Below are 57,671 nucleotides of genomic sequence, written 5' to 3' on the forward strand. Positions count from 1 at the left end.
AATGAGCCCTGGATCGACCGTGATCTGCCCGGTCCGGTAATGGGTATCGATATGACCGGCGAACATCGCACCAACCCCATCCAAAACGGAGTTCTCGATCATCCGGAGCGCACCGTTGCCCCGCTCTTCGGCCGGCTGGAAGATCAGCCTGATCCGGCCCGGAAGCCGGGGTGCACGCTGCAGCAGCGAAGCCGCGCCAAGAAGCATGGCGACATGACCATCGTGACCGCAGGCATGCATCCGCCCCGGATGGTCGGAGGCAAACGGTAGACCGGTACGTTCGACAATCGGCAGCGCGTCCATATCGGCCCGCAGACCGACAATGGGTCCCGACGCATCGGCGGGTCCGATGTCGGCAACGACGCCGGTCCCACCGACAATGTGTCCGGTAATTCCCCGTTCCGCCAGTTTATGCCTGATAAAGGCGGCGGTCCGATGCTCCTCGTAACTCAACTCCGGAAAACGATGGAGATGGCGACGAACGGCCAGCAGCCATTGGTGCAGCGCGTCGTCGACGCGGCAGTCCAGCCGATCTCCGGCCTGATTGATGGTCGATTTACTCAATTTTAATCGCTCCAATGACATTATCGTCTGCCGCACCGGAACTACTGCGTTCAGGCCGCTGCTGCAGTTCGCCGGCAGAAGAGTCCCGGGAGGAATCCGTTCGCCGTACGGTTCGATCCTCCGGCAGGTCCGAAACTCTCTCTTTGCTGAACGACGGTTCGACAACCTCCGGTGCATCGTCGACGACGACCGCCCGTTGACCGAGCGGCTGCTTGAAAAACGCGATGATGCCGTCTTGCATCTCCAGCAGCGAAACCAATTCCCAGCCGCTCCGGCCGAACTCGTTCAACTCCTGCTCGATTTCCGTCTCGTCAAGGAAAACACCGCCGAGCAACCCCTCTTTCTTCATCTCGAAAAGAACCGTTTTATAACCCCAGCGCGTCATCGATATCCTGCCTGTTGATAGATAATAGGGAGCCTGAAAACATGCACAGCTCCGGCGGGCCTAATCGCCGACGAAAACGTCTTCGACGAAGCGCCCCCGGAAATCATGGCCGTCCTCTTGGTGCAAATGCCCATCGCCGTGCCTGCGGCCCGCAACGAACTCACCGGTGTAGACGCTGCCGTCGGGTGAACGCAGCACACCTTTGCCATGTGGCAGATCATCTTTAAATTCGCCGCGGTAGACGGAGCCATCGCTGTAGACAAGGGTTCCCTGTCCATTGAAGCTGCCGTTGCGCACGGCGCCGCTGTATCGGCTACCGTCGGCGAAGACATATTCCCCATCGCCGTGAAAGACATCGTCGGCAAATTCACCTTCATAACGAGTCCCGTCCGGATAGCTGAATCGTCCTTGACCTTCCCTTTTTCCTTTTTTGAAGCTGCCGTGATAGCGACGCCCGTCGGCAGAGACGAAAACACCCTCTCCGGAAAAGAGCCCCCGCCGGAAACTTCCCTCATACCAATCACCGGTATCATACTCGACCCGCCCGGCGCCATGCATCCTCCCGTCAACCATAGCACCGCGATAAATGGTGCCGTCCGGGTAGCGGACCTCGACTTGGCCCTGGGCCGGTTTCCCATCTGCGACGCGCAGGACGACACCGTCTTCCACGGTATAGTCCCCGGTCGGCGGTGATTTTGCTGCAGGCGTCACCGGGGGGGCCGGCGATTGGGCTCGCTCGGCGACGGCCGCCGGCTCCGAGATCGCCGACTCGACCGGCCTGCTCGGCCCACTGTCCGGACCGGCTGTCACAGACTCGGCTGCCGGCTCCACCAGTTCGCCACGTTCAAAACGACCGACCAACTCTTGCCCATCCGCCAGTCGCAGCCGTCCTTCACCATGCATCATGCCGTTGACAAACTGCCCTTCGTAACGACTGCTGTCGGCCCGCTCCAACACGCCGTCCCCTTCCGGAAGATCGTCGACAAAATCTCCGACATAACGCGATCCGTCCGGACCGATCAACTCACCGCGGCCATGCCGGCGCCCGTTGACGAAACTGCCGGTATAGACCGTACCGTCGGCGCTGTGCAGTGTCCCGTTGCCGCCATAGAGATCGCCGACGAATTCTCCCTCATAACGATCGCCGTTGGCCAACTCGAGGACACCGGTGCCGTTTTTAATGTCCCCGACGACCTCGCCGCGGTAGATGGCCCCATCGGGATAGGCCCGAACGCCGACGCCATCCGGCCGGCCATCGTGAAACACGCCTTCATACCAGCCGCCGTCGGGATGAACGAGACGCCCTTCCCCTTCGATCATGTTATTGCGGAAGTCGCCTTTGTATTCCCTGCCGTCGGGAGCAAACAGCACGCCTTTACCATGAAATCGACCACTACTGAACTCGCCGCGATACTGCATGCCGTCCGGAGTCGTCAAAGCCCCTTGGCCATGAATAACACCGTTTTTGAACGTTCCCTCGTAGACCCGTCCGTCGCTTCCTTGCAGCACGCCTTGTCCATGCGGTTCACCACCTTGGAAGGTTCCCCGATAGACGAGGCCGTTGGCATAAGTCAACGTGCCGGTGCCGTCAAGCAGGCCATTGCGAAAACCGCCCTCATAGCGGCGGCCGTCCGCACTCTCGTAGACACCGCTGCCGTTGCGGCAGTCGCCGCTGACACAGCCGGCAGCCTGAAGCGGGCCGCCGCCCGTCGCCGCCAGAAACACCAGCAGGAAACCAGCAACCAGGAAGTTTTTCATCACCGAGATATCCCCTTTAGATCTGCGATAGTTCCGCTCGCACGGCACAACACCGGATCATCGGTCCGCGAGAAGAAACCGGCGAGCCGCTGAAATCATGCGGCGGTAGTCCTGCTTCTTGAAAAATGGTCGATCACCCGCACCAGAATGAAGATCACCAGCAGGGAGAACAGCAATCGTCCCCAGAAAATCCCGGCCAGTTTTCCACCTATCGCCAGCATTAACAAAGTATCCTCCACCAACCCATGGCTCAATGACATCAACGCCAGGGAGTTGAATTTTTCCCTGGAATCCATGCCGCCCGTCGTCGTCTCCCGAATGATCAGTGCCCCGCCGTAGGCAATACCGACGATCATGCCGACTACGGTCAGCGGCGCAGCCCGATGACTCATGCCGAACAGGGGCAGCACCGGCTTGAGCAGCCACTCGAGCAGGGCCAGCAAGCCGACCACTTTCATCAGACGCATGGCGACCAATATACAGAAAATAATCACGACAATCAGTCCCAGATTGAACAATTGCGTCGTCGCCCAGGCCGTCAGTGTTTCCTCACCGGTGTCGGCCTGAAAAAAGATTCGCGCCGGTTCCTGCCAAATCCCGAAGGTAGAGCACAAATGATACAGGATAACCCCGTAAAACAGTGCCCCGAGCAACCGGATCGCGCCAACCGGCAGCAGGCCGGCACCGGCCCGCTTGGTGATGCTCATCTCGACCGGCAATGAATGGGCGATCAGCATCACCGAACAGAGCACCGTCACCTGGCCGCCGGTCAGTTCGAGCCCCGGGGCCAGCACGGCATAGACGCCGACCGCGGCGTAGAGAGTGGTCATGATACCGGTGGCCCAGACCAGGCCGAGGGCACCGGGCAGCCCCATCAGATTCATGACCGGTTCCAGGGCCATACTGATATAGACGATCAAGCCGAGTTCCTCGAGAATCTTCGTGACGATGACCACCGGAACAGTGATTTTGATCAGCTCGGCACTGGTCGTCACCGTATCACGGGCAAGCTCTTTCACGGCACCGCCGATTGCCCTGAAGGCCGGATGATGAGACATGCAGTATAGGTATCGCCTTGTCGAATTAGTACGAGGGAGTATCCTGGTCGTCTCGACCGGGCGCCCGAGTCTTTTCCCGAAACAATTGACACACCAGGCCGGAGGTGGAAAAGACCACCAGAGCCGGATTATGTCTGGTTTTGAACCCCATTGCGCGGCATCCGTAAGGCCGGGAAGGATCGTGGGTGATGAAATAGTGCCGACAGCGCCGACAGGCCGGTTGCACAGGCGATTCTTGCTGGCTGGCCGCCATAACTCTCGCTCCTATCCAATCATCAACCCGCTTCCGGCCTGTTGCCAACCGGACACGGCGGCGTTCCGTCCCGCGGTAACATCGGAGCCGGTCATGGTCCGGTTGGTGATGCACTCAGGGGAACTTGAAAAATTCGGATTTTCGTTCAAGATCGAGGCGCGCAAGAACATTTTACCGCAGGCATATACTTGATATTCAGAGGATAAAATTTGATTGCGCAACGATGAAATGGGACGAAATGACAATTTTTCAAGGTTCCCTGCAGTCATGCCGACGAATCTCCCGCACCAGCACGTTTCGGATAATCAAAAAAGACAACCCTGCCGCAGCCAGCGGCCAGATCGCGCCAGCGGGCTGAAGAAACGGCGAGCGAAACGACACCGCAGGTCGGCACCGAGCTGATATCCTCTCCGGTCAGCCAGCGGGCAGCCTCACTGATAGCCTCGTTGTGACCGACCAGAGCGAGCGATGCAACCGCCTCGTCGATGCTGCGCAGCACGGCCAGCAAACCGTCGACCTGAAACGTATACAGGGCGTCGACCAACACGATTTCTTGTTTCGGATAACCGATTTCAGCGGCGATGGCGGCCGCCGTCTTCCGGGCCCGTTTGGCCGGACTGGCAAGGAACAACTGCGGTTCCATTCCCGTCCGTGCCAGTCGCCCGCCAATCAGCGGCGCATCCCGCTTGCCGCGGCCGCTGAGCGGTCGATCGAAATCGTCCAGCGAGGTGTCCGACCAACTGGACTTGGCATGTCTGATCAAATACAGCTGCTTCATGTCGCCAGTTTTTTCTGTCTTATTTCCTGCCAGAGCAATTCGTACGCCCGGTGAGCGGGAGACTGCTGACCGCCGGCGCCGACCGGTTGTCGAGACAATCCCATTTTCTCGATTTCTGCCATGAACGGTATCACCGTTTGCAGAAAAATCGGATAGCCGCCATATTTTTCCATTATCTGCTGGTGCATCGATTTTCGTCGTTCGACCATGGAAAAAAATGAGATCAGTTTGCGGCGATCACAATCGATCTTTTTCAGCAATTTTATCAGTTGTTCAAGGGCCAGCAGGGAAAGCGTGGTTGGGATCACCGGGGTTATGACACAATCCGCCGCGGTGACGATGGTCTCGGAGAGAAAGGTCAGATTCGGCGGGCAATCGAGAATGGCATAGTCATAGTCCTTAGCCAGCGGTTGCAGCAGCTTGCCGAGGACCCGCCGTTTTTTCGCCTGCTTTTCGTCGCGCAGGGCGAGATCGAGATTGCGGAAGGAAAAGTGGGCCGGTAGCAGATCGAGACCGTCAAAGTCGGTGGCGCGGATATATTGTTCAAATCGCCCCTGAAGCAACCGGTCCCGGTTGAAAGACTTTTTCGGCTTAATACGATAATAAAAAGAAGCTGCTCCCTGGGGATCGAGATCGCAGAGCAGGACGCGCTGTCCGCTCCGGCTCGCAACATAGGCTAGATTGACTGCGGTTGCCGTTTTACCGACCCCGCCCTTGCTGCTGTAGACGGCAACGATCTTCATTGCCGGCCCGCCCGCTCTTCCGGCCGCTGATCGCTGCCGATCAGAGAGACGAGTAATTCCCGGTTCTGCGACGAGGAAAAAGCGGCATAGGTCGCGGCGAACTGGTCCCGCAAAGCGCCCCGCTTCTTTGCCTGCACGGTCAGCAGACCGCCGAGAGCGGCCGCCTGCAGCAGCACCCGCCGGCCGTTGCCACCAAGGCCGTCGAGTCGAGCCCCGAGCATCTCTTCCTGGACACAGAGATCATTGAAATCACCTAGATTGTCCTGCATTTTTTTCAACTGCTTGACAAATTGCTCAAGAGACTTCTCGTCATACAGGCTCCGAAAAAACTCGAGCAGGTAGCGCAATTTTTTTCCCTGAATTCGCAGATTGTGCATGTCGCTGTCAGGACCATCATCGGTTATCGCCTCCCCGTTGCGCAGAAAGGCGCGAAAGCGCTTGCGGATAGTTCGATCGGCCAGCTCGCGACAGGATTTCCGGCTCGATTCGCCAAAGAGCGGCGAATCGTCGGCAACGAGAAAGGTGCGCCAATCGCTGAGCAACGAGCGGTAGCGTTTTGACGACAGATGCCGGCGCAGCAGTTTCAGTTCGTGCCGACGGTGCTGCTCGAGGTCGGCGAAAAATCCGTCCAGGCCGGGACGCAACCGGGACGGCAGCATAGCGAGATACGCTTCTTTTTGCAGCAGATAGACATCGATATCACGAAGCTTCCCGGTAACCCCGCCCAGCCATTTGAATTCACGACGAAAGTAGGATCCCTCCCGGATCGGCAGCTGTTTCTTGAGCAGGCTGAGCAGAGATCTGGTCCGGCGGATGGCAATACGAAAATCGTGGAGAAATTCCGTATCGACGTCGTCATACACCCCCTGTCGGTTGAACTCAATTTCTCTGAGCAGGTAGCCGCAGATCTGCACAATAGCGGTACCGATGTCACTGTCCCGGGCCAGTTCCACCCGAAACTTGTCACCGTAGTCCAGAGGCGTCCGCGGGGATCCGGAAAACGCACGCTGCGCAAGCCAGCTGTCGGAATCGAGAGGGGTCAGTCCATAGGCGACACAGAGGCGATGCACCGTGTCGAAGGCCTCCTGATAGCCTCGTAATTCGTCAATCGTCACCACCTTGGCCAGCTGGTCGGGAGCACCATCTCCAACCGGCACGTCAGCCCTGATCGTTAAACGCACCACCGTCTTCTCATCATCGTTGAGCAGGCGACAGTGACGCTTGTCAGTCTCCAGGGCGGCCATCGGCAACAGGGCTCGAACATCGATAATCTCCCTGAGGGTTTCCCTGACCTCCGAGGGAGTCATCTCCCACCAGAATTTCCGCCCAGGTCCCAGGTCGTCGATCATTCCGTGCTGGGTGCCGTCAAAGGAGAGCAGCGATCGGCTTCGACCGGCGCCGACACACAACAACTGTTTGCGGTAGAGACGCCAGTCGAAGGTATCATAGAAGGTTTCGCTATCATCCTGACGACCCTGTTCTTCGACGATAAAAAGGTGGCGCAGCTGTTCGATCAGCGGTTCTGCCTCCATGGCGGGTTGAAAAACCAGAGCGAGCTGGCGAAGCGGCTCCATCTCAGGTCCTGTAATCGGCGTTGATCTTGACGTAATCGATAGAAAAATCGCAGGTGATCACCTCTTCGCAGCCGTTGCCGTCTTTGAGATCGATGCAGACCGTAAAGGTATCGCCGCGCAACACCTCGGTGGCCGCCTGCTCCGCGTCAGGGCCCAAACCGACGCCGTTGCGCACGAGCAGCACATCGCCGAAGGCGATATCGACGTGCTCCGGGTTGAAGCGCACGCCGGACCGCCCCATGGCGGCGATGATCCTGCCCCAATTGGCGTCCTCTCCGAAAAATGCGGTCTTAACCAGGCTCGATGTGGCAATCGTCCTGGCCATAATTTCCGCTTCAACGTTTTCCTTGGCTCCGCAGACCCTGATGGTGACGCATTTGGTCGCCCCTTCACCGTCCCGGACCACTTTCATGGCCAACTCTTTCAACATCGAGTCGAGCACGTTCTCGAAGGCCGTATAGTCGTCGCGGCTGACATCGTCGATCCAGTCGTTGCCGGCAGCACCGTTGGCCATGACCAGCACCATGTCGTTGGTACTGGTATCCCCGTCGATGGTGATCCGGTTGAAACTCTCCGCAACACCGGCCTTGAGGGCCTGATTCAACTCAAAATAGCTGATCCGTGCATCGGTCACGATAAAGCAGAGCATGGTCGCCATGTTGGGCATGATCATCCCGGCCCCTTTGGCCATGCCCATGAAACCGACCTCCTTGCCGCCGATCACCTCGCTTCGATACACCGTCTTGGCCACCGTATCGGTGGTCATGATCGCCCGGGCCACCCGCTCGAAGTTATCCGGCCCCAAGCCGTTGACGAGCGGCTTCATGTGCGCCCGAAACGCTTCGAGGTTCAACGGCATGCCGATGACTCCGGTCGACGACAGCAGCACCATCTCCTCGCCGATCCCCAGTTCTTCAGCGGCCAATCGCCCCGAGGTCAGCGCGTCGTTCATGCCGTTCCGGCCGGTGCAGGCATTGGCGCAGCCGCTGTTGACCAGAATGGCCTGCGAACGACCCTGCCGAAGCCGATCGATGTCGATAAGGACCGGCGCCGCCTTCACCTGATTGGTGGTGAACACCCCGGCGGTAACCGCCGGCTCGTCGCTGTAGATCAACCCGAGATCGAGCCGATCGGGATACTTGATCCCGGCGGCCACCGCCGAAAAAGAAAACCCTTTTATAATCATGTTAAAATCCGGTATGGTTCTAGACGATCGCTTCCTTGTCAAACACTGCTGGCTCTTACGTCACGGCCTTCACCGGGCGCTTTCCGACCTGGCAGGCCGGGTATCGTGAGAAGCTGAGCACCGGTTCGACAAAGACACCGGCCGATTCGCCCGTCCCGCGGCGAAACGGCGAGACCCTCTGGTGCTCGGTGAAATGTACCTTATCCATCATTTCGTGCAACGATAGATATAATGGGAGCCGAAGAATACAACGAAATGTCGACGATCATGCCGACGCTGATCCTGCTGGCCGACCTGACTATCAGAATCGGTCTGTCCTTCCGCGTTATCATGCGCAAGCGCCCCCATGGAGTGACGATTGCGTGGCTGATCATCATTCTGCTCATCCCGCTCCTCGGCGCACTGCTCTACCTGCTGGTCGGCGAAAACCGTATCTCCGACAAGCGAATCGCCCGGACCAGGGCCAATCAGGATCACTACCAGCACTGGCTGAACAGTTTACGCGAGCGGGCCCCGATCAACTGGCAGGATATGGCCGATACCTGCCTGCCGCTGCACCGTCAGGCTGAGACATTGATCGGCATTCCGGCCATGACCGGCAATTCCCTGCAGGTGTACGAGACGGCCGACGAGACCATCGAGGCCATCCTCGCCGATATTGACCAGGCCAGTTCAACCTGTCATCTGCAATTCTACATCTGGCAGGAAGGAGGCAGGGTAACCGCAGTCGAAGAGTCGTTGCTGGCGGCGACCCGGCGCGGCGTCATCTGCCGCATCCTCGTCGATTCCATCGGCAGCAGTGATTTCCTCAAGAGCCGCCGCTGCCGCGAGTTGCGAGAGGCCGGCATCCGCATTCGCGAATCCTTGCCGGCCGGTCTCATCAAGGCTCTTTTCGCCCGGATCGACATCCGCAATCATCGAAAAATCGTCGTCATCGACGGGGAGATCGCCTACAGCGGCAGCACCAACATGGTCGATCCCCGCTACTTCAAGCAGGACTCCGGCGTTGGTCAATGGATCGATGTCATGGTCAGGATTACTGGACCGGTGGTCGAAAGCTTGGCCGGCACCTTTATCAGCGATTGGATCCTCGAGACGGACGACCAGCAGCTCGATATATCCGACTTGACCGCGGGGAAAACCGCGGCGAATAACAGAACAGATGTCCATCGCGTCAAACCGACCGGCTCCACCGCCGTACAACTGGTACCGTCGGGTCCGGGACTGGTGCCTGAGGCCATCCATTCCCTGCTGCTCACCACCATCTATTCGGCACGGCGCGAGCTGGTCCTGACCACTCCTTACTTCGTTCCCGACGAGCCGCTGCTGACGGCGCTCAAAGCGGCCGCGCAACGGGGCGTCAGCGTCACCATCATCCTGCCGCAGCGCAACGATTCACGACTGGTACACTACGCCAGCCACGCCCACTTCCAGGAACTGACCGAATCCGGGGTACAAATCTTTCTGTTTCACGGCGGTCTGCTGCATGCAAAGACCATTACCGTCGATCGGGAATTTGCCCTGTTCGGCTCGGTCAACCTCGATATGCGCAGTTTCTGGCTCAATTTCGAAGCGACTCTATTTATTTACGATCGCGATTTTGCGGCGAAGATCCATGCCATCCAGGAACGCTACGAACAGTTGTCGACTGCAATCGACCACCAGGAACTCGTGCAACGACCGGTCATCAAGCGGTTCAAAGAAAACGTGGCCCTGCTGATCGGCCCGCTCCTGTAACACCGTGAAGATCCTGCTCGTCGCCGACATCCATGGAAACTACCCGGCCCTCAAGGCGATCGCCGATCATTTTGCCGACGTATCGTTCGACCTGATCATCAACAGCGGCGACACCGTCGTCTACGGACCCTTCCCGAACGAAACCATCGACTGGCTTCGGAAGACGGGAGCCCGATCAATCCTCGGCAATACCGATCGGTTGGTTGTCGGCCTGCTCCAGGGTCGCAGTTTCGTCAAACCGTCCAACCCGGACAAGCGGATCATGTATGGCTGGACGGCCGCCGAACTCAGTGCTACCAACCGTGACTGGCTGGCCGGCCTGCCGGAAAAAACAAGCATCCGCTGCTCGGAATTGACCGGGACCGCCGGACGAAATGATCATCTCGGCGTCTTTCATGGCAGCCCGGCCGACCCGGATGAATTTCTCTTCGCCACCACCCCCGATCGCCGCTTCGCCCAGCTCGCCGCCACCGTCCCCTATCCACTGATCACCATCGGTCACAGCCACAGCCCGTTCCACAAATTCATCGACGGTGTCCACTTCGTCAACTCCGGCAGCACCGGACGCATGTTTGACGGCAATCCGGCCGCCGCCTGCGCAACCATCGAAATGGAAGCGGGAACGATTCGGGTGAAGCTGCATCGCATCGCCTACCCGGTGGAAACAGTCGTGGCCGAGCTCCGCCGGTTGCGCCTGCCACAGATCTACCAACAGATGTATCGTCAAGGCCGCAAACTCAACTAAGCCGCCCGATTTTTTATAATCTGTATCACAGGTTCATGTTTCGTTGTAACTTCCAGTAATGGGCGGAGCATATGAGCATCAGTCCCCAGGGCTGGCCGGCAGAAATATTTTCCTTTGCATTCCGTCTGGCGGCGATTTTCCGGCAGACCCCTCTTTGGCGCAAACTCGGACAAACTGCCTGACCGAAAGAAATATTTTCCTTTGCATTCCCCTCTCGATCCCTGCTATCTATTAAACACAGTTAAAAATATCCATCCGCCCGATACCGAACACCTCCATCTCTCAACCATGCTGGAGCAATCATGGCTAAAGACGACAAGAAAAAGGACGACAACGGCAAGAAAAAGGACGACAACGGCAAGAAGGACAAGAAAGAAGACGCTGCCAAAAACGACAAGCCAAACGGCAAGGTCAGGCTCCAGGAACTGACCGCACTGAGCAATATCGACGCCAAGCAGGAAGATGATCGGACGGCGGTCTGGGTCAAGACCTGGCACCTGGCCTATGAAATGGAGTTGCGCAAACTCCAGGTCGAGCTGATGAAGTTGCAGCAGACCATGAAAGAGAACGGATCGAGGATTCTACTGATCTTCGAGGGGCGAGATGCCGCCGGCAAGGGCGGCACCATCAAACGGTTCATCGCTCACCTCAATCCCCGCAATACCCGCGTCGTCGCCTTGGTAAAACCCAACGAGACGGAATCGACCCAATGGTACTTTCAGCGCTATATCAACCACCTTCCGTCTGCCGGGGAAATGGTATTCTTCGATCGCAGCTGGTACAACCGGGCCATGGTCGAACCGGTTATGGGCTTTTGCACCGACGAGCAGAACAAACGCTTTCTCAAGGACGTACCGCTCCTCGAGGAACTCATCGTCAAGGACGGCATCAAGCTGTTCAAGTTCTATTTTTCGGTTTCCCGGGATGTGCAGAATGAGCGGTTCGAGGCGCGGAAAAAGGATATCCTGAAACAATACAAGCTCTCTCCGGTGGACAACCTGGCCCAGCAATATTGGGATCAGTATTCGCTGCGCAAGTTCCAGATGCTCCAGGAAACCAACCGCACCATCGCCCCGTGGACCATCGTCCGCTCAGACAACAAGAAGCTAGCCCGGCTCAACTGCATGAAACATGTGCTCAGCCAGCTGAACTATATCGGCAAGATTTCAGAAGAGGAACTGGCCACAGATCCGGCGATCATCATCTCGGGCATCGATGAGCTGCGACACATGGAAGAGCACCTGATGGAGCCGGACAAACTCTACGGCTGAGTCTCGCTCATCCCATCCGGCCGCAGCACTTCTTGTATTTCTTCCCCGAACCGCAGGGGCACGGGGCATTACGACCGATCTTGTCACCGTCCCGCTTGATCGTCTCGGCGCCTTTCTGCTCGTCACCCGTCGGCCCTTTGTTGAGGCGCATCTCCTGCTCCTGGCGCCGGCGCCGCTGTTCTTCCAAACGCTCGACCTCATCGGGCTGCACCAGACGAACGTGCATCAGCGTCTTGATGGTCTGCAGTTTGACGGTATCAATCATCTCACCGAACAGGTTGAAGGCCTCCTTCTTGTATTCGTTGAGCGGATTTTTCTGGCCGTAGCCGCGCAGGCCGATACCCTCTTTGAGATGATCCATGTTGAGCAGATGCTCTTTCCAGTGGCTGTCGACCACCTGCAGCAGGATCAGCCGCTCGATCTGCCGCTGGTTGTCGGCGCCGTTGGCCTCTTCCTGGGCCCGCCGGGCCTGGTCGGCGACTTCGGCGATCTTCTCGCGCAGCGTTTCGGTCTTGAACCCGCTGCGCTCCTCCTCGCTCCACTCCGGCCGCCGGCCGAAGACTTCGAGCACCCGTTGGGTGCAGTAGTCCCAGTCCCAATCCTCGGCGGCAAGGCGTTCCTGGGCGATTTCGGCGGTAATCCCGTCGATCACCTCGTCGATCATATCCTGCAGCACCTGTTGCAGGTTGTCGCCCTCGAGAACTTCGCGACGCTGCCGGTAGATGATTTCGCGCTGCTTGTTCATCACGTCGTCATATTCGAGCAGGTGCTTACGAATGTCGAAGTGGTGCCCTTCAACCTTGCGCTGGGCATTTTCGATGGCCCGGGTGATCATCTGGTGTTCGATCGGCTCGTCCTCTTCCATGCCGAGCTTGTCCATGATCCCGGAGATCCGGCCCGAACCGAAAATCCGCAGCAGATCGTCTTCCAGAGACAGGTAGAAGCGGGACGATCCCGGGTCACCCTGACGACCGGATCGGCCACGCAACTGGTTGTCGATGCGCCGGGATTCGTGTCGCGATGTGCCGAGAATATGGAGGCCGCCGACCTCCCGCACCCCTTCGCCGAGTTTGATATCGGTACCGCGGCCGGCCATGTTGGTGGCAATGGTCACCCGGCCGAGTTGACCGGCCTGGGCGATGATTTCCGCTTCCCGCTCGTGATGCTTCGCGTTGAGAACCTCGTGGGGAATCTTGACCTTGGTCAACATCCGGGAAATCTTTTCCGATACGTCGATGGAAATGGTGCCGACCAGCACCGGCTGCCCTGTGCCGTGCTTTTCCTGGATCTCACGAACCACGGCCCGGTATTTGGCCGCCTCGTTTTTGTAGATGACATCGGCATAATCCTCGCGGATCATCTTCATGTGCGTCGGCAGCACGGAAACGTCGAGATCGTAAATCTTCTTGAATTCCGGCGCTTCGGTATCGGCGGTACCGGTCATGCCGGCAAGTTTTTCATACATCCGGAAGTAGTTCTGAAAGGTGATCGAGGCGAGTGTCTGATTTTCCCGCTCGATCTTCACTCCTTCCTTAGCCTCCAGGGCCTGATGCAAGCCGTCGCTGTACCGTCGACCTTCCATGGTTCGACCGGTGAACTCATCGACGATAACCACCTGTCCGTCCTTGACGATATAATCGACGTCACGCTTGAACAGCACGTGGGCCTTGAGCGATTGGTTGAGATGATGGAGGTATTCGATGTTGCGCGGGTCGTAGAGGTTGTCAAGCTGCAGTAATTTTTCGCCAAGGGCGATTCCTTCCTCGTTGAGCGATACCTGACGCCCTTTCTCGTCGACGATATAGTGCTCGTCGCGCCGGAAATGTTTCAGGATACGGTCGACGTTCTGATACAATTCCGTGGATATATCAGCCGGCCCGGAGATAATGAGCGGGGTCCGGGCCTCATCGATCAGGATCGAGTCGACCTCGTCGACAATGGCATAGTGGAACCCGCGCTGGCAGAATTCGGCCAGGTCGAACTTCATGTTGTCGCGCAGGTGGTCGAAACCGAACTCGTTGTTCGTGCCGTAGGTGACGTCGGCAGCATAGGCCTCGCGCCGTTCGGGATCGCGCATGTCATGAACGATGCGGCCGACGTTCAAGCCGAGAAAGCGATATACCTGACCCATCCAGTCGGCATCGCGGGTGGCCAGATAATCGTTGACCGTCACCACATGCACGCCTTTACCGTTCAGGCTGTTGAGATAGACCGCCAGTGTCGAGGTCAGGGTCTTGCCTTCACCGGTCTTCATCTCGGCGATACAGCCCTGGTGAAGGACGATGCCGCCAAGCAGCTGGACATCGAAATGCCGCTCGCCGAGAATACGTCGCGAGGCCTCTCTGATGACTGCAAAGGCCTCCGGTAGCAGATCATCGAGTGGTTCGCCATGATCGACCCGTTCCCGGAAGGCAACTGTCTTGGCCGCCAGTGTACCATCGTCGAGTTCCGTAACGGACGGCTCCAGTTCGTTGATACGGTTGACCAGCGGCTGCAGCTGTTTCAGAACCCGTTCGTTTTTACTGCCGAATACTTTGGTTAGGATCGATCCAATCATCGTCTCAAATAGCTATCTCTAAAAATATTAATGGGAACCTTGAAAAAGTCGACGTACCCTGCACCGCTTCATTTGGGTGGAAAAGACATTTTCCATGGTTGCCGAAAGGCATAAAACGCTGATAATTGTAATCATGATCGCCCATCCGATCAACACGACCGGCAAAAATAGTGGCGCCGTCGCGATGTTGCAGCGGGATTCTCTTCTTACCCTGCCTCGAATATCAGGGCCTCTTCGTTGCAATCCGGAAACATCGCACAATTGATACAATCGCTCCAGATTTTGTGGGGCAATTCTCGCTTGTCGATATCCTTGAATCCCAGTTTACGGAAGAAGCCGGGTTGATAGGTGAGCGTGAAAATCCGGGTGATGCCGAATTCGGCGGCCTCTTCCAGGCAGTTCCGGACCAGTCGGGAACCGAGGCCCTGCCCCTGGTTCTCCTCGGTGATCGCCAGAGATCTGATCTCCGCCAGATTCTCCCAGGAGATGTGCAGGGAGCACACCCCGGAGATGGTCCCGCCGTTTTCATCGTGGACGACGAAGTCGCGCAGGTGGTCGTAGAGGGAACTGATCGACCGCGGCAACAACAACTTCTTGTCCGCATAATAGGTAAGCAGAGCATGAATCTGCTTGATATCATTCATTCGTGCCTTGCGAATCATCATTCTCCTCACTGCTGCCGGGAGTGGCCCGGACCACCGGTCGCAACCGGTCAGGGTCTGCTTTTTTTGCTGTCGTCAAACTCGATGACCGGCGCTTCCTGCCTGATGGACCCGGCATCGAAACCGGTGGTGACGGGGGGTTCCGGTTTGAGCAGCGATTGTCCCGTCCAAAGGCCGAAAAGAAACATCCACAGGAAGATGCAGAAACAGACAATAGCGATGCCGCCGATACCGCTACGGGACACCTCGAATTTGATCTTTCTGTTGACGCGTTTTTTTCGTTCGGCCATTATCGCTACATCGTTTCCGGGGCGGTCAAGCCGACGATGTGCAAACCGTTGCGGAACACGGTCCGCAGAGCAACGATCAGGCTGAGTCGGGCCTGACTGAGGGCGGGATCATCGCCGATGACCCGGTGTTTGTTATAATAGCTGTGCAGACGTCCGGCAAGATCCATCAGATAAAAAATGACCCGGTGCGGCTCAAGTTGCAGCGCCGCACTTTCGATCAGGGCCGGAAAGGCCGCCATCGCCTTGAGCAGGGCGATCTCATCGTCTTCACCGAGCAATGCGGTGTCCACGTCGCTGTCGGCACCGACCGCAACTCCTTTCTCTCCGGCCTGGCGCAGGATGGAACAGAGCCGGGCGTGCCCATATTGCACGTAGTAAACCGGGTTTTCCTGGCTTTGGCTGGCCGCCAGATCGAGGTCAAATTCGAGCTGACTGTCGGGTTTACGCATCATGAAAAAGAAACGTGCGGCATCAGCGCCCACCTCGTCGAGCAACTCGTCGACCGTGACGAACGTCGCCTTGCGGGTCGACATCTTGACTTGCTTACCGTCCCGCAACAGGGTCACGAACTGATGCAGGATCACGGTCACCTTGTCGGCCTCGTAGCCGAGCGCGGTGACACCGGCCAGCACATCGGGGATGGTGGCGATGTGATCGGAGCCGAAGATATCGATCAGCCAGTCGAATTCCCGCCGGAACTTTTCGCGGTGGTAGGCGATGTCGGGCAAGCGATAGGTCGGTTCGCCGGAACTCTTGATGATCACCCGGTCTTTTTCCTGGCCGAACCGACTGGTGCGAAACCAAGTCGCCCCCTGCTCTTCGTAAACCAACCCCTTGGCCCGCAGTTCAGCCACCACTTCATCGATGGCACCGTTCTCGTAGAGCGAGCGCTCATTGAAATATTTGTCGAAGACAATGCCCATCCGCGCCAGCGTTGCCGATATGTCCTTGAAGATGACCGCCTCGGCTTTTCGCTGAAACGGCTCGACCTCCACCACGTCCTTCAAACCATCACCGGCCTCGGCCACCAGTTCCCGGGCGATGTCGTAGATATATTCACCCTGATAGCCGTCTTCGGGAAAGCTGTCCGGCTCCCCGACCAGTTCCAGATAGCGGGCTCGTACCGACTCGCCGAGCACCCGCATCTGCCGGCCAGCGTTGTTGTAGTAATACTCCCGGTAAACGTGGTGCCCGGTAGCTTCGAGCAGTCGGGCGATGGCATCACCGAGGATGGCCTGGCGGCCGTGCCCGACGGACAGCGGCCCGGTCGGATTGGCGCTGACGAACTCGACCATCACCCGGCGATCCCCGCCCACCCGGCTCCGGCCGAACTGCTCGCCGGCAGCCTCGACGGTGGTGATCACCTGTTGCCAGACAGAGTGGCTGATAGTGATATTGACAAACCCGGGTCCGGCGACGGCAACTGCCGCAATCAATTCCCGTTCCGCTTCGAGCAGGGCGGCGAAACGGGCGGCCAACTCTCGTGGGTTGCGTTTCTCAAGACCGGCGATGACCAGAGCGATATTGGTGGAAAAATCGCCCTGGTTCTCATGCTTCGGTATCTCGACCGTGTATTTGCCGGCGGCATCGCCGGTCCACAGCCCCTGCTGCACCCCGTCGACAAAACAGCGGTCGACCAGTTCTTTTAAGCGGCTTCTGATCATGGTGATTGGTGATAGGATCGTTCGTTATTGTTACCCAGCGCACAAAGAATCTCGTAGCTGATCGTCTCGCACCAGCCGGCGATCTCGTCGGCATCGATGGTCTGCTCCTGCTGCCGGCCAAGCAACACCGCCTCGTCTCCGGCCCGGGCAGTGGGAATATCGGTCACGTCGGCCATGCACAGGTTCATGCATATCCGCCCCCGGACCGGCGCTCGCCGACCGCCGATCAACACCTCGGCACGATTGGAGAGACAGCGCAGGTAGCCGTCGCTGTAACCTACCGGCAGTACCGCCAGGCGCATATCGTGCGGGGCATGGTAGGTGTGACCATAGCTGATGCCTCGGCCCGCCTTGACCTTGTTGATCTGCAGGATTGTCGTAGCAAAGCTCAGTGCCGGACGCAGGGCCGGGTTGCCGGATGGTGGTCGACCGGACGGACCATCCGGATAATACCCATATAAAGCAATTCCGGCACGCACCAAGTCTCCGTGCGTTTCCGGCAGATAGAGGGTCCCGCCGGAATTGCACAAGGAGCGGACGAAACCGGGCGACCGGTAGAACGGTTCTATCGCCGCAGCAAAGGCTTCGGCCACCGCCTCGTTGCTGCTCGCAGCGGGATCATCGGCACACGGATAGTGACTGATCACCCCGATCACCTCGATCTCCGGCAATTCCATGCAATACCGTGCCACGGCTGCCGCCATGTCCGGATCGAAGCCGAGACGTGCCATCCCGCAGTCAAACTTCAGATAGACGCCGATTTTCTCCCCGCGGCGTCGGGCCATCTCGGCAAGCACGTTCAGATCGTCGCGACTGAAAACCACCGGGGTCAGTCGATGGCTGAAATAATAATCGATCTGTTCGGCCGCACAGCCGAGAAAAATGAAGATTTCGCCACGGCAACCGGACTCACGGAGTTCGACACCTTCGCCGATCTCGGCCACCCCGAAATCCCGGCAACCGGCACGAGCGAAGGCACGGGCGGCGGGTACCAGACCGTGCCCGTAGGCATCGCTCTTGACCATGGCCAGCACGCGCACCGATTCACCCACGCGGCTCGTCAGTAATCGATAGTTGGCTGCCAGCGCCGTCTCGTCGATCGAAACCTGATTATAAGACGATAGCGTCATACGCTTTATACTCCCGTTTGCCGATCAAACAACGCCCGCCAGGCAAACCTGCTGGAATAGATCAGACCACAGCCGATCGCGACACAGATTGTGCCGATCGACAGGGACCAACCGTCGATGGTTTGCCTGATCGTTATGCCGGAAACGATCATGGCCAGCACCAGGAACCAGGTCTTCCAGGAATATACCGCTCCGATGCAGGTATGATCGCCAAATTGACCGATCCGCATGATAACCCGCCGAGCCGACCGATCAAGAATAAAGAACGACTTCACAAAGCCGAGCAGGATGCCGGCTCCAATTAGCCACAGACCGTCACCGCTTTTCAATAGAATAATGCCGCGCACCAGCAGAAAGAGTCCGGCCCCGCTCCAGAACAGCGCAGCTAAAAGCAGGTGCACCGTCGGGGCCACTCCCGGCTTGAAACGACCGATTCCCTGCGGTTCTCTTTTTTCTGTGCCCATAAACAGTTAAGCCCATCCCCCCGGAGCGGGGAGATGGGCTTAGACCCGGGTTCGTTCAAAAACCGTATTAGAGTTCCGTTACGGTGATGGCGCCTTCGGGGCAAACTTCTACACAGGTCTCACAACCGAGACATTCGTCGGCATCGACAGGCTCAGCCTTGCCGTCTACCATCTCGAAAACCTGTGCCGGACATGCTGCCACACATTCCTCGTCGCCACTGCACTTATCTTTGTCTACTACGACCTCAAACATTACACACCTCCATAAAGAAATGAAATAAGCCAAGCATTCCAAATGCTTGGCCAGGCTCAAAACGATACTCTGAGAGCAAACATTTTGTGTAAATATCCAGATAATGTACGGTCATATTTTTGTCAAGCAAAAATACCAACCACAGCGTAACACACACCCGCTCCTCGTTTGTTTCTCGAGAGCTTTTGCTTCTCCACTGTAATCACTTGTTTTTTTTGACAATAAACGTAACAGCCCGGGGCTGGCCGACTCTGCCGGAGGCTGCATCGCGAAGGCCCGGCGGGCCGGAGAATCTCTTTATCTTTTTCTTGCACAACCGGCCATCGGCATTACTGTTGGAGCAGTCCGCCCCACCGGGCGATCATTCGACATGCAAACCTCAACTCCCGCAGCTCATGAAACAAGACTCGCAAGACAACAAACAACCGCAACTGGAAATCCGTGAACGGGCCATGGTCGAAGGCATCCTCGAAGGCAGTCCCGACGGTGTCGCCGTCGTCGTGGTCAGGCTGGATTGCGGCTGCCGGAAAATGGCCGCCGTCTCGGTGGACGGTGAGCCCGCCTCGAAAGTCATCATGTACCGAGACAACGCCGAGACCATCTGCGATACCTGCAAGAAGGACCAGGGCGCCTTCATGCGGGTCACCGAACAATTCATCCACTGGCAGGAGCCGGTGCCGGACGCCGCCACCCAGGCGCGAATTGCCAATAAGGTCTTCGGCACCCCGCACCCTTCGGTTCACTGAACCTGCGCTATCGGTCCCGGCGAAACCGGCGGCAGCAGGCGACAAACCCCGCGGCCCAAGCCGGGGTCCCTTCAGCGTGAACATGGGTATACAGGGCCAGTACATTGCGGTAGCACAGGCCGTCCCGGCCCGCCATAAAACCGGTGCCGCGTTCCATCTTGACCACCAGTTGCAGCGGGTCACCGGGCCAATCGAGGATCGTTGAATAGCGGAACTCATGGCCCTTGACGCGGAGCCCCTGCGGGTAAAAAGGGTTTTCACCGGTCACCGAAAAAATCGAATAGCCATGCGCCTGCGGTTTTTTGGCCATGCCGAAACGGACCGGAAACAGGCCGACCAACGGATACTCGCCATCCGCCAGCACGATCGAGGCTCCCAGATAAATCAGCCCGCCGCACTCGGCATAGATGGGCAATCCCCCCTCGGCGGCAGCGAGAACAGAGGCCCGGAAACTGCTGTTGACCGCCAGTTCCGAGGCGCTCGTCTCCGGGAAACCACCGCCGATATAGAGCCCGTCCAGCGGCGGCAGGCCGGGATCGGCCAACGCATTGATCGGGACCAGCTCGGCGCCGCAGCGCTGCAGCGCGGCAAGGTTCTCCGGGTAATAGAATTGGAAGGCGGCATCCTGCAGGATGCCGATTCTCACGTCACGGTGCTGCGGCAGCGACACGAGATCGATCGTTTCCGCCCCGCCAGCGGGAAGCACCGGTTGCATCGCCGCCTCGACCCGGGCCAGATCGATTGATTCGCGGGCGGTGCAGGCAAGTAAGTCGAGCGCCTGGGCAGTACCGTCATACTCCTGGTAGGGAATCATACCGAGATGGCGCATCGGGAAGATATCCCGTCCGAGTCGCGGTACGCTGCCCACTACCGGCACCCCGGTCGCCCCTTCCACCGCCTCGGTAATGATGCGACGCTGCCGTTCGGTGGCCACCCGGTTGAGGACCACGCCGGCCAAACGAACCCGCTCGTCAAAACGCTGGCAACCCAACACCAGCGCGGCGATGGTCCGGGTCGTCTTGGTACAGTCGACTACCAGCAGCACCGGCAGATCGAGCATAACCGCCAGTTCGGCGGTCGAATAACCGCCACTGGCGGTCACGCCGTCAAACAACCCGCGATTGCCCTCCACCAGTGCCAGGTCGGCGCCAACGCTGCGCTGGCGAAAGGAAGCGGTGATGATCTCCGGGGCAACGAGATAGGGATCGAGGTTGTAACAATTCCGTCCGGCCGCACACTGCAGCCAGCCGGCATCGATATAATCAGGGCCCTTCTTGAACGGCGCCACGACCCGGCCGACCCCGGTCCAGGCCGCGGTCAAACCGACCGACACCACGCTCTTGCCGGAGCCGCCGGAAAGCCCGGCCACCACGATTGCCTTGACGCCATCCATATCAGTGTCCTTCTTTTTCATAACGCGACCAAGCCAGTCGATAGAGCTCGAGCAGGGCCCTCTCCAACTCGCACCGGTAGACCTCCATGCCGTCGGCGTCGAGCCCGGCCGGCACGAACAACGGTTCGCCGAAAAACACATCGACCCGGGCAAACAGCTTCGGAACCGCCAACCGGTCCCAGGAGCGAAACGTGAAATACCGCGAGGCGGACCAGACGATCGGCAGAATCGGCGAGCCGGAGCGGGAGGCGAGCAGGACCGGACCGCCCTGGGCCTTCAGGGCCGGGCCCTGCGAACCGTCGGCGACAATCGCCAGATTCTCGCCACTATCGATCCGACTTTTCAATTCCTTCACCGCCCGCAAACCCCGCCGGTTCCGTGACCCGCGCACCGCAGAAAAACCGAGATGGCCGGCCAGTCGGGCCAGGTAATCACCGTCCCGGCTGGCGCTGACCAGCGCCGCCGCCCGGTAGGAGCGCATATGATAGAGCAGATACGTCAGCGAATAGTGCCAGAATACGGCAATCACCGGTTTTCCGGTGGCCACCGCCCGTTCTTTGCACTCGCCGCCGTGCTCGGTGGTCCGGCAGGTGAGAAACCAGGCCCGAATCAGCCAGGAGGCGAGTAGCGGCACGACCCGGACAGCCGCCTGGTGCAGCAGAGGATGTTTCATCCGATTTCGATCTCCAGCATTCTCAGTGCCTTGATGCGATCGCGCAGGCGGGCCGCCTCTTCGAAAGCCAGCTCACGGGCAGCGGCCTGCATCTGCTGTTCGAGCCGGCCAATCTCCCGATCCAGATCGGCGACCGACCCGTAACGCACGATCTCTTCGGCCACCGCCTGCTGGCCGTCCGGCTCGCCGAAGTGATAACCGGCCTCGCGCAGGTATTGATGGATAGTGTCCTTGACCGCCGACACGATGGTTGTCGGCTCGATGCCATGCTCCCGGTTAAACGCTTCCTGTATCGCCCGGCGGCGCTGCGTTTCGTCGATGGTACGCCGCATCGAACCGGTCACCTGGTCGGCGTACATGATGACCATGCCGTTGACGTTGCGGGCCGCTCGCCCGCATGTCTGGATCAGGGAGCGATCCGAACGCAGGAACCCTTCCTTGTCGGCATCGAGCACCGCCACCAGGGAGACCTCCGGCAGGTCGAGCCCTTCCCGGAGCAGGTTGATGCCGATCAGCACGTCATATTCGTGGTTGCGCAGATCGCGGACCAACTCGACGCGGTCCAGGGTCTTGATATCGGAATGCAGGTAGCGCACCCGGACCCCGAGTTTTTCGTAATAATCGGTCAGCTCCTCGGCCATCCGCTTGGTCAGCGTAGTCACCAGCACCGCCTCACCGCGCTCGCTGCGCAGCCTGATCTCGTGCAGCAGGTCGTCGACCTGGCTGGTCGCCGGGCGCACCTCGATGACCGGGTCGAGCAGGCCGGTCGGCCGGATCACCTGTTCGACGATTCGTCCCTCGGCCCGTTCCAACTCGTAGGGTCCCGGGGTGGCCGACACGTAGATGATCTGGTTGACCCGCTGCTCGAACTCGGTAAAACGCAGCGGTCGGTTGTCCAGGGCCGAGGGCAGCCGGAAGCCGAAATTGACCAGGGTCTGCTTGCGCGAGCGGTCGCCGTTATACATCGCGTTGAGCTGCGGAATACCGATATGGCTCTCGTCGATAAAGATCAGGAAATCCTCCGGAAAATAGTCGAGCAGGTTCGGCGGCGGCATACCTTCCGGCTTGCCGGTCAGGTGGCGGCTGTAGTTTTCAATGCCGTTGCAGTAGCCGAGCTCCTGCATCATCTCCAGATCGAACATGGTGCGCTGCTCGAGCCGCTGTTCTTCGACGAGCCGGTTCTCGGCATGCAAGTGCTCGAGCCGCTGCTGCAGCTCCTCCTTGATGGTACGTAGCGCGATCTGCAGACGTTCCTTCGAGGTGACGAAATGGGAACCGGGAAACACCGTATAGTCGCTGAGCCGCTCGATGACCACGCCGCGCAGCGGGTCGATGACGGTGAGCGACTCGATGGTGTCGCCGAACCACTCGACGCGCACCGCCCGATCTTCCTCATGGACCGGAAAGATATCGATCACATCGCCGCGGACCCGGAAGGTCGAACGGTGAAAGGAAAAATCGTTGCGTTCGTACTGCATGAAGACCAGCCGCCGCTGCACCGTCTCCGGCGCTACCTCCTCGCCGCAGACCAACCGTAGGTGCATGTTGCGGTATTCGTCAGGCGAGCCGAGACCATAGATGCAGGAAACCGAGGCGACGATCAGTACATCGCGCCTGGTCAGCAGAGAGCGGGTCGCCGAGTGGCGCATCTTGTCGATGGCGTCGTTGATCGACGAGTCCTTCTCGATATAGGTGTCGGACTGCGGAATATAGGCTTCCGGCTGGTAATAATCGTAATAAGAAACGAAATATTCGACCGCGTTATGGGGAAACAATTCCTTGAACTCGCTGAACAACTGTGCCGCCAGGATCTTGTTCGGGGCAATCACCAGGGTCGGCCGTTGCACCTGCTCGACAATGCCGGCCATGGTAAAGGTCTTGCCGCTGCCGGTCACCCCGAGCAGGATCTGGTCCCGTTCACCGTGCTGCAGCCCCGCCACCAGTCGGGCAATGGCCTCCGGTTGGTCGCCGGCCGGAGAAAAGGTGCTGACCAGCTGAAAACGAGGATCATCGGTCATGCTGCTGCACCCTGCTCGAACTCGCGGGCCAACTCCTTGGCCTCTTGCATCGCGCACAATTCCTGTTGCCGATCGGCCAGTTGAATCTGCACTTGGTGCTGATCGAGCAAACCGGCTAAGCGCTGCCACAACTCGCGGTTACTGACCGGCGCACCCTCGCGGGTCAGCCAGTCGCGCTGTCGCCAGCCGGGCAGCCAGGAGACGGCGCCGTCGCGCAGATAGCCCGAATACGTGAAGAGGTGGGCCGGCAGGTTCGTCTTCAGGGCGGTCAATCCTTCGATCGCCGCGTGGATATAGAGCTGGTTGGCGGTCATCCCCTCCGCCCTGCCGCCGAGTACCCGGACCCGGTCCCGCCAGGTCAGGATTACGGCCCAGCCGCCGATCCCGACCGATTGACGGCATGTCACCCCGAGATAGAGGCGGACATCATCCGCCGCTGGCTGCCGGGCCGCCGCGGCATCCCGCCGCTCCGGTTCAACACCGCTCTTGCGGGCCAGCACGGCCAATTCGTCGGCACGGTTGTTCCAGCGATCGGTACCGTGCCCGCGCACCCATTTCCAGGTAATCCGGTGGTGCTCGATCTGCACCAGCAATTCCTGCCACAGATCGCAGTTTTTCACCGGCCGACGGTCCGCGGTCTGCCAGCCGTTGCGCTGCCATTTGACGATCCAGTCGGTAATGCCGTGGCGCAGGTAATTCGAATCGGTGTAGAGAACGATGCGGTGCCGCCCTTCGATCGATTTCAGCGCCGCAACCGCAGCGGTCAATTCCATCCGGTTATTGGTCGATTCCCCGCCGTAACCGGAGAGTTCCCGCACCACCTTACCGTCGGCCAGGATAACCGCGCCCCAGCCGCCCGGTCCCGGGTTGGGACTGCAGGCGCCGTCGGTATAAACGGTCAGCTCCGGCAGCTGCCGATCATCGGCCATGCCAGACCTGCCGCGTGACACGCAAACTGTTCCCGTTTTCCACGTGAACTCCACTCCCCCTGTTGAAACCATCCATCGGACAAGTACCTGCCCCTAACTCTTTGTTGGCCACCAAACCCTCTGCACAAAGCCACCCCACCCCCAAAAAAAGCGGCCATAACCGACAGGGCTGGTCGGCTGTGCCGCAGGCTGCATCGCGAAGGCCCGGCAGGCCGGAGAATCAGGCCCGAAGGGCTGCGGACAGGACGTCCGCAGCTGGCGGCCAGGCCATGGATGGCCTGTCTGCCAGCCTCGGAGGCCAGCCGATCAGGCCGCAGCGCAGCAGCCGGAGGTACAGCCGCCCGGCCCGGAACTGCCCAATACCCGATAAACAAGATGACACCTTTACACAACATGCCGAGTTGTCCGGCAGCCGAACCATCCGGCAGGACATCTTACCCGTTCCGCCCCCCTTTTTCACGTCATCTTGACATGCACGAGCAGAGATGCAACCGCCGCTCCCGCACCTTACTCGTCCTCCCAATAAATACAATCCTCCGGACAATATTTCATCGCCTCGGCAATCGCTTCCTCATCAAGCACGGCACCGTCGATGATTTCTATCAGGCCGGTATCGTCGCGCAACCGGAAGATCTCCGGCACCAGTTCGACACATCCGCCGCAGCGTGAACAGGCCCCGACATCGACCACGAGCCGCCGCCTGGTACCGGACCGCCCTGAACCGTCGCTGCGAAATGCTGACATAGTCGTATTTCCCGTGTTATCCCACAGTTTAATCCACCTCACCCCAGCTCACTGCACTCCTCATTTTTTTTGATAATAATTACCATATCATGAAAAGCAAACAGGACGGGCCGGCACGTCAAAAACGAACTGAACTTGTAATCATTGCCATCGTTCAGTATTATGCGCTCAGCAAAAGATGATAAAACCCGACCATATACTGCAATGAGGAGACCATGAGCAACAAAGAACTGGCCCCGGGCATTCACTGGGTGGGCGCGGTCGACTGGGACGTTCGAGACTTTCACGGCTATTCCACGCTGCAGGGAACGACCTATAACGCCTTTTTGATCGTTGACGAAAAAATCACCCTGATCGATACCGTCAAGAAATCGCACCTGTCCGATATGGTGCACCAGATCCGGCAGATCATCGATCCGGCCCGCATCGACTACCTGATCGTCAACCATGTGGAACCCGATCATTCCGGCGCCCTGGTCGACATCATGAACCTGGTCCAGCCGGAAAAACTGATCTGCTCGCCAATGGGCAAGACTGCCCTGCTCGACCATTACCACCGTGAAGACTGGCCCTATGAGGTGGTCAAGACCGGCGACGAGGTGAGTATCGGCGAGCGCACCCTGCAATTCCTCGAAACGCGGATGCTGCACTGGCCCGATTCGATGTTCACCTATGCCAAGGAGGAAAAGATCCTCTTTTCCAGCGACGCCTTCGGACAGCACCTGGCAACCAGTGAACGGTTCGACGACGAAGTGCCCCTGTCCACCATCATGGACCAGGCCGCCAAGTACTACGCCAACATCCTCTATCTCTATAGCCCGCTCATTCGCAAATTGCTGGCCACTGTTGCCGAGATGAACCTCGACATCAAGATGATCGCCCCGGACCATGGCGTTATCTGGCGTACCAACATGGGCGAAATCATCAACGCCTACGACCGTTGGTCCGCCGGCGAGCCGAGCAACAAAGCGCTAGTCATCTACGACACCATGTGGCATTCCACCGAGAAAATGGCCAAGGCCGTGGCCGCCGGTCTGGAGAAGGAAGGGGTACCCGCCGACCTGCTGAACCTGAAGGTGCAGCACCGGAGCGATGTAATGACCCGGGTGTTGACCGCCGGCGCCATCGTCCTCGGCAGTCCGACCCTGAACAACGGGGTACTGCCCCGGATGGCCGGATTCCTGTCTTATCTGCGCGGGCTCAAGCCGCAGAACAAGGTCGCCGCTGCGTTCGCCTCCTACGGGTGGAGCGGCGAATCGTTGAAACTGCTCAACCAAGCCCTGACCGAGATGAAACTCGATGTGGTCGATGACGGACTCCGCTTCAAATACGTGCCGACCCATGACGATCTCGGAAACTGCGTTGAACTCGGCCGGCGGGTCGGTCAAGCGTTGAAAAAACGATTGGCCGAACAGAGTGACTGAGCCTGCCGACGAATCGGCAACGACCGAGACATCACCCGCCATGAACGTATTGGCCAGTCACCTGGTCCTCGTTGCCGCTGAAACGGCAGCCGACGGAGAAACCCGTGTCCGGCAATTCTTCGACCGAACCCCGCTGGTCCGCTACGATCGTATCGAACTGACCGGTGCGGCGGTGCCGGCAACTGATCGAACCTTTCAGACGAAGCTGCGGCAAGGACTCGATGAAAACCACCGCCTCGTCAACCATTTTATCGAAGAGTTAGGCGGTGCCGGCTGCTCAACCCGACAAGATCTCGCCGGACTGGTGCAAGGGTACCAAAGCAAGATTTTGCACATCATCGCCCATTTCCTCGACGGCTTCATCGGCGTCGACTCGGCGTTTTACAACCTCGTCGACGACAGTCATTGGCTGCCCGAGCAAACCGCCGAGGCCATTAAAGCGGCACCCGAAAATTTTTGGCTTTTAGCATTGGACGGCTATTCGACAACACCAAAAGAAGCGATTCTCCTGCACAGATAAGGGGAGCTTGAAAAATTCGGGATTTCGTTCAAGATCGAGGCGTGCATAAAAATTATACCGCAGACATATACTTGATATTTCGAGGATATAATTTGATTGCACAACGATGAGATTGGGCGAAACAACAATTTTTCAAGGTTCCCATAACCAAGGCGCGCCAGACCGGAAAGCATCAACAGGACGAGAAAAGAGATCATGAACTGGGAAACTTTTTTTGAAGATTCGGAAAACGTTACTGCTGAAGAAACCCGACGCTTTATCGAGTCCGGTGAGCCGGAGCGCTATCAGTTGGTCGATGTCCGCCAGCCGAAAGAATACGAGCAAACGCACATTCCCGGCGCCATCCTGCTCCCCCTGGCCGAATTGCCCAAACGGACCGGCGAACTCAACCGGGACAAACCGACCATTGTTTATTGTCGCAGCGGCGTGCGCAGCAAGGCCGCCTGCCAGGTTCTCTCCCGCTCCGGCATCAAGCATGTCTTCAACATGACCGGCGGGATTATCACCTGGCAGGGAGCACAGGCCGAGGGAGACGTCGAGGACGGGCTGGAATTCTTTGCCAACGGCAATTTCCCGACCACATTCGAACTTGCTTACCAGATGGAAGACGGTCTCCGCCGCTTCTACCTTGCCCTGGCCGAGAAAACGGAACTCGCAGAAGAAAGGGAAATGCTGCACCAGTTGGCCGGCTTCGAGGACAGCCACATGGATCGCCTCAAGGCCAAATACAGCCAGGATGGCGGAACCCAACCGCTGCGAGTGATGGAAGGAGGACTCGATATCGAGCAGGCCATAGAGATCTTCAAGAGCCAGCTGGGCTCCATTGAGCTGGTCCTGCAACTCGGCATGAAGCTCGAGGCCCAGGCTTTCGACCTGTATCAGCGACTGGCCTGGAAGCATCAGGGTGAGGAAACATCCGCCTTCTATCAGCAGATGGCGGACGACGAACAGCAGCACCTTCTGCAATTATCCCGTGAACTCGACCGGGTTCTGGGCGAAACGAATCCGGCTTAGCCTATTTTCCATAAGGAGAAACGTCCATGGCATTGTTTTCCTACAAAGCAGATGATCTGTTTCGCTGGATTACCGAAAAGAGCGATTTCCTCCTGCTCGATGTGCGCAATAGCGTCGATTTCAACCGGTTCAAGGTAGAAGGGCCGCATCCGATCAACACCCTCAATATCTCCTATTTCGATTTCATGGAAATCGAAGATGAGTGCCTTGCCCGGCTTCCCGACCGAAACAGCAAAATCCGCATTGTCTGCGCCCAGGAGGGCTCTGCAAAATACGTTGCCGAGATCCTGGAGAAGAACGGCTTCATCGACGTCGGCTTTTTGGCCGGCGGTATCAAATCGTGGGGCAACCTGCTCGTACCGAAGCCACTGAACCATGGTGCACCTTATGAATTGTACCAGTTCATCCGGCCGGCCAAGGGCTCCTGCAGCTACGGCCTACTGACCGGCGAACAGATGATGCTCTTCGATCCATCGCGCAGTATCGACTTTTATCTCGATTTTGCCGACGATCACAATTGCCGTATCGTACAAACCGCCGAAACCCATCTACAGGCCGACTACATCGCCGGCAGTAGACTGCTCCAAGAGCGAACCGGTGCCCGCTTTTTCGCTAACGAACACGACTTTGCCGGCGCCAAGATCGATTACCTGCCGTTGCAGGACAACGGTGATATCGGCTTCGGCAACGGCGGCCCGGCGGTACAGGTCAAATTCGCTCCCGGTCATACACCGGGCAGCACGATGTACATCGTCGACAACAATTTCATCATTTCCGGCGACACCATCTTTATAAAGTCGGTGGGGCGCCCCGACCTGGGCGGCAAGGTCACCGAATGGTCCGACTATCTATTCAATACCATGCGCGAGGTCGCCGCGATTGATGGGTCGATGATGGTGCTGCCGGGCCATTTCATCGACTGGAGCGAGGCCAACAGCAAACTTAACTTTGCAGAATCGCTGGAAAAGGTTCGTGCCTACAACAAGGCGATCTACGCCATCGACAACAAAGCTGACTTTCTCGCCTTCATCGAGGCGAACATGCGCGATCAGCCGCCGGAATACGCAACCATCCGACTGGTAAACGCCAACCTGAAACAGGTCGACAACGAAGAGGCCGAAGTACTCGATCTCGGCAAGAACGAATGCGCCGCCTCCGCATACGCGGCACAACAGCAGTCTTAATTAACGGGGGACAGGTTTCAACCTGTCCCCCGCTAACTATAGCTAACTATAAGGCCTCTAACCATCAACCCGCTGACGCCCCCCACCGACTATCAATCGTGCACCCCTGCGTCCATATAATCGATTTTTGCGTTTTTCGTGGTACGAAGACAATCAAGCAATCAGAGGACCATGCTGCCCGTCCAAACCGTGGATGAGCACGCCTCACCCGGCAACAAAACCGACATGACTATCAGCAAAACCATACCCTGTGCCTGCCGGCAGAATCATCTTGCCCTTAACTTCCGAGGCGGCGTACCGATCGCAGTCGTCGATCGTGTCTTCTGCCCGCTCTGCCGGGAAAACGGTTTCGACACCGGCCGATCGTTCCCTATTCAGGGCGGCTGGTATCTGCACTTCGATCTGGACATTGCTCGTATGTTTGCGATGGCCAGACTGGGAATCGACCCATCCCTGGTCAACCCCGGTTTCATTCTCGACGGCCGCTACGTAGAAGCCTGCCCAAACGGGACATGATCGGCTGTTGATGCACGACAAACACCCGCGATGAACCAGGACACCCGATCCGATTACGACGGCGAACCGGAAGAAACATTTACCCCCCTGCCAACCGAGCAGTATAGCGTCTTCTATCACCTGGAAATGGGCGGCGAAGTCGACGACTTCCGCTTTTATCGTGAGCAGCTGCACCGCCATGATTGCCGATCGGTTCTCGAACTCGGCTGCGGCACCGGCAGGCTCAGCGACTACCTCCAGCGCTGCGGCTTTGCGGTAACCGGCATCGACAACTCCCGACCGATGCTCGCCTTTGCCCATTCTGCGCGAGTTGCCCAAACCATCGAAATGGACATGTGCCGACTCGGACTGCGATGCCGCTTTACCGCGGCCATCATCGCCTGGAACACGTTGAATCTGCTCGGCAGTCGCCAACTGATCCGCCGTTGTCTGGAGGAAGTCGCTGCCGTCCTGGCGCCCGGCGGCCTGCTGCTGCTGCACCTCTATGTGCCGGATCGCCAGCTGACCGATCATCCCGGTCACCGTTTCTTCCAATACCGGCTCCTTGACCTGCCGGCCGGCGGCAAACTGGTCAAGGAGACCCTGCGCAGTTACGACCAACAGACCCGTCTCCTGCACCTCGAAGAACGCTACAAGCTCCGTCTGCTGCCCAACGGAGAGCCCAATTGCAATTACTGCCGGAGCTGCCGGCTCGCCGCTTTTCCGGCGACGACGTGGGGGCTGCTGCTCGAACAAGCAGGCTACACGGTCGAAGCGCTGCACGGCAACTTCGCCGCCACCCCCTATCACCCAGAAGAGCACACCACGCTCCTGGTAACGGCCCGCCGCACCGCACCTGCTCTGTGACCGATTTTTTTTCTACCGGGGAGCTTAAAAAATTCGGCATTTCGTTCAAGATCGAGGCGCGCAAGTAAATTTTACCGCAGGCATATACTTGATATTCCGAAGATATAATTTGATTGCGCAACGATGACATTGGGTGAAATGACAATTTTTCAAGGTTCCCTACAGTTGACCTAGGTCAAAGTAAAGCGGGATGACCAGTGCTATCATGCCTGCAACAATCAACGCTGAGACCAAGAACCTCAGCAGGACCGAACAGTAAATCATCATAAGGAGGGATCTCCATGTTTTGTAACCAGTGCGAACAAACGGCCAAAGGAATCGGTTGCGAGAAAGTCGGTGTCTGCGGCAAGAACGAAGGCGTCGCTTCACTTCAGGACCTGTTAACCCATGCCCTGCAGGGACTGGCCATCGTCGCCGTCGCGGCGCGCAAGGTCGGCATCGTCGACCCGGCCGTCGATCACTTTACCGCCGAAGCCACCTTTGCCTGCCTGACCAATGTCGATTTCGATCCGGCCCGGTTCGAGACCTGGATCAGAAAAACCGTAGAACTGCGTGACAGCCTGCGCGCCAGGGCGGAAGGGGCCGGTGCAACCATCAGCAACGATACCCCGGCCCTCTCCTATCGGCCGGCGGCCGATCTCGCCGGGCTTGAGGCCCAGGGAGTGGCGCTCAATTTCATCCCATCACTCGACGAGAACGAAGACCTTCGTTCGCTCAAGCAGATCACCCTCTACGGCCTGCGCGGCCTCGCCGCCTACACCGATCATGCCGCCATTCTCGGACAGGAAAGCGATGAGGTCTACGCCTTCCTGCAGCAGGCACTGGCCGATCTGACTCGCAACGATCTCGGTCTCGACGAACTGGTCGCCCTAGTCTTGAAATGCGGCGAGGTCAATCTCAAGGCCATGGAACTGCTCGACGCCGGCAATACCGGCACCTATGGTCATCCGGTACCGACCCCGGTGCCGCTCGGTCACAAAGCCGGCAAGGCGATCCTCGTTTCCGGCCACGACCTGCGCGACCTGCAGCTCCTACTCGAACAGACCAAAGACAAAGGGATCTTCGTCTATACTCATGGCGAAATGCTGCCCTGCCACGCCTACCCGGAGTTGAAAAAGCATCCCCATTTCTATGGTCATTACGGCACCGCCTGGCAAAACCAGCAGAAAGAATTCGCCGAATTTCCCGGCGCCATCCTGTTCACCACCAATTGCATCCAGAAGCCGCGCGAGTCCTACCAGGACAACGTCTTCACCACCGGCCTGGTCGGCTGGCCCGGCCTGACCCATATCGGCGAAGACAAAGACTTCACCCCGGTCATCGAACGAGCCCTGGCCCTGCCCGGCTTCCCGAATGACGAGGACAAGGGCGAGGTGCTGACCGGTTTTGCCCGCAACACCGTCCTTGGCGTTGCCGACAAGGTAATCGAAGGCGTCAAGTCGGGCGCCATCAAACACTTTTTCCTGGTCGGCGGCTGTGACGGCGCCAAACCGGGCCGCAACTACTACACCGAATTCGTCGAGCAGGTCCCTCAGGACTGCATTGTGCTGACCTTGGCCTGCGGCAAGTTCCGCTTCTTCGACAAGAAGCTCGGTGATATCGGCGGCATTCCGCGGCTGCTCGACGTCGGGCAGTGCAACGATGCCTACTCGGCGATCCAGATTGCCGTCGCCCTGGCTGGCGCCTTCGACTGCGGCGTCAATGACCTGCCGCTGTCATTGATCCTGAGCTGGTATGAGCAGAAGGCGGTAATCATTCTACTGACCCTGCTCCACCTCGGTATCAAGGACATCCGCCTCGGGCCGACGCTGCCGGCATTCATCACGCCGAACGTGCTCAACGTACTGGTTGATAATTTCGCTATCAAACCGATCAGTGCAACCCCGCAGGAAGACCTACAGGCCATCCTCGCCTGATCATCGCCACCGCACCCCCCCCCGGGCTCGACGCAGCCCGGGAGGGGCTTTTCTCCTCCCTGCCGACCTTCCTTGCGACAAGCGAAAAAACTTGGCGCCCCCGCCCAAACCGACTACCATAAATCGCTTATATGAAAATCAGTTCCCCGGGCTGACCGGTTCTACCGGAGGCTGCATCGAGAAGGTCCGGTGGGCCGGAGAAGAAGGCCCGTTCTCTGTCCTTTTTTTGCAGCGGTGGCACGTCATGAGTTTTGCCCGGCGGCTCACGTACTGGAGCCGGTATCTGTTCACTCCAAACCGGTTGCTACTCGACAAATATCAGGCCTTTCGGGAATTATTGCAGCACGACCGGAAAAGCCTGGAGTTGCTCAGCGATCTGGAGGCCCTCTCCTGTTCCGGAGCCATGGTCGATTGGGCCAGGGTCTCTCGACTCGTCGTCGCGCTGCGTTGGTCGGTGGGCAGCCTGATTCGTGAACTGAAATCGATGCATCCCGGAGCCTACGATGAACTGGAAAACCGTTTTCTGGTTCTGGAAGAGCGGTTGCAAGAGCAGGCCACCCTGCCCCCGGCGGATACCTCACCGCCATATGTCATCACCATTGGCGATGCCGCCGCAAAACCTCACCTCGCCGGGGGCAAGGCGCAGACCCTCGGCGAGCTGCTGCGCGATACCGATCTGCCGCAACCCCGCGGCTTCGTAATTACTACCACCGCCACCAATCTGCTGCTGGCCCGCAACGATCTGCGCCCCCGTCTCGACGAGCTGCTCGGCGAGATCGATATCGACGATGCCCGCCACCTGGCCACCCTGTCGGCCGAGCTGACAACACTCATTGAAACAGCGGCAATTCCCGATGAGATCAGCACCGCACTAACTGACCGGCTAACCGAACTGCAACGACATGATGCGGCATCTCCCACCAGGTGGGCGGTACGCAGCAGCGCCGTCGGGGAAGATTCAGCCGTTTCCTTCGCTGGTCAATACGTCTCGGTCCTGTCCGTCTCCACGGACGAACTGCTCGCTGCCTACAAGACCGTCCTGGCCGGTAAATACCGGCCGAACGCCCTGGCCTACCGCATCCGCAACGGCCTGGCGGACCAGGAGACACCAATGGCGGCCCTGGTCATGGAGATGGTCGAGGCCCGGGCCGGAGGAGTGATATACACGCGCGATCCGTCGTTTGGCGGAGCACCCGGAGACAGTGAGAATCTGACCATCTATGCGGTCCCCGGCCTTGGTGAAACGCTGGTGGACGGCAGCGTTGAACCGCAAATCTACCGCTGCGCGGCTACGTCAGATCGTCCCGATCACGAATCGACGGCAGCCACCGATACAAGCTTGGAAAACGGGAACGGCCAGCTGCTGGACGAGGCAACGATTCGGCAACTTGCCGATTGGGGCCGGCGACTTGAGGTGGTGCGCACCGGCCCGCAGGACATTGAGTGGTGCCAGGACCAGCTCGGCCGCTGCCTACTCCTTCAGTGCCGGCCGCTCAGGTCCGCCGACAGTGGGAATGACGCCGGGCAACTGGAACCGGTGCCGGACATCGCCACAGAGCCGCTCCTTCGCGGCGGGACCTGCGCTTCCCCCGGCATTGGCATCGGCACGGTCATTGTCCGCGACAACCCGAACAACCTCAACGACATTCCGGCAGGCTCGATCCTTGTCCTACCGTCCCCACCGCCCACCTTGGCTGGCATCCTCAGTTGTCTTGAAGCGGTTGTCGCCGAAGGCGGCAGCCGGGCCAGCCATTTCGCCACCGTGGCCCGGGAAGCAGGCCTGCCGGTCATCACCGGTCTGGCCGGTGCTATGACGGTCCTGGACGGCTGCGGCCAGGTCACGGTCGACGCCGGGGGCGGATGTATCTACCCGGGAGCTGTTGCCGAATTGGCCGCCCGAGCCCACGCCCCGCAACAAACCAGGCAGGCCGAAACCGCTTGTCAGCAGCGATTGGACCGGATCAACGAACTGGTCGCGCCGCTCCATCTGCTCGATCCGGCCTCGCCCTCCTTCTCGCCGCAAGAGTGCACCAGCATGCATGATCTGATCCGCTACGCCCACGAGAAAGCAATGGCCGAGATGTTCTCGCTGGTCGGTCCGGGCGGCCGCGAGCTGAGTGGTGCTCGGACCGTTCACTCCGAGCTACCACTGACGCTGTCCCTGATCGACCTCGGCGGCGGTCTGGCGACTGCCGCCGGTAAAAAACAACGGCAGCTCACCCCCGACCGGTTCGCCTCACCGCTGCTGCTCGCCTGCTGGCAGGGACTCACCCATCCGGACATCACCTGGCACCAGGGACTTGCCTATCTCGACTGGGAGCAGGCGGATCGGGTCAGCGGCGGCATTATCAGCTTGAAATCACCGCTTCTCGGCAGCTACGGGGTCGTCGCCCGCGACTATCTGCACCTGATGCTACGCTTCGGTTACCATTTTGCCGTTATCGACTGCCTGGCCGGCAACGACGACGAAGCCAACTACCTGGCGTTTCGCTTCAAAGGCGGTGGCGGCGACTATGAGATGCGGCTGCGCCGTGTCCGGCTGATCAGCGACATCCTGATCTGGGCCGGCTTTGGTGTGCACACCCACGGCGACATGCTCGATGCGCGTTTCGATCGCCGGCAGGCCGGAGATTTCCTGCCGCGACTCTCGGTGCTCGGCTATCTTCAGGGGAAATGCCAATTGCTCGACATGACGTTGACCGGTGACGAGAAGCTGGCACCACTGCGCGACTCGTTCAAAACACAGCTGCAAACTTTTTTCACCCCGACGCACACCTCCAAGGTTTGAATCAATGACGCAATCAGCCTATCGTGTCGATTGGATAACCGACAACCTGGCCGTCGGCCAGGCGCCGATGTCATACGACGCACTCGACGCGATCCGAGACCTCGGTATTGGCGCCGTACTCAACCTCTGTGCCGAGTTCTGCGACCTGCACTGGATTCAGGCCAAGGCCGGTTTCGAGGTCTACTACCTGCCGATCCCCGACGAAGAAGCCCCCGACCTGAGCGAGTTGGAAAAAGCCCTCGACTGGCTCGACGAGTGTCTCTATCTCGGCAAGAAGGTCCTCGTCCACTGCCGCTTCGGCATCGGCCGCACCGGCACCGTGGTCAATGCCTACCTGTTGCGCAAGGGCCTGGGACACCGACTGGCCGGCAAGACATTGAAAGGACTGCGCTCCCAGCCGGCCAATTTCAACCAGTGGTGGTTCATCAGAAAATACGGTAAAAAGGAAAAACGGCTGACCATCCGTGAACCGTCACTGGAAAGCAAGCACCTGGTCGACCTCTTTCCGTTTTTCGCCAACTACGAGCAGGAACTCGCCCGCATCGACGAGGCACTGCAGGCCGAGTCATCCCCTCCATCCTGCGGCCGCGATCATGACTCCTGCTGCAAAACCCCGCTGACCCTGTCCTTTATCGAGACCGTCTACCTCAGCCACATGGTCAACACTACCCTGGAACGTCAGGCCCGCCTGGACCTGATTGACCGCACCACCGCGAAAAAAGAAGCGGAGCAAAAAGGGACAGTCCCTTTTTCGTCCAGCTTTTCCCCTTTTCCTCCGTATCGCTGCCCCCTCAATCCGAACGGGACCTGTCTTGTCTATGCTGGTCGGCCGGCGGCCTGCCGACTCTCGGACCTCGAGCCGGGTCGACGACGGGGCATCAAATCCTTTGTCAACGAACAACTGGAACGTCTCTCCGGCGATATCTATTTTGCCTTCACCTCGCGCTTTCCTACCGAAGCACCACTGTCGTTCGCACTGACCGACGCGGTATCCGGCCGCTATGTCCAAACCCTGTTCCATCATCTGTTGCCCCGAAACACCGATGAGCCGGAAGAAAACGAGGGATGATGACACACCACAGCACCGCTTGCTTTTTTTTATCGTTGTTGACCCAAGTCAAAGAATAATTACTGCGTTGTGATACATTCCCAATAAAGCATGGCGAAAGTGCTTTTTGTAAAACTTAGATTTTCGTTCAAAACTCACGGGGATATATCATGAAACAGATGCGGAAAATTATTGAGATCGATGAGGAATTGTGTGACGGCTGCGGGCAGTGCGTTCCGGATTGCGCCGAGGGGTCGCTGCAGATCATCAACGGTAAGGCCAAGCTGGTCGCCGACAAGCTCTGCGACGGTCTCGGGGCCTGTCTCGGCTCCTGTCCGACCGGCGCCCTGAAGATTATCGAACGCGAGGCCGATGAGTTCGACGAGGAGGCGGTCGAGGAGTTTCTTTCCTCCAAAGAACGGGCCAAGACGCAACCCCCCGAACCGATGGCCTGCGGCTGCGCGTCAACCCATATCCAGAGTTTCCAGCCGGCGGCCTCGCCCTGTCAATCGGCCAACGTGCCGAAAAGCGTGCCGGCCGATGCTCCGGCCGACTCGCAATTGAGCCACTGGCCGGTTCAGATCCGTCTCGTGCCGCCGCACGCTCCCTTTCTGAAAGGGGCAGATCTGTTGATCGCGGCCGACTGCACGGCGGTCTCGGCAGCGAATTTCCAGCAAGACTACCTGGCCGGCAAAGTGGTGCTGATGGGCTGCCCGAAATTCGACGATGCCGAATCATATATCCAGCGCTTCACCGAAATCATCGACACCTGCGGCTTGAAGCGTATTACCATCCTGATCATGGAAGTACCCTGCTGCTCGGCGATGAACGTCATCGTCAAGCGGGCCCTGGAACGGGCCTCGGTATCGGTGCCGGTGGAACAGATCACCATCTCGACCCGCGGCCGGGAACTACAGCGGGTGAGCTGGTAAACAAAAGCGGGGTCAGGCTTGACAAGTTGACAAACTGCAGGCAGTTTGTCAACTTGTCAAGCCTGACCCCGCTTTTTACTTCCAGGTGATGATCAGTCGTCCTTCCACCTCGACAACCTCTGCACCGATGGAGACGAGGAGGTGAAAGAGCGGGCGACCGAAATAAAAAAGTTCCTCGCCGAGCGTCAGGTCGAAGTCCTCGACCACCCGGGTACGGTAGGCGATCTCCTCATTGACCAGCCGCTCGAGCTCGGCCGCCCGGTCCCCGGGACCATGATCGAGCAGGGCCTGCATATCGGGGCAGGGAAACAACCGTTCGTGTTCCAGCACGAAGGGACGCAACGGATCATCATCGGCCAGCAGGTCGAGTCGGCCGATGGTATCGGTTTCCATCAACTCCTCGATCTCAGTGGTATCCCAGCAGCGCAGTGCTTTACAGGCCTGCGGCCGCATCTCGTAGATGGTGCAGCCCTTCTGCTCGGGATCGAAATAAAAACAGCTCCACTCCCGGCCAACTCCGCTGATCTTCACCAACTCGCCGCGAACCGGTTGAACCGTGTCGGAAAGCGGGTTGTGGGCCAACTCCCCTTTTCTGATGGTGATCAGCTGAGCCGTCGGCAGATGGCCGTCCAGAACCAGGTGCCGATCTTCCGGGTGCAGCGCCGGCCCGCCGCTGACGCAGCAGGTTCCGCAGCGCAAACAGTGCTGCTGTTGTTCTTCCATAACCGTCGCGCCCCCCGTTCGCTCTCTCGATCCGTATCTGCCCGTAGCACGCGCTTTGACGACGCTAGAAATCCATGACGAAACTATAAACACCCTCTTCGATGGTGCTCGTCACATTGAGTCCCGAATGGTTGAAAATCGCCTGCATCCGGTTGTTGTTGCGCAGCACTTCGGCGGTAAAACCGGAGATGCCGTTAGCCTTGGCAATCGTCACCAGGTGGCGGAAGACGAAGGTGCCAAGCCCCCGGTTCTGCCACTTGTCGCGCACGACAAAGGCCACCTCGGCCCGGTTGCTCCGCTCGTCGAGATAATAGCGGCCGACGGCGATAATCTCGTCGCCGTAGGCCTCAGGCAGCACCCCGACAATGGCCACGTCCTTGCGGTGATCGATATAGACGAAATTCTGGATCTGTCGCTGGCCGAAGCGCTCCTGGTGACTCATGAAGCGGTAATAGATCGTCTCCCGCGATAGATCGTAGAGCAGATCGCGCATGCGCGGCTCGTCGGTCGGGTGGATCGGCCGGAAATTAATCTCGGTACCGTCCTTGAGCAAGTACTTGGTCTTCATGAAGCTCTGCGAGGCGACCACGAACTTGCCTTCGATATCGGCAAATTCCTCGCGTATGTACTTGGCTTCGATGGCCTCCTTGAGGAGTTGCGGCCGGACATCGGGATGGGCAATGGAGATCAGGGCCAGGGTTCGGTCCTGGACCGATTTGCCGCGCAGGTAAGCGCTGCCGTATTCGGTTACGACGTAATGCACGGTACCGCGCGAGATGACCACCCCGGAACCGGGGCTGAGCCGGGACACGATGCGCGAGGCACCCTCGATATCAGTGGACGGCATCACGACGATCGGCCGGCCGCCGCTGGAACGGGCGGCGCCGCGATTGAAGTCGACCTGGCCGCCGATCCCCGAGTAGAACTTGCCCCCTTCCGAATCGGAACTGACCTGCCCGGTCAGATCGATCTGCAACGCCATGTTGATGGTGACCATGTTGTTGTGCTTGCCGATCACGTTGGCATCGTTGACGTATTGGGTCGGGCGGAAGGAAAAGAGCGGATTGTCATCGATATAATCGTAGAGCGCCCGGCTGCCCATGCAGAAACTGCCGATCACCTTGCCGCGGTCCACGGTTTTGCGCATACCGGTCACCGCCCCGGCCTCGATCAATTCCATGATCTCGTCGGAAATCAGTTCGGTATGGATGCCGAGATCCACCTTGTCCTTCAGGTACGGCACCACCGCCAGCGGCAGCCGCCCGAAACCGGGCACCTTGCCGAGACCGAACTCGATGGTCGCGCCGTTGGGCACCAGGGCGGCTACCAATTGGGCGATCTTGTCGGTCACTTCCGGGACCGGTTCGTGCTTGCGCTCGATCAGCGGCACGTCAACGGGCACCAGGATGTCAAGATCGTAGACGTCGATCAGGCTGTCGCCCCGGGTCCACGGCATCTGCGGATTGACCTGGGCGATAACGAGTGAAGCGTTCTCGGCGGCGCTCTTGACGATATCAACAGAAATACCGAGGCTCATCTTGCCCCGGGTATCCGGCGGCGTCACTTGGATCAGGGCCACGTCCAGCGGCATCTGCCCGGAATTAAGCAGGGCCGGGATATCATACATCAGGATCGGCGTGTAATCCCCCCGCCCCTCCTGATAGAGCGTGCGGACGTTGCCGCCGATAAAAAAGGAATTGACCTTGAAGGTGTCGGCGTACCGGCGGTCGGTGTACGGCGCCTCACCCTTGGTGAGCAACTCAACGATCTCGACGTCGGCCAGGTTCTTGGCGTTCTTGACCAACGCTTCGACGAGGATCAACGGCTCGCCGCAACCGGTCCCGAGAAAGACGCGATTGCCTGATTTAACATGGGACAACGCCTTGTTCGGCGTCATGATCATGTCCTGGTACTTTTCCTGCCAGGCGGCTTCGTATTCAACCATGGGTACCCTGTTGTGGCGCGCCGCTCAGCGAAGCGTGGTCAGGTTCATATGGACATCGGCAACGATTGGTTCGGTGCCGATATCGCCGACGATAAACGGGTTGATATCCAGTTCGATAATCTGTGGGAAATCCGTGGTCAACTGACTGATCCGCTGCAGACCGACGGCGATGGCATTGACATCCACCCCTTGCTGGCCGCGGCGCCCCTCGAGCATCGCGTAAGAACGCGTCGACATCAGCATCTGTACCGCTTCCGCTTCGGTAATCGGCGCCAGATGGAAAGCAACGTCCTTGAGCACCTCGACGAAGATACCGCCGAGGCCGAACATCAGCATCGGCCCGAACTGCGGATCCCGGTTCATACCGAGGATCACCTCGAGTCCCCGCGGAATCATCTGCTCCACGTAGATCCCGTCGATGCGCGCGTCCGGGGCCCGCTTGCGGATCTTCAGCATCATCAGATCATAAGCGTCCTCAATCGCTTCAGCGTTGTTCAGGTCGAGTTGGATGCCGCCCATATCGCTCTTGTGGATGATATTGGGCGAGACGATTTTCAAGGCCACCGGATACCCGATGCGCTCGGCGATCTCCACCGCCTCTTCCTGGCAGATGGCCATGGCGCCGTGCGGGATCTTGAAGCCATAGGCACTGAGAATATCCTTGCCCTTGACCTCGCCGACCATCAAACGGTTGGTACGCATCCGGCGGGTGATGATCCGCTCGACCCGGCGGCGGTTCACCCGGAAATGGGTGATCTGCCGCGGCGGTCGATTCTTCCACAGGCTGTAGTGATGCATCGCCTTCAGGGCCGCCACCGCCCGCTCCGGGGAGCCGTAGTGCGGCAGACCGGCGGCGCAGAGATGCTTGCGCCCCGGCAGCACGTCCTCGCCTCCCATGAAGGAGGCGACCACCGGTTTCGAGCCGTCGATCGCCGATGCGATGGCCAGCGCCGTCTCGGCCGGCTGGGTCATGGTCTGCGGCGTCATGATCACCAGGATGGCGTCGACGGAAGGATCCTGCTGGGCCGCTTCGATAGCCGCCGCATATCGATCCGGCACCGCGTCGCCGAGCACGTCGATGGGATTGCTGATGGACGACTCGCGCGGCAGCTTTTCCCGCAGAAACGTAATTGTCCGATTCTCCAGGATGGCAACTTGCAGGCCCGCCTTTTCCACCGCATCGGCGGCGATTGTGCCCGGCCCGCCGGCATTGGTGATGATCAGTACCCGGTTGCCCTTCGGCAACGGCTGCAGGGCCAGGGCGGCGGCGTAGTCGAACAGCGCTTCAAAGGAGTCGGCACGCACCACGCCGGATCTCTTGAACGCGGCGCCATAAGCGGAATCGGCGCCGGCCAACACACCGGTATGCGAGGCCGCCGCCTTGCGGCCGGTCGCCGTTGTTCCGGCCTTGAGGATGATCACCGGCTTGACCGATGCCGCTTCTTCGGCGGCCTTGACGAAGGCATCGCCGGCGCTGATATCCTCGAGATAGCCGATGATCACCTTGGTCTTCTCGTCCTTGGCCAGCCAAGAGAGCAGATCGATCTCGTTGATATCGGCCTTGTTGCCGATGCTGATCATCTTGGCCACCCCGAGATGACGGGAACTGCACAGATCGAGCATGGCCGCGCAGACGGCACCGGATTGGGAAAAGATGGAGATCGATCCGGCTTCCGGATACCGGCCGATAAAGCTGGTATTGAGCGCCGCATCGGTATTGATGATGCCCATGCAGTTCGGGCCGAGCAGCCGCACCGCGCGCCGCCGGCAGACGTCGACCATCTTCTTCTCAATCTCGAAGCCCTCCGACCCCATTTCCCTGAAACCGGAGGTAATGACCACCACTCCCTTGGCGCCCGCTTCGATGGACTGCTTGACGGCAGGCAGCACCTTCTCTTTCGGCACGACGATGACGGCCAGGTCGACCTCACGGCCGATTGCCTGCATATCGGGGAAACAGGGCCGGCCAAGCAGTTCGTCGACTCCGGGGTTGATCGGGAAGATATCGCCGGAAAATCCGGCATTGATCAGATTGGCCAGCAGATCATAGCCGACCTTGCCGGGCGTGCGGGAAGCCCCGATCACCGCGACGGATCGAGGGACAAAAAAAACATCGAGGCTCATACAAACGGCTCCGGTTGACCTACAATCGATTCGTGGCGGCTACAGGTTTCCTTGAACAATGATGTTTTCCGTCCGGCGCGAACATTCCGCCCCAGGCACAGATAAGCGCTGCCGAGACCCGGTTGTGTTCGCTCAACGCAGCATTTGACCGTAGATACCATGTTAAAGACCACCTATGGGGGAGCTTGAATAATTCGAAATTTCGTTCAAGATCGAGGCGCGCAAGAAAATTTTACCGCAGGCATATACATGATATTCCGAAGATAAAATTCGATTGCGTAACGATGAGATTGGGCGAAATGACAATTTTTCAAGGTTCCCTATGGCTTGAGCAGCGTAAAACCGCTGTCCTGCAACAGCTTGTGAACATTGCTCACTTTATAGGTATTGACCCGCATGTAAATCCGATCGAAACCGCTCTCCTGGGCAATCTTGATCAGCCGGGTACACTGCACATCGTTGTCCTCGAGCAGGGAGGCGATGCGGCTGAGACTTCTCGTCGTCTTCCCCTCGTCGAGCACGGCAATAAGCGACGACCCTTTCTCGGCGGCGCCGAACAATTTTTTATAGGCGGCGGTCAAATCGCGCATCGAAAAGATGCCGATAACCACGTCATCGTCGGTCACCACCGGCAGAGCGCCGACCTTGTCCCGCTCGAAGACCAGCAGTGCATCATCGAGTGTGGCGTCAATGCCGATGCAGGAACAGTTGGCGGTCATAATGGCAGTGACCGGTGTCCGCTCGACGATCTGGAAGATTCTCTCGCGCTCTTCATCCTCGATCACCGTGGACGGGTACGCAAGCCGCAGGTCACGGTCCGAGACGACGCCGATCAGCTTCTTGGCTCCGTCCACCACCGGCAAGTGCCGAAAATGATGGTCATCGAGCAATTGCCGAGCCTCTGTCAGCGTAATATCCGCGGTGATCGTCACAGGGTCGGTGGTCATGTAGTCAGCGATAAACATAAGATCTCCAGCTTCGTTTGTTAGCAGCGTCGTTTCGTGGTTGCCTTGCAGGTGTCGGCACCATCGAGCAAACCTCGCAGGTAGGCTTCGACCGAATGACCGAGTACCGATAGTTCGTATCCTCCCTCAAGTACCGACAACACCCTACCCCCGGTATACAACTCACCCCATCGATGAATGATGCCACCGAGGGTACCATAGACCTCGGTGGAAAACTGCAATCCCGACATATCGTCGAGACGATGGCCGTCGAAGCCGGCCGCAACAATAATCGCATCCGGTTTCCAGGCAACGATCCGCGGCTCGATCTTGCGCACGAACAGATCCAGCAGGGCCGCATCACCGGCACCCGGCTTGAGCGGCAGGTTGACAATCGTACCGCGCCCTTCGTCGAAACCGACTTCGTCACTATAACCGGTTCCAGGATAACTGAAACTCGGATGCTCATGCACACTTATATAATACGATCCGGCCTCACGTTCAAAGGCTGATTGAATCCCATTACCATGGTGAGCGTCAAAATCAAGGATCAAGATCCGTTGCCGACCATAGGTTAGCTGCCAGTGCCGGGCCGCAATCACGCAATTGTTGAGAAAACAGAAGCCAAACGGTCGGGTCGCTTCGGCGTGGTGCCCGGGCGGACGGACCATGCAGAAGACCTGTCCGGCACCTCCGCCCTCGAGCAGATCGACCCCGGCAATGCCGGCCCCGGCGGCATGACAGGCGACGCGATAGCTCTCGTAGCAGACCTGGTTATCGCTGTGGTCGACATGGGACCGTCCGGACAACACCACCTCTTCCAGCCGAAACAGCCACTCTTCCCGATGCGCCGAAAGCAGTTGTTCCCTGGTCGCCGGCACCGGCGCGATAAAATCGAGCCGCGGCAGGATCGGACTGGCCACCAAGGCATCCATGATCACCTCCAGGCGCACCGGATTCTCCGGATGTCCAAACCCGCCGGTATCATGATCGAAATATGCGGAGTCGGTGATAATCGTGACTCCCCTGTGCACAGCCATCCTGCTCCTGCACCTTACTGCCTGCCGACCCGCCGCACGTCCATGCCGGGCCGAATATGTATTGTTGCCGTCCCGGTCCAAAGGACTCGGCACGTGGACCGGGGCAACCCACTACCGACTAGCCCACGCCGCCAAGGGGGCTGCTCCGTCGCCTGCGGCCAACATCTGCTTGCACCGCGCCCGCATTATGCGGTATGGTGGCCCGGTCGGGCGCACCACAAACCCACTGCGCATGAACATAACCGAATTTGAGCCTCGGCCCCGGTCGGCTGATACGGACGTCCACTCAACGGGCAACTATAGGAAGAGCCGCACAAAAACACAACGATATTATGACGCTCACCTTTTACTACTCGCCACTCTGCCCGCGCTGTCGGCGGGTCGGAAAGCATCTCGACGATCTGCTCGCCCCGGAGGCACGCCGCCGGGTACGCCGGGTCGATGTGCTTCACCAACCGCTGCGCAGCTGGCGGGCCGGTGTACGGATGATTCCGGCCCTGGCCTGCGGCGATGAACTGCTCAGCGGCCTGGTACTGGATCGCGATCGCATCACGGCCTTTCTCGCTCACCACCACCTCATCGATATCCCCGATACCGCAAAACGGTTATGAAACAATTGCTTGTCGACTCCATCGGCCTGATCGACCTACTCATCTGGCTGCTGGTCATCTTCTTTTTCTGCGGCAGCGCCCTGCTCTTCGGGGGTGATCTGACCCTTTCCTTTATCGGTGCGGGCGGCGTCATTGTCGAGATGATGATCATCGGCATCTGTATCGAAGTAATCATCGAGTCATTGAAACAGAGCCGCGGGATCGGCACCATCACCGGTTTCATCACCAACGGCCCCGAGGCCCTGTGCCTGATCGTCGGCCTGGCGGTCGGTGACATCCTGTTTGCCGCCTCGACCCCACTCGGCTCCAACTTCATGAACCCGTTGCTGCTCTTTATCGCCGCCCTGCTCTGTCGGCGATTCGTCATGGTCCTGCACTGCCGGCCGCTCTACTCGCTGACGACCATCATCGTCACCGCCTGCTTTGCCGGCGGCTTTTTCTTTATCGCCGAAAACCATTATTTCCGCTGGCTGATCGGCGCCCTGGTGATCAGCACGCCACTCTTCTTCCTGCGACCGGGTGAGCCGGAACCGCTGACCGAAGACGGTGAAATCGCCCACCCGAAACCGTGGCTGCTGCCGGCTATCATCCTGCTCATCGGCGCCGGCTACCTGCTCGACAGCGTCGTCAGCTTCGCCGCCGAACATTCCCGCGCCCCGAAAGGCGTGATCGGCTTTTTCGTGCTGGCGGCACTGACCAGCTGGCCGGAGTTCAAGTCCTGCCTGTCTTTGCTCAACCGTGGCAAGATCCTCTCTGCCATCCTCAATATCACCGTTTCCAATCTGACCAATATCTGGCTTGCCATCCTCGGTGTGGCCACCTATCTGTTCCTGCACTGATCGGCACTGTATCCAAAGAACTGGTCTTCCACCCTGACGTATTCCCTACCGCTTCTTGAAGCAATCGGCACTCATTTTGCAAGTTGGCTATAGAGTGTCAAAACGTCATCACGGAGGTAGTTATGGAAATCAGTTCGACCACCCTGGCGGCCCGGGAGCAAATGCTCAACCGGGCCACCGTCGGGCAAGATATCCTCCAGAGAACACTGGAGAAAGCTGAAGAAGCAAAACAGGTGCAGCAGCAGGACAAACCGCAGGAAGTTCGTCAACCGGAGGCGGACAAGCAGGGTAGGATCGACCTGTACGCGTAACAGGTCATACGATTACGTTACCGGGGGTACCAAAACGTAATGGGGTCAGGCTTGACTTGTTGACAAGTCAAGCCTGACCCCGCTTTTCCCGGTTTGTCAACAAGTCAAGCCTGAACCCGCTTTTCTTTTTTCTTTGCATTTACCCCACCGCTTAACGATAATGATCAGAAGCCTTTATCCATCAACAAGAACGGATACCATTCATGAAACAGCTGCTGATCATCGTTGTCATTTTTTTGGCGGTCACCGCCGGTACCAGCCTCTATCTCTTATTGTCCGGCGATCAAACAGCGCCGGAGAACATCGCTCTGACCGTTAACGGCAATCACTTCACTCTCGACGAGATTGACTCCTACTTTTCCGGACGCTTCCCTACCGACAGCGCCACCAGCGACGGCCATCACGGTGATCGGGACCTGATGCTCACGGCCTTCGCCGAAGAACGGGTGCTGATCCAGGAAGCACAGCGGTTGAAAATCGACCAGGACCCGGATTTTCGCGACAAGATTCAACGCTATTATGAATACTCACTGATCAGCGCCTTGCGCAACCGCCAAGAACAACACTACCGCAACGAAATCGCCGTCGACAGCGCCACCATCGAACAGCGCATCGATCACTTCCTGGATCTCTACGGACGCCCCATCACCTTTCGCCTCTCCAACGACACCGAACCGACCACACTGCCGTTCGACCAGATACCGAACATGTACAAGACGGTCATCGCGGACCTGAAAACAGGACAGACCCGGCCGGTAATCCTGACCGGCAATGCCGTCAACGAGATCACGCTGGTCGACATCGGCAAAAAAGTGAGCGAACCGGCAGCCTCGCCGGATCGGGACAAGATCAAGCAGATGCTGCTCGACTACCAGACCGGTGCCAGACTCAACACCTGGATCGAGAACCTGATCGACAACGCCTCGATCACCTATCCCAAGGAGCACTGATATCCGATGGCCGCCCCCTACCACCGCAAGCTCAAGAATTTTTTTATCAAGAAGGATTTCCAGGGACGAATCAGCCTCGCTGTTTTCCTGGCGGTGGTCGGCGGCTGCTTCATCTTCTTCGTGCTACTCGCCTTCTTCTCCCGCGACACGCTGACCTTCTCCTACTCGGACAGCGTCATCCAAGTCGGCAAGACGCCGTTGATGCTGATCAAAAACGCCTTAATGGCAAATTGGCTGTTCCTACTAATCGGCGGTACCCTGCTCATCGTTGCAGCGATCATCGCCACCCACCGGATCGCCGGACCGCTCTTCCGCTTCGAAAAAACACTCGGCACGATGATCGACGGCGACCTGACCGTCACCATCCATCTGCGCGGCAACGACGAAGGTCAAGACCTGGCCCTGCGGATCAATTCGTTCAATGAACTGCTCTCCGGCAAACTGCGGGAAATTGACCGCAGTACCAAGGCCATCAACGACCTGCTTGCCCGCTGTGAGGCCCTCGATTTGCACCGCACTCGTCCCGAAGAGGCCGAAGAGATCCTCAAGGCAATCCGGCGACACTCCACAAAAATCAGGGCCCAGGTCGACTATTTTACTATCCCGCATGACTGAGCGGACCACCCGGATAGCCCCCGGTGCCACCAGCCGACTCTGCCGGCTGCTGCTCGCCGGGCTGCTCTGCCTGCTGCTAACCGATAGCGCCGCGGCAGCCTATCACAGCCGCTACATCAACCGCCTGATCTACAACTCAGTCGAGGACCTGCACGAATTCAACGACAACCTGCGCCTGACCCGCCAGCTCTCGGCAATGGCCAACCAGAAATCCCCGGCCACCATCGAGGAAGAGGTACTCGCCAAGCTCGACATCGTCATCGAAAAGGTCGAAGTGGTGCTCGACATGTTCCCCAACAACCTCGCCATCACCGTCCGCATCCTCAAGGACCGAGCCACCGTTTCCTCCGTCTACCGCCAAAAGTACAACCGCCGCGTCGACTACGTCGCCTACTATTCCCTCTCTGAAAACACCATCTACTTCTCGGCCCGCGACGCCTCGATCCGCGTCGTCGCCCACGAAATCGCCCATGCCATCGTCGACCATTTCTTCGAAGTCCGCCCCCCGTACAACATGCACGAACTGATGGCCCAATTCGCCGAAAAACACGTCACCGATTAAGGGGTCAGGCTTGACTTGTTGACAAATTGCATGCAACTTGTCAACAAGTCAAGCCTGACCCCGCTTTTCCCGGTATGTCAACTTGTCAAGCCTTACCCCGCTTTTCCGCAGTTCGCCGAAAACACGTCACTGATCCCGTTATTGCATCTGCCGGTACGAAGTCTTTAACTCATTACCTCTTTAGTCGATGATCTGTTGAATATTGCACGAAGATCTGTAATTATGAGTCGATCTTCAAGCTGGGATTGATTTCCACTACCATTTTACTAATGAGAGTTTTCCATGACGAAAGCACACGAGTTTTTCGATGGAAAGATCAAGCTGCCGTCACCGCCTGCCGTTGCCATTAAAATTCTCGACGCCGTCCGTCATGACAATAGCTCTTTCAATGAGCTTGCCGACATCATAAAAGTTGATCCGGCCCTCTCGTCGCAGTTGCTGAAAATCGCCAACTCGTCACTTTACGGCTTACCGAATCGTGTCGACTCTCTTTCTCAAGCAACAGCATTAATCGGCACGCAAGCACTCAAAAATATCGCCCTATCTTTTGTCATCATTCAGGGGTTCCAGAACAGTTTGCAAGGCAGTTTTGATTTTGAACTGTTTTGGCGGCGCGCAATTACCGCAGCTGTTGCAGCTGAGGTATTAGCAGCATCGCTTAACCATAAAGATCCAAATATATTTGTTTCAGGACTCCTGCAGGATATCGGTGTCTTGGTTTTGTTTCTCTCGGATGCCGCGTCTTTCACCGAACTTCTCGATAAAAAACGAATCAGCGGTAAAAGTCTGTGTGAAACAGAAAAAGAACACTTTGGTTTTGACCACACAGAAGTGGGAAGTCAGCTGCTCAAAGCCTGGAATTTACCTGACACGATCATTGCTCCTATTCGCTCACACCATCAAGAAGAAGACGGACCCTATATAGAGTCTGCCGCCATTTTGTGCTTTGCCGACAAGATCTCCGCGTTGTATCACGGTATTGAGAGCAACAGAAAGGCATTCGAAATACACGAGGAGTTACGGAATACGCACCAATTTCAGGACACTCAGATTGATGAGTTGATCGATCAGGTAGGCATGAAAGCTCGAGAGGTAATGGAGCATTTTCAGATACAACCGGGGGAAATGAAGCCGTTCTCGCAGATCATGCAGGAGGCCAATGAAGAGTTAGGCCGCCTCAATCTCTCCTACCAGCAAATCGTTTTTGAACTCAAACAGGCCAAGCAGAATGCTGAACAACTCGCTGTCGATCTAAAGCGAGCAAACGACAGCCTTCGTGAACTGGCTTTCCGGGACGAGCTTACCGGCCTCTATAACCATCGATATTTTCAGGAAATCTTTGAAGCAGAATTGCAGAAGTCCAAGCGCTATCGCCATGCGCTCTCTTTGTTGCTCCTGGACATCGATCATTTTAAGCGGGTTAACGACACCTACGGGCACTTGGTTGGTGATCATGTGCTCAAGCAGGTCAGCCAGATTATGATCAAACTTGTTCGGCATTTTGATATAGTAGCCCGCTATGGCGGCGAGGAATTTGCGATTGTCTTGCCTGAGACCGGGAAAGTAGGCGCAAATGTCCTTGCTCAACGAGTGCGCCGGGGTATTGAGCAATGCCAATTGAATTGTGTTGACCACGTTTTTTCCATCACGACGAGTATTGGGGTGGCCAGCACCGATATGGCGGCGGTGGAGGTAGATCGTGCAACGTTAATAGATTATAGCGATCAAGCCCTTTACAAGGCAAAGCAGAACGGCAGGAACAGGGTTGAACTTTTCCGACTCAAAACAGGCTCCTCGCCATTTCATTGAGCGTTTTGGAATTTCCCCGAGAGAAACAGGTTGATTGCTGCTCCATCTAACTTTTTCAATGGAAAATAAGTGAAAATTGGCCACCATTCGAGTGGTTTTAAAAAAGAGATGACAACTCCCTGGGCATCCAACCGTTTGACCTTTCCCGATACCTTGATGATCAGTTCACTATCCGTTCCGAGCAGCGTGATTTCAGAATGAACGATTTCACCAATAACCGGCTTGACTTCACAATAGAGGTACATCGATTCAAGGCTGACATCGCGAACGAACGCCTTAATGGTCTTCTTGATTTTTGTCGTTCTAACAACAGCGTGGGCTGAATACTCAACACGGGTCAAAATACGTTTGTCTTTCTCCATGAATCAGTTCGGGCAGATGGTTTTTAAATGAAGCAAGTATATGCACATTCCTGAGCTGCACATTTGACTGGTTGATGACTCAATTTGCCGGTTTATTTTGCAGATATTCAATTCCCGGAGCCTTTTGCAAAACCTAGATTTTTGCTCAAAGTCAAGGTATGCGAAAAATTTTACCACAGGCATATAAACGATATCCCGAGGATAAAATTTTGAGCATACCGCAGAGTTTGAGCGAAAAGATTGTTTTGCAAATGGCTCGCTGGTAAAACCATTGTCGTACTGTCTATCAATGTTTAAGATGGCTTGCACTTTGCGTACCATTTTTTGAAAAATAATTTATGATCGTTTCCGCCCCATCATCTCAAAATAAAGGGGGGTCTTCTTTTTTTAAGAAATTGTTAAAATTGGCCGATTAATTGCAAAACATTTACCGTGGACAAGAACGGCGCTCAGGATATAATCACTGTGCGTACCAGCTAATTGAAGGCATTACTACCTTATGAAGAAGAAGTATAGATATGATTACACATACTTCGCAGACAGATTTGCGTCGTTATCAACGATACGAAATCGATAACGTCGTTGTCGTAACGCCGGAGGGGGTGTGTCAACTTGGCGACATCAGCCAAGGTGGCCTTTCATTTAAGTGCCTGTATTTGCAAAATCTTCCAGAGACGTACCAGATCGACATTCTCAACACCTCCGGAACTCACCTCGAAAATCTTTCCATCGAAAAAGTCTGGGAATCTCGTGAAAAAAAGACGAATGTAGCCGATATCTTTGCTCAAAGAGTAGGAGTCCGATTTAAAGGACTTTCCTCTGAACAGGAATCGAACTTACGCCACATAATTGATCACATTCAAATGTAGACTTGATAACCATACAAAATATCTTTGGTTTCTTGTTATTACAAAACAGTGAGCAATCTGATAGTTAGGCGATATACCCCGGTCAATATCGCTTTGAAACGGTACGAGCACGGAAGATATTTCCTGATATCCGGAATGTTATTTAAGTAATCAGGAAAAAAGGTGGACACCCAGCGGTAAATCAGCGAGCTAATCGGTAAACAGCAAGCAGAGCTGCAAGCCGGCCATTTTTTTCCAGCAGGTTTTCCAGAAAGCGAATCCCCAGTCCATTGGCGGCACAGCGCACTACCTCACCGGCGGTTGTCAATTGTTCGCGCTCCAAACCGGCGCCGGCGGTTATCGTGATCTGGCACTTCGTTCCTACTGGAACATCATCGTCAAATGGAAAAAAGCAACCACCTTCACTGATGTCAGCAACAAGACCGGAATGACATGCCTCCACTTGATAAAACGACAAGGTTGCCGGAATATTCACAGTAATGCGTGCAAATTGACGTCGTTCCATAACGGTGTGATCAATTCGAGGAAGGCGATTCGATCGTGGCGCGCAAGGCGCGACTGATTACGTCGAAAGTAACCGGCTTTTCAAGTGCCATCGCGATACCAAGATCTTGTGCTCTCATAATTTCCACATGATCGGAATACCCGGTAACGATAATCGCCTTCTGATCCGGCCGTATTTTCAAGATCTGCTCATAGGTCTGTCGTCCATTCAAGCCGTCGCCCATGTTCATATCAAGTATCACAACATCTGCTGGTTGGAGATTTAAGAAATCAAGCGCTTTTTCACCCGAATTAACCGCATGGGTGCGGTAGCCGAGAATCTTCAGCATCTCGCCCATCACCATGTTTTGTTCATGGCTGTCATCAACAAGCAGAATCAACTCGTCTTTGCCCATCGCATACGGCACCCGATCCATCGCGGTTGCTCCGGTTTCCCGGGAAGCGGCACAAGCGGGCAGGAATATCTCGAAAATAGCGCCCGGCTCGCCATTCTTCACATCCACCCAGCCCTTATGATCCTGAACGATATTCCAGACAATAGTCAATCCCAGTCCGGTACCGCTTTTCTCAGTTTTCTTGGTTGAATAGAACGGATCGAAAATCCGTTCCAGCGTACCATCCGGGATACCCGGTCCGCTGTCTGTGACGGTCAACTTGACGTATTTACCGGGTTTAAGCACCACCTCACCATTGGCAATCTCACGGGAAAGCGTACAGTTTTTGGTAGTCAGGTGAACCGCCCCGGTACCGCTGATCGCCTCCAATGCGTTGCCGATCAGATTGAGCAGTAATTTGTTGATATGCGGGGGAGAGCATTCTATTCGATGCAGGTTCTGCTGCAAGCGGGTAAAGATTTGTACTTCCGGGAACCGAGCCAGTCTTTCATTGTGTTCGATCGAATCGAGATGACTGATGATAATCTCATTGAGATTGGCCGGTTCTGTCTTGCGGCTCCCGCCACGCGCGATCGACACCAGGTCGCTGACCACCGCCGCGGCCCGCTTGCCTGCCTCCTGGATCTTTTTGATCTCCCGATAATAGCGATCGGACTCCTTCATTTGACACAACAGCAATTCAGGATAGCTGACCACCGCGGTCAGTATGTTATTGAGATCGTGAGCCACCGACCCGGCCATCATACCGAGCGCTTTGAATTTGCCGGCCATGGCAAGTTTTTTGTGCAAATCGATATTTTCCTGCTCCATCTTGACCCGCTCTGACATATCCCGCACAATCAGGACATGGGCGCTGCGGCCGGCATAATCAACGGTGCGGGCCTTGACTTCAAGCGGCAACTCCGTGCCGTTCCGATGCCGGCCGACCGTCTGAATAATCCCGGAGTCCTCCCCGAGCAGCAGCGGCTTGAGTCGCTTGATTTCATTTTTACTGATGATCTTATCTAAAAACCGGTCACCGTTGAATTCATCACCATAATAGCCGAACATTCGGAAAAACTGTTTGTTGCCCTCCAGCAGACAACCGTCGGCATGAAAAACGATGCCCTCCCAGGCCACATCGGCCAAGGCCTGACAACGATCTAAACTTGATTTGAGTTCCCGCTGCAGCCGGCTGTGATCGATAGCGCGATCGAGTGTGCGAAGCAAAGTCTCATGGTTGATCGGTTTATTGAGAAAATCGTAGGCACCGAGCCGCAGCGCCTGAACAGCTGTTTCCGCGGTATTTATCCCGGTCAGCATGACACTGGTGGTCATCGGGTACGTTTTTCTGATGTGCCGGGCCACATCCAGACCGGAAATATCGGGCAGACCGACATCGAGCAGGGCGACATCATACTCCCCCTGGCTCAGCAGCTCGATAGCCTGCTGACCACTGTAAGCCGGAGCGCAGGCATAACCGTAATGAGTGAGGATGTGCTGTAAGCTTTCGATGAAACGATGCTCGTCATCAACCAGCAGGATGTGGGTGTCTCCAGTCATCGCAATTCGTCCGTTGCGCGTTCCGGAACCGATGGCAGATGAATGGTAAACCTGGTCCCGGAGGTCGAGCCTCCACTGCAGGTAATATCTCCGCCTAAATCCGTGACCGCTTTGTAAACTATGGAAAGGCCCAGGCCGGAGTGACCGGTGCCTTTGGTGGTAAAAAACGGCTGGAATAAATTTTCACGAACGTTTTGAGGAAGCCCCGGACCATTATCATCGATAATCAACTCAACACCAGGCGTATCGCCTTCGTCGCCGCCCTGCCGCAAGAGCTTGGTGCGTATCTCGACCCGTCCTCCGTCAACCAGGGCCTCACCACTGTTTTTGAGCAGATTGATAACGATTTGTTTAATCGCCGATGGTGAGGTTCGGATATTGACGAGCGACTGATCTGGCACAAACGTGAGGACCTTGTCTTCAGAGGAAAAGATCGTCGTTTTGACCAGGCGCACGATATCGGCAACCACCTCGTTGACATTCACCTCTTCGTAATCAACAAATGTTTCCCGAGAAAAAAAACCAAGGCGACTCACCATCGTCGAAATTCTGCTGATCTCTTCACCGATAATGTCCAGATCGCCACTCACCTCCGCCGCATCCGGCAGTTTCAATTTTAGCGAGGTCAAATAATTACTGATAATACCGAGAGGATTATTGACTTCGTGGGCAAACTTGCGGGCCGTCATGGAAATGGCGGCCAACCGCTCAGCCTCGATCTCTTCGGCCTTGCTCTTCTTCATCCGGTCGATCGACAGACTCAGCCCCGCCTGCCGGGCAATCGTGCGGATCAGTTTGCGGTCCTCAATAGACAGGAAACACAAGCCCTTTGGCAAACCAAGCACCACGACGCCCACCGGCTGATCCACGGTCCCCAACGGTATACACAGCGCTGCCTGACACTGCATGAGCAGCAAAATCTGGTGATCGGACGGCTGGAGACCATGCTCACCCTGATGAATCGAGGTCTCAGACTGATCCCGGTAGGATGCGACAATCATACTGGAACTTCGCTGGACCGCCAAAACCAACCCTTCACTGGCATCATGGAGCGTACTGTTCTCGGAGGCTCGCCCAACGAGCAGCACATTATCGCGGTCAGGCAGAAAAAACAGGACCTTGTCGATATCAAACAAGACGTTCAGGCACTGTTCAAAAGAGGCGATAATTTCAGTGCTTTCACCGCACCTGCTCAACGTTTCCAGAAATCCGGAAAGCAAGGAAACGCTCTTGACCCGGCCGAGCAACTCCTGTTCCGCATCGGAAAGTTCGGTGGCGGGACGGTCTCCTTCGAGACCGTCCTCACGCACCTCCCCCCCGATCGCCGCCATCTGGGCGGTTTCGAGTTGTTCTGTCTGATTCTGACGCGCCTTACGTTTTCTCTGCCCAGGAGGCTTCAGCCGAACCTCAAACCCCTCTGCGATAGCGAGGATCTCTTCAGTTGCGCCATCGACAATCTTCTGAAGCGCTTCAGGGGAAAATGACAAGAGCCGCTCGGCAATTTCGGCAACCTGATCCACGCCACTACGGCTCTTACTCAGTACATTTGCCAGGTAGACAATCTTGATGAGCGGAAAACTTTCTCCAATGTGCTCAATCGAATCGTGATGACACCTGATCGACTCGGCCATCAGAGAGTTGATTTTCCACTCCCCGACCAGCCAATACCCTGCCTCACAGTGATTAACGCCGATCAACTGGTTTTCGGCCCAGATCTTGTTGTTTTCATCCTGCGTATCGAGCAGGATCGCCTCGTGCTCTTTCGGGAAGGTCGACACCAGCACCAGTCGCCCCACATCGTGCAACAGGCCGGCAAGATACGCTTCGTCCTGACTGGCAAAACCGGTCTTGACGGCAATGCGCCTGGCCAGTGTTGCACAAAGCAATGAGTGCCACCAGAAGTCATTGAGATTGAAATGCTTGATCTTGCTGAATCGCCCCCGGTCAAACACCTGATGAATCGATGTGGCAACGGCAAGATTTCTGATGCTGTTGGCACCGAGATAGACTACCGCCGGTTCTATACCGGTAAAACGACGCGGCACCGAATAATAGGCGGAGTTAACCAGCTGCAAGACCTTAAACGTCAGCACCGGATCTTTACTGATCAATGAGGCGATGTACGAGAGCGACGCTCCTTCACTGTTGCAGGCATCAAGGAGTTTGACAAGTATTTCCGGAAGTGTCGGCAGATTGCCTGACAACTTGATTTTCTCAAAGACTTTTTCTTTATCGACCATCGCCTGGTTGCCGTACGCTCGCCAAGAAAAGCGGCGGTTTACCCCGACACAGTTTGCAAACCCCCGCACCCCGCATTAACACCCCCAATTGCAATGCAGTCTAACTCCTCTTACATACCATCCTCAATGATATTATCAAGGAGATTCAATGATTCAGTGCAATTTAAAAATAAAAATTACTACCACATTTATCACATTTACCATGCAAACTGAAAATGACGCTTCGAGCAAGAACGACTCTGTTTCACCATAAAGGGCAAACGGAGATGTCGTATTCACTATAGTCTGCACGCTTTTATTCGTACCGGCTGCGCTGAAAAATTCAGAATTCCCTTCTGCACCAAAAAAATTGCCGACTATGTTTCGTAGAGAGAGGGCGTGTTTCCGAGCCCACAGTGCGTGCGTTTTAATGCACCCACAGAGCAAAAATACCATTTTCCCGGGTAATCGAGCAAAACCTCGTCAACTGTCGGTTATTTGTTGACACCCGTAGGAAAAGATTAACGATTTGTTCTCTGCCAGGTCAAACAGTGTGCCGTTGAAAATGACGAGACAGCAGAATATCATATTATTGTATTTATTTTAATTGGTTATCTGTCATCAACAAAAAATGAAAGGCTGTTTGTTGACAGGCGGACCAGCAGCAAAAGAGCGCGGAATCCAGCCTTATCAGCTCCACCTGAAACGCACAACCGAGAAACAGCATACCGTTTTGTGAAAAAATCAATCGACCACCATTGAAGGCACTCCATCCTGTCAACAATACCTGATTTTTGACAGCAGTGTTGTCAACAATTCCCCTCAATAAATGTCTGTTGACAGAGCACACGAAACTCTTTCTGAAATAAGTACGTCTTTAGATAGCTGTTATTATGTATATAATAGTAGTTTTGTCACCATTCCATAGTAATATTGACAATGCGTTGCACGAAGCAGGCTCACGCACGAGTTCCGAAAACATTTCATGATATATCTCAAGTCAGTCAGTTCATCATTTATCAGGACAGGAAATATCGCCAGGACCTGTCACCTATCGAAATGTTTGTTGACACACCTCCAATGAAAGCGTTGCGTCTGCACTACTTCCCACATCACGGTTTTATTTCGCGCCTTTTTCATGCCTGAATGCTCTTGTTGCTTGAGATAATCCATGGATTTCTTTATCCTAACCAATACGATAGTACACTACCAAAGAGGTGCGGGCCGACAAACCATGTCGCTCCCCTGGAAACAAGCGCAGAGGGTCACCCCTGACTATGTGAAGCACACGATTTTTCTTCAATCAAGAAGTACAAACAAGGCGGAAGAACATGACACATCGACAATCCATAGAGGAAACTCTCGTCCTTAACCCCGATCAGGAAATTGACAGAATCTCCCAGCGCCTGGTGGAACTGCTGCGGGTTATGAAGCGCAAGGGACTGGTCATCGGCATTTCAGGTGGGATCGACAGCAGCGTCACCTTGGCTCTGGCAGTCAAGGCGCTCGGTCGAGAGCGCGTCCTGGCCCTGCAGATGCCGGAG

General features: G+C 57.1%; 53 protein-coding genes (2 of these 53 cut by a window edge). 23 read left to right on the top strand and 30 right to left on the bottom strand.

All coding sequences use genetic code 11. The features are described 5' to 3' along the window. From BUC26_RS10590 to argJ, 9 genes are all read right to left on the bottom strand, one after another. Positions 1-564: the start of a M20 metallopeptidase family protein gene (locus BUC26_RS10590; protein WP_244155835.1), read on the bottom strand. It extends 675 nt beyond the left edge of the window; the window shows 564 of its 1,239 coding nt (coding positions 1-564); the start codon lies at positions 562-564; the stop codon falls past the left edge of the window. Further along, complete coding sequence (locus tag BUC26_RS10595) at positions 557-949, bottom strand: DUF4177 domain-containing protein (RefSeq protein WP_073375863.1); 393 nt, start codon at positions 947-949, stop codon at positions 557-559. Before BUC26_RS10595 ends, BUC26_RS10590 begins: the two co-directional genes overlap by 8 nt. A gap of 60 nt (positions 950-1,009) precedes the next feature. Next, positions 1,010-2,707: an MORN repeat-containing protein gene (locus BUC26_RS10600; protein ID WP_073375864.1), complete on the bottom strand. Its 1,698-nt coding sequence runs from the start codon at positions 2,705-2,707 to the stop codon at positions 1,010-1,012. Positions 2,708-2,802: 95 nt separating this feature from the next. Then, positions 2,803-3,765 carry a hypothetical protein gene (locus tag BUC26_RS10605; protein ID WP_073375865.1) on the bottom strand — a complete coding sequence of 321 codons (963 nt, stop codon included), beginning with the start codon at positions 3,763-3,765 and terminating at the stop codon, positions 2,803-2,805. Positions 3,766-4,029: 264 nt separating this feature from the next. Next, positions 4,030-4,287, bottom strand: a complete 258-nt coding sequence (locus BUC26_RS10615; RefSeq protein WP_073375868.1) for a hypothetical protein — start codon at positions 4,285-4,287, stop codon at positions 4,030-4,032. Further along, a complete protein-coding gene (locus BUC26_RS10620) occupies positions 4,284-4,796 on the bottom strand; it encodes a SixA phosphatase family protein (RefSeq protein WP_073375869.1) in 513 nt (170 codons plus the stop codon). The genes BUC26_RS10615 and BUC26_RS10620 overlap by 4 nt, the downstream gene beginning before the upstream one ends. After that, positions 4,793-5,539 (bottom strand): ParA family protein, encoded by a 747-nt coding sequence (locus BUC26_RS10625; protein ID WP_073375870.1) that lies wholly within the window; start codon positions 5,537-5,539, stop codon positions 4,793-4,795. Before BUC26_RS10625 ends, BUC26_RS10620 begins: the two co-directional genes overlap by 4 nt. Next, positions 5,536-7,113, bottom strand: coding sequence for a CHAD domain-containing protein (locus BUC26_RS10630; protein ID WP_073375871.1), 1,578 nt, complete (start codon positions 7,111-7,113; stop codon positions 5,536-5,538). The genes BUC26_RS10625 and BUC26_RS10630 overlap by 4 nt, the downstream gene beginning before the upstream one ends. 1 nt (position 7,114) lies before the next feature. Continuing rightward, positions 7,115-8,299 carry a bifunctional glutamate N-acetyltransferase/amino-acid acetyltransferase ArgJ gene (gene argJ / locus BUC26_RS10635; RefSeq protein WP_073375873.1) on the bottom strand — a complete coding sequence of 395 codons (1,185 nt, stop codon included), beginning with the start codon at positions 8,297-8,299 and terminating at the stop codon, positions 7,115-7,117. Between the two features lie 231 nt (positions 8,300-8,530). Here argJ and cls point away from each other — a divergent pair, with 231 nt between their 5' ends. The 3 genes from cls (at position 8,531) to ppk2 (ending at position 12,052) form a co-directional block, all read left to right on the top strand. Beyond that, on the top strand, positions 8,531-10,036 hold the full coding sequence (cls, locus tag BUC26_RS10640; protein ID WP_073375874.1) for a cardiolipin synthase: 1,506 nt from the start codon (positions 8,531-8,533) through the stop codon (positions 10,034-10,036). A 4-nt stretch (positions 10,037-10,040) separates the two neighbouring features. Beyond that, entirely contained in the window at positions 10,041-10,781 is a 741-nt protein-coding gene (locus tag BUC26_RS10645; RefSeq protein WP_073375875.1) for a metallophosphoesterase family protein, read from the top strand. A gap of 302 nt (positions 10,782-11,083) precedes the next feature. After that, the gene (gene ppk2, locus BUC26_RS10650) at positions 11,084-12,052 is read left to right on the top strand and encodes a polyphosphate kinase 2 (RefSeq protein WP_073375876.1); all 969 of its coding nucleotides are present in this window, start codon (positions 11,084-11,086) and stop codon (positions 12,050-12,052) included. Positions 12,053-12,059: 7 nt separating this feature from the next. On the opposite strand, the gene secA is transcribed toward ppk2, so the two are convergent. From secA to BUC26_RS10685, 7 genes are all read right to left on the bottom strand, one after another. Then, the gene (gene secA, locus BUC26_RS10655) at positions 12,060-14,609 is read right to left on the bottom strand and encodes a preprotein translocase subunit SecA (protein ID WP_073375878.1); all 2,550 of its coding nucleotides are present in this window, start codon (positions 14,607-14,609) and stop codon (positions 12,060-12,062) included. Positions 14,610-14,815: 206 nt separating this feature from the next. Further along, entirely contained in the window at positions 14,816-15,274 is a 459-nt protein-coding gene (locus tag BUC26_RS10660) for an N-acetyltransferase (protein ID WP_244155836.1), read from the bottom strand. 47 nt (positions 15,275-15,321) lie between these two features. After that, positions 15,322-15,561 carry a hypothetical protein gene (locus tag BUC26_RS10665; protein WP_073375880.1) on the bottom strand — a complete coding sequence of 80 codons (240 nt, stop codon included), beginning with the start codon at positions 15,559-15,561 and terminating at the stop codon, positions 15,322-15,324. Between the two features lie 5 nt (positions 15,562-15,566). After that, entirely contained in the window at positions 15,567-17,225 is a 1,659-nt protein-coding gene (gene argS, locus BUC26_RS10670; protein WP_073375881.1) for an arginine--tRNA ligase, read from the bottom strand. Then, positions 17,222-18,355 carry an alanine racemase gene (gene alr, locus BUC26_RS10675; RefSeq protein WP_073375883.1) on the bottom strand — a complete coding sequence of 378 codons (1,134 nt, stop codon included), beginning with the start codon at positions 18,353-18,355 and terminating at the stop codon, positions 17,222-17,224. The genes argS and alr overlap by 4 nt, the downstream gene beginning before the upstream one ends. A 5-nt stretch (positions 18,356-18,360) precedes the next feature. After that, entirely contained in the window at positions 18,361-18,819 is a 459-nt protein-coding gene (locus BUC26_RS10680) for a hypothetical protein (protein ID WP_073375884.1), read from the bottom strand. A gap of 67 nt (positions 18,820-18,886) precedes the next feature. Beyond that, positions 18,887-19,072, bottom strand: a complete 186-nt coding sequence (locus BUC26_RS10685; RefSeq protein WP_073375885.1) for an indolepyruvate ferredoxin oxidoreductase subunit alpha — start codon at positions 19,070-19,072, stop codon at positions 18,887-18,889. Between the two features lie 395 nt (positions 19,073-19,467). Here BUC26_RS10685 and BUC26_RS10690 point away from each other — a divergent pair, with 395 nt between their 5' ends. Continuing rightward, on the top strand, positions 19,468-19,818 hold the full coding sequence (locus BUC26_RS10690) for a hypothetical protein (protein ID WP_073375887.1): 351 nt from the start codon (positions 19,468-19,470) through the stop codon (positions 19,816-19,818). A 7-nt stretch (positions 19,819-19,825) separates the two neighbouring features. Here the strand turns inward: BUC26_RS10690 and BUC26_RS10695 are convergent, their stop codons facing one another. From BUC26_RS10695 to BUC26_RS10715, 5 genes are all read right to left on the bottom strand, one after another. Beyond that, positions 19,826-21,211, bottom strand: a complete 1,386-nt coding sequence (locus BUC26_RS10695; RefSeq protein WP_073375888.1) for a cobyrinic acid a,c-diamide synthase CobB — start codon at positions 21,209-21,211, stop codon at positions 19,826-19,828. A 1-nt stretch (position 21,212) separates the two neighbouring features. Beyond that, positions 21,213-21,884 (bottom strand): lysophospholipid acyltransferase family protein, encoded by a 672-nt coding sequence (locus BUC26_RS10700; protein WP_073375889.1) that lies wholly within the window; start codon positions 21,882-21,884, stop codon positions 21,213-21,215. Then, positions 21,881-23,902 carry an excinuclease ABC subunit UvrB gene (uvrB, locus tag BUC26_RS10705; protein WP_073375891.1) on the bottom strand — a complete coding sequence of 674 codons (2,022 nt, stop codon included), beginning with the start codon at positions 23,900-23,902 and terminating at the stop codon, positions 21,881-21,883. The genes BUC26_RS10700 and uvrB overlap by 4 nt, the downstream gene beginning before the upstream one ends. After that, positions 23,899-24,831 carry a ribonuclease HI gene (rnhA, locus tag BUC26_RS10710; protein WP_073375892.1) on the bottom strand — a complete coding sequence of 311 codons (933 nt, stop codon included), beginning with the start codon at positions 24,829-24,831 and terminating at the stop codon, positions 23,899-23,901. Before rnhA ends, uvrB begins: the two co-directional genes overlap by 4 nt. A 507-nt stretch (positions 24,832-25,338) precedes the next feature. Continuing rightward, on the bottom strand, positions 25,339-25,575 hold the full coding sequence (locus tag BUC26_RS10715; RefSeq protein WP_073375893.1) for a ferredoxin: 237 nt from the start codon (positions 25,573-25,575) through the stop codon (positions 25,339-25,341). A 215-nt stretch (positions 25,576-25,790) separates the two neighbouring features. Here BUC26_RS10715 and BUC26_RS10720 point away from each other — a divergent pair, with 215 nt between their 5' ends. The 10 genes from BUC26_RS10720 (at position 25,791) to BUC26_RS10765 (ending at position 37,763) form a co-directional block, all read left to right on the top strand. Beyond that, entirely contained in the window at positions 25,791-26,999 is a 1,209-nt protein-coding gene (locus BUC26_RS10720) for an FprA family A-type flavoprotein (RefSeq protein ID WP_073375895.1), read from the top strand. Continuing rightward, positions 26,992-27,519, top strand: coding sequence for a hypothetical protein (locus tag BUC26_RS10725; protein WP_143165981.1), 528 nt, complete (start codon positions 26,992-26,994; stop codon positions 27,517-27,519). Before BUC26_RS10720 ends, BUC26_RS10725 begins: the two co-directional genes overlap by 8 nt. Positions 27,520-27,714: 195 nt before the next feature. Beyond that, a complete protein-coding gene (locus BUC26_RS10730) occupies positions 27,715-28,533 on the top strand; it encodes a rhodanese-like domain-containing protein (protein ID WP_073375897.1) in 819 nt (272 codons plus the stop codon). Positions 28,534-28,559: 26 nt separating this feature from the next. Next, positions 28,560-29,717, top strand: coding sequence for an MBL fold metallo-hydrolase (locus BUC26_RS10735; RefSeq protein WP_073375898.1), 1,158 nt, complete (start codon positions 28,560-28,562; stop codon positions 29,715-29,717). A 171-nt stretch (positions 29,718-29,888) separates the two neighbouring features. After that, positions 29,889-30,233 carry a hypothetical protein gene (locus tag BUC26_RS10740; protein ID WP_073375900.1) on the top strand — a complete coding sequence of 115 codons (345 nt, stop codon included), beginning with the start codon at positions 29,889-29,891 and terminating at the stop codon, positions 30,231-30,233. 30 nt (positions 30,234-30,263) lie between these two features. Further along, positions 30,264-31,079, top strand: a complete 816-nt coding sequence (locus BUC26_RS10745; RefSeq protein WP_073375901.1) for a class I SAM-dependent DNA methyltransferase — start codon at positions 30,264-30,266, stop codon at positions 31,077-31,079. Between the two features lie 281 nt (positions 31,080-31,360). Continuing rightward, the gene (gene hcp / locus BUC26_RS10750; RefSeq protein WP_073375902.1) at positions 31,361-32,995 is read left to right on the top strand and encodes a hydroxylamine reductase; all 1,635 of its coding nucleotides are present in this window, start codon (positions 31,361-31,363) and stop codon (positions 32,993-32,995) included. A 244-nt stretch (positions 32,996-33,239) separates the two neighbouring features. Beyond that, a complete protein-coding gene (locus BUC26_RS10755; RefSeq protein ID WP_073375904.1) occupies positions 33,240-35,783 on the top strand; it encodes a PEP/pyruvate-binding domain-containing protein in 2,544 nt (847 codons plus the stop codon). A gap of 4 nt (positions 35,784-35,787) precedes the next feature. Then, the gene (locus BUC26_RS10760) at positions 35,788-36,852 is read left to right on the top strand and encodes a protein-tyrosine phosphatase family protein (protein WP_073375905.1); all 1,065 of its coding nucleotides are present in this window, start codon (positions 35,788-35,790) and stop codon (positions 36,850-36,852) included. Between the two features lie 149 nt (positions 36,853-37,001). Then, positions 37,002-37,763, top strand: a complete 762-nt coding sequence (locus BUC26_RS10765) for an ATP-binding protein (protein ID WP_073375906.1) — start codon at positions 37,002-37,004, stop codon at positions 37,761-37,763. A gap of 75 nt (positions 37,764-37,838) precedes the next feature. Here the strand turns inward: BUC26_RS10765 and BUC26_RS10770 are convergent, their stop codons facing one another. The 5 genes from BUC26_RS10770 to BUC26_RS10790 form a co-directional block, all read right to left on the bottom strand. Next, entirely contained in the window at positions 37,839-38,486 is a 648-nt protein-coding gene (locus BUC26_RS10770; RefSeq protein ID WP_073375907.1) for a YkgJ family cysteine cluster protein, read from the bottom strand. A 64-nt stretch (positions 38,487-38,550) separates the two neighbouring features. Further along, the gene (locus BUC26_RS10775; RefSeq protein WP_073375909.1) at positions 38,551-40,431 is read right to left on the bottom strand and encodes a bifunctional acetyl-CoA hydrolase/transferase family protein/GNAT family N-acetyltransferase; all 1,881 of its coding nucleotides are present in this window, start codon (positions 40,429-40,431) and stop codon (positions 38,551-38,553) included. 24 nt (positions 40,432-40,455) lie between these two features. Next, positions 40,456-42,555: an acetate--CoA ligase family protein gene (locus tag BUC26_RS10780; protein ID WP_073375911.1), complete on the bottom strand. Its 2,100-nt coding sequence runs from the start codon at positions 42,553-42,555 to the stop codon at positions 40,456-40,458. A 320-nt stretch (positions 42,556-42,875) separates the two neighbouring features. Further along, positions 42,876-43,520, bottom strand: coding sequence for a CBS domain-containing protein (locus BUC26_RS10785; RefSeq protein ID WP_073375912.1), 645 nt, complete (start codon positions 43,518-43,520; stop codon positions 42,876-42,878). Positions 43,521-43,540: 20 nt separating this feature from the next. Next, positions 43,541-44,539 carry a histone deacetylase family protein gene (locus BUC26_RS10790; RefSeq protein ID WP_073375913.1) on the bottom strand — a complete coding sequence of 333 codons (999 nt, stop codon included), beginning with the start codon at positions 44,537-44,539 and terminating at the stop codon, positions 43,541-43,543. Positions 44,540-44,871: 332 nt separating this feature from the next. Between BUC26_RS10790 and BUC26_RS10795 the strand changes: the two genes are divergently transcribed. The 7 genes from BUC26_RS10795 to BUC26_RS10825 all read left to right on the top strand — a co-directional run bounded on the left by BUC26_RS10795 (position 44,872) and on the right by BUC26_RS10825 (position 50,236). Then, positions 44,872-45,150 carry a hypothetical protein gene (locus BUC26_RS10795; RefSeq protein WP_073375915.1) on the top strand — a complete coding sequence of 93 codons (279 nt, stop codon included), beginning with the start codon at positions 44,872-44,874 and terminating at the stop codon, positions 45,148-45,150. Then, complete coding sequence (locus BUC26_RS10800; protein ID WP_073375919.1) at positions 45,147-45,989, top strand: sodium:proton exchanger; 843 nt, start codon at positions 45,147-45,149, stop codon at positions 45,987-45,989. The genes BUC26_RS10795 and BUC26_RS10800 overlap by 4 nt, the downstream gene beginning before the upstream one ends. Positions 45,990-46,111: 122 nt before the next feature. Continuing rightward, on the top strand, positions 46,112-46,300 hold the full coding sequence (locus BUC26_RS10805; RefSeq protein ID WP_073375920.1) for a hypothetical protein: 189 nt from the start codon (positions 46,112-46,114) through the stop codon (positions 46,298-46,300). A gap of 203 nt (positions 46,301-46,503) precedes the next feature. Continuing rightward, positions 46,504-47,250 carry a hypothetical protein gene (locus tag BUC26_RS10810; RefSeq protein ID WP_073375921.1) on the top strand — a complete coding sequence of 249 codons (747 nt, stop codon included), beginning with the start codon at positions 46,504-46,506 and terminating at the stop codon, positions 47,248-47,250. A 6-nt stretch (positions 47,251-47,256) separates the two neighbouring features. Next, positions 47,257-47,865, top strand: coding sequence for a methyl-accepting chemotaxis protein (locus tag BUC26_RS10815; RefSeq protein WP_073375923.1), 609 nt, complete (start codon positions 47,257-47,259; stop codon positions 47,863-47,865). Further along, positions 47,858-48,427, top strand: a complete 570-nt coding sequence (locus tag BUC26_RS10820; RefSeq protein WP_073375924.1) for a hypothetical protein — start codon at positions 47,858-47,860, stop codon at positions 48,425-48,427. Before BUC26_RS10815 ends, BUC26_RS10820 begins: the two co-directional genes overlap by 8 nt. 282 nt (positions 48,428-48,709) lie before the next feature. Then, entirely contained in the window at positions 48,710-50,236 is a 1,527-nt protein-coding gene (locus BUC26_RS10825; RefSeq protein WP_073375925.1) for a sensor domain-containing diguanylate cyclase, read from the top strand. Here BUC26_RS10825 and BUC26_RS10830 read toward each other — a convergent pair. Further along, positions 50,230-50,598: a hypothetical protein gene (locus BUC26_RS10830; RefSeq protein WP_073375927.1), complete on the bottom strand. Its 369-nt coding sequence runs from the start codon at positions 50,596-50,598 to the stop codon at positions 50,230-50,232. The genes BUC26_RS10825 and BUC26_RS10830 overlap by 7 nt on opposite strands. A 518-nt stretch (positions 50,599-51,116) precedes the next feature. Between BUC26_RS10830 and BUC26_RS10835 the strand changes: the two genes are divergently transcribed. Continuing rightward, positions 51,117-51,467, top strand: coding sequence for a PilZ domain-containing protein (locus BUC26_RS10835; RefSeq protein ID WP_073375928.1), 351 nt, complete (start codon positions 51,117-51,119; stop codon positions 51,465-51,467). A 181-nt stretch (positions 51,468-51,648) separates the two neighbouring features. Here BUC26_RS10835 and BUC26_RS10840 read toward each other — a convergent pair whose 3' ends face one another. Genes BUC26_RS10840 through BUC26_RS10850 form a run of 3 tightly spaced genes read right to left on the bottom strand, consistent with a single transcriptional unit; the run spans position 51,649 to position 56,148 of the window. Then, the gene (locus BUC26_RS10840) at positions 51,649-51,972 is read right to left on the bottom strand and encodes a PilZ domain-containing protein (RefSeq protein ID WP_073375930.1); all 324 of its coding nucleotides are present in this window, start codon (positions 51,970-51,972) and stop codon (positions 51,649-51,651) included. Between the two features lie 10 nt (positions 51,973-51,982). Then, positions 51,983-53,908 (bottom strand): hybrid sensor histidine kinase/response regulator, encoded by a 1,926-nt coding sequence (locus BUC26_RS10845; protein ID WP_073375931.1) that lies wholly within the window; start codon positions 53,906-53,908, stop codon positions 51,983-51,985. Next, on the bottom strand, positions 53,905-56,148 hold the full coding sequence (locus tag BUC26_RS10850) for an HDOD domain-containing protein (RefSeq protein ID WP_073375932.1): 2,244 nt from the start codon (positions 56,146-56,148) through the stop codon (positions 53,905-53,907). The genes BUC26_RS10845 and BUC26_RS10850 overlap by 4 nt, the downstream gene beginning before the upstream one ends. Before the next feature lie 1,310 nt (positions 56,149-57,458). Between BUC26_RS10850 and nadE the strand changes: the two genes are divergently transcribed. Then, positions 57,459-57,671, top strand: partial view of an NAD(+) synthase gene (gene nadE / locus BUC26_RS10855; RefSeq protein WP_073375933.1) — the 5' end (the start) only. 777 nt of this gene lie beyond the right edge of the window; the window shows 213 of its 990 coding nt (coding positions 1-213); it begins with the start codon at positions 57,459-57,461; its stop codon lies beyond the right edge, outside the window.

This window comes from Desulfofustis glycolicus DSM 9705 (assembly GCF_900130015.1).
Taxonomy (GTDB): Bacteria; Desulfobacterota; Desulfobulbia; order Desulfobulbales; family Desulfocapsaceae; genus Desulfofustis; species Desulfofustis glycolicus.

Bases quoted from the DNA above. Each gene is read 5' to 3' on its own strand.
- cls (WP_073375874.1), top strand. From the start codon at position 8,531: ATGGGAGCCGAAGAATACAACGAAATGTCGACGATCATGCCGACGCTG.
- BUC26_RS10800 (WP_073375919.1), top strand. From the start codon at position 45,147: ATGAAACAATTGCTTGTCGACTCCATCGGCCTGATCGACCTACTCATC.
- BUC26_RS10735 (WP_073375898.1), top strand. From the start codon at position 28,560: ATGGCATTGTTTTCCTACAAAGCAGATGATCTGTTTCGCTGGATTACC.
- BUC26_RS10765 (WP_073375906.1), top strand. From the start codon at position 37,002: ATGAAACAGATGCGGAAAATTATTGAGATCGATGAGGAATTGTGTGAC.
- BUC26_RS10785 (WP_073375912.1), bottom strand. From the start codon at position 43,520: ATGTTTATCGCTGACTACATGACCACCGACCCTGTGACGATCACCGCG.
- BUC26_RS10770 (WP_073375907.1), bottom strand. From the start codon at position 38,486: ATGGAAGAACAACAGCAGCACTGTTTGCGCTGCGGAACCTGCTGCGTC.
- BUC26_RS10790 (WP_073375913.1), bottom strand. From the start codon at position 44,539: ATGGCTGTGCACAGGGGAGTCACGATTATCACCGACTCCGCATATTTC.
- BUC26_RS10775 (WP_073375909.1), bottom strand. From the start codon at position 40,431: ATGGTTGAATACGAAGCCGCCTGGCAGGAAAAGTACCAGGACATGATC.
- BUC26_RS10795 (WP_073375915.1), top strand. From the start codon at position 44,872: ATGACGCTCACCTTTTACTACTCGCCACTCTGCCCGCGCTGTCGGCGG.
- BUC26_RS10845 (WP_073375931.1), bottom strand. From the start codon at position 53,908: ATGACTGGAGACACCCACATCCTGCTGGTTGATGACGAGCATCGTTTC.
- BUC26_RS10805 (WP_073375920.1), top strand. From the start codon at position 46,112: ATGGAAATCAGTTCGACCACCCTGGCGGCCCGGGAGCAAATGCTCAAC.
- hcp (WP_073375902.1), top strand. From the start codon at position 31,361: ATGTTTTGTAACCAGTGCGAACAAACGGCCAAAGGAATCGGTTGCGAG.
- BUC26_RS10825 (WP_073375925.1), top strand. From the start codon at position 48,710: ATGACGAAAGCACACGAGTTTTTCGATGGAAAGATCAAGCTGCCGTCA.
- BUC26_RS10780 (WP_073375911.1), bottom strand. From the start codon at position 42,555: ATGAGCCTCGATGTTTTTTTTGTCCCTCGATCCGTCGCGGTGATCGGG.
- alr (WP_073375883.1), bottom strand. From the start codon at position 18,355: ATGACGCTATCGTCTTATAATCAGGTTTCGATCGACGAGACGGCGCTG.
- BUC26_RS10730 (WP_073375897.1), top strand. From the start codon at position 27,715: ATGAACTGGGAAACTTTTTTTGAAGATTCGGAAAACGTTACTGCTGAA.
- BUC26_RS10690 (WP_073375887.1), top strand. From the start codon at position 19,468: ATGAAACAAGACTCGCAAGACAACAAACAACCGCAACTGGAAATCCGT.
- secA (WP_073375878.1), bottom strand. From the start codon at position 14,609: ATGATTGGATCGATCCTAACCAAAGTATTCGGCAGTAAAAACGAACGG.
- BUC26_RS10700 (WP_073375889.1), bottom strand. From the start codon at position 21,884: ATGAAACATCCTCTGCTGCACCAGGCGGCTGTCCGGGTCGTGCCGCTA.
- BUC26_RS10685 (WP_073375885.1), bottom strand. From the start codon at position 19,072: ATGTTTGAGGTCGTAGTAGACAAAGATAAGTGCAGTGGCGACGAGGAA.
- BUC26_RS10740 (WP_073375900.1), top strand. From the start codon at position 29,889: ATGCTGCCCGTCCAAACCGTGGATGAGCACGCCTCACCCGGCAACAAA.
- BUC26_RS10820 (WP_073375924.1), top strand. From the start codon at position 47,858: ATGACTGAGCGGACCACCCGGATAGCCCCCGGTGCCACCAGCCGACTC.
- BUC26_RS10625 (WP_073375870.1), bottom strand. From the start codon at position 5,539: ATGAAGATCGTTGCCGTCTACAGCAGCAAGGGCGGGGTCGGTAAAACG.
- BUC26_RS10600 (WP_073375864.1), bottom strand. From the start codon at position 2,707: ATGAAAAACTTCCTGGTTGCTGGTTTCCTGCTGGTGTTTCTGGCGGCG.
- BUC26_RS10760 (WP_073375905.1), top strand. From the start codon at position 35,788: ATGACGCAATCAGCCTATCGTGTCGATTGGATAACCGACAACCTGGCC.
- BUC26_RS10755 (WP_073375904.1), top strand. From the start codon at position 33,240: ATGAGTTTTGCCCGGCGGCTCACGTACTGGAGCCGGTATCTGTTCACT.
- BUC26_RS10605 (WP_073375865.1), bottom strand. From the start codon at position 3,765: ATGTCTCATCATCCGGCCTTCAGGGCAATCGGCGGTGCCGTGAAAGAG.
- BUC26_RS10665 (WP_073375880.1), bottom strand. From the start codon at position 15,561: ATGGCCGAACGAAAAAAACGCGTCAACAGAAAGATCAAATTCGAGGTG.
- BUC26_RS10680 (WP_073375884.1), bottom strand. From the start codon at position 18,819: ATGGGCACAGAAAAAAGAGAACCGCAGGGAATCGGTCGTTTCAAGCCG.
- uvrB (WP_073375891.1), bottom strand. From the start codon at position 23,902: ATGACCGATGATCCTCGTTTTCAGCTGGTCAGCACCTTTTCTCCGGCC.
- BUC26_RS10715 (WP_073375893.1), bottom strand. From the start codon at position 25,575: ATGTCAGCATTTCGCAGCGACGGTTCAGGGCGGTCCGGTACCAGGCGG.
- BUC26_RS10840 (WP_073375930.1), bottom strand. From the start codon at position 51,972: ATGGAACGACGTCAATTTGCACGCATTACTGTGAATATTCCGGCAACC.
- BUC26_RS10630 (WP_073375871.1), bottom strand. From the start codon at position 7,113: ATGGAGCCGCTTCGCCAGCTCGCTCTGGTTTTTCAACCCGCCATGGAG.
- argS (WP_073375881.1), bottom strand. From the start codon at position 17,225: ATGATCAGAAGCCGCTTAAAAGAACTGGTCGACCGCTGTTTTGTCGAC.
- BUC26_RS10850 (WP_073375932.1), bottom strand. From the start codon at position 56,148: ATGGTCGATAAAGAAAAAGTCTTTGAGAAAATCAAGTTGTCAGGCAAT.
- BUC26_RS10810 (WP_073375921.1), top strand. From the start codon at position 46,504: ATGAAACAGCTGCTGATCATCGTTGTCATTTTTTTGGCGGTCACCGCC.
- BUC26_RS10830 (WP_073375927.1), bottom strand. From the start codon at position 50,598: ATGGAGAAAGACAAACGTATTTTGACCCGTGTTGAGTATTCAGCCCAC.
- BUC26_RS10660 (WP_244155836.1), bottom strand. From the start codon at position 15,274: ATGATGATTCGCAAGGCACGAATGAATGATATCAAGCAGATTCATGCT.
- BUC26_RS10720 (WP_073375895.1), top strand. From the start codon at position 25,791: ATGAGCAACAAAGAACTGGCCCCGGGCATTCACTGGGTGGGCGCGGTC.
- BUC26_RS10595 (WP_073375863.1), bottom strand. From the start codon at position 949: ATGACGCGCTGGGGTTATAAAACGGTTCTTTTCGAGATGAAGAAAGAG.
- BUC26_RS10835 (WP_073375928.1), top strand. From the start codon at position 51,117: ATGATTACACATACTTCGCAGACAGATTTGCGTCGTTATCAACGATAC.
- argJ (WP_073375873.1), bottom strand. From the start codon at position 8,299: ATGATTATAAAAGGGTTTTCTTTTTCGGCGGTGGCCGCCGGGATCAAG.
- BUC26_RS10815 (WP_073375923.1), top strand. From the start codon at position 47,257: ATGGCCGCCCCCTACCACCGCAAGCTCAAGAATTTTTTTATCAAGAAG.
- BUC26_RS10745 (WP_073375901.1), top strand. From the start codon at position 30,264: ATGAACCAGGACACCCGATCCGATTACGACGGCGAACCGGAAGAAACA.
- BUC26_RS10620 (WP_073375869.1), bottom strand. From the start codon at position 4,796: ATGAAGCAGCTGTATTTGATCAGACATGCCAAGTCCAGTTGGTCGGAC.
- rnhA (WP_073375892.1), bottom strand. From the start codon at position 24,831: ATGGCCGATGATCGGCAGCTGCCGGAGCTGACCGTTTATACCGACGGC.
- BUC26_RS10615 (WP_073375868.1), bottom strand. From the start codon at position 4,287: ATGACTGCAGGGAACCTTGAAAAATTGTCATTTCGTCCCATTTCATCG.
- ppk2 (WP_073375876.1), top strand. From the start codon at position 11,084: ATGGCTAAAGACGACAAGAAAAAGGACGACAACGGCAAGAAAAAGGAC.
- BUC26_RS10695 (WP_073375888.1), bottom strand. From the start codon at position 21,211: ATGGATGGCGTCAAGGCAATCGTGGTGGCCGGGCTTTCCGGCGGCTCC.